Origin of the sequence: Ruminiclostridium cellobioparum DSM 1351 = ATCC 15832 (genome assembly GCF_000621505.1) — a bacterium.
Taxonomy (GTDB): domain Bacteria; phylum Bacillota; class Clostridia; order Acetivibrionales; family DSM-1351; genus Ruminiclostridium; species Ruminiclostridium cellobioparum.
In genome coordinates this window covers 1-57,671 of the sequence record NZ_JHYD01000002.1, presented here as the reverse complement: position 1 = coordinate 57,671, position 57,671 = coordinate 1, and the positions used below count along the sequence as shown (strand labels likewise).

General features: G+C 40.2%; 67 protein-coding genes (1 of these 67 running past the window's edge). 3 read left to right on the top strand and 64 right to left on the bottom strand.

Going from position 1 to position 57,671, the window contains the following annotated elements:
• The 4 genes from T344_RS0102360 to T344_RS31695 all read right to left on the bottom strand — a co-directional run.
• Positions 1–211: the beginning of a hypothetical protein gene (locus T344_RS0102360; protein WP_027627374.1), read on the bottom strand. The gene continues 287 nt to the left of window position 1, outside the view; only the first 211 of its 498 coding nucleotides appear in the window; it begins with the start codon at positions 209–211; the stop codon falls past the left edge of the window.
• A gap of 1 nt (position 212) precedes the next feature.
• Positions 213–653, bottom strand: a complete 441-nt coding sequence (locus T344_RS0102355; protein ID WP_027627373.1) for a LytTR family DNA-binding domain-containing protein — start codon at positions 651–653, stop codon at positions 213–215.
• Positions 654–787: 134 nt separating this feature from the next.
• Positions 788–1,123 carry an ABC-2 family transporter protein gene (locus T344_RS31875; protein ID WP_084331069.1) on the bottom strand — a complete coding sequence of 112 codons (336 nt, stop codon included), beginning with the start codon at positions 1,121–1,123 and terminating at the stop codon, positions 788–790.
• A 4-nt stretch (positions 1,124–1,127) separates the two neighbouring features.
• Positions 1,128–1,190 (bottom strand): hypothetical protein, encoded by a 63-nt coding sequence (locus tag T344_RS31695; protein ID WP_278246138.1) that lies wholly within the window; start codon positions 1,188–1,190, stop codon positions 1,128–1,130.
• 277 nt (positions 1,191–1,467) lie between these two features.
• On the opposite strand from T344_RS31695, the gene T344_RS0102345 reads away from it, so the two are divergent.
• Positions 1,468–2,358, top strand: coding sequence for a LysR family transcriptional regulator (locus tag T344_RS0102345; RefSeq protein ID WP_027627371.1), 891 nt, complete (start codon positions 1,468–1,470; stop codon positions 2,356–2,358).
• An 86-nt stretch (positions 2,359–2,444) separates the two neighbouring features.
• Positions 2,445–2,618, top strand: coding sequence for an aspartyl-phosphate phosphatase Spo0E family protein (locus T344_RS27405; protein WP_034860548.1), 174 nt, complete (start codon positions 2,445–2,447; stop codon positions 2,616–2,618).
• 15 nt (positions 2,619–2,633) lie between these two features.
• Here the strand turns inward: T344_RS27405 and T344_RS0102335 are convergent, their stop codons facing one another.
• The 9 genes from T344_RS0102335 to T344_RS0102295 all read right to left on the bottom strand — a co-directional run bounded on the left by T344_RS0102335 (position 2,634) and on the right by T344_RS0102295 (position 8,151).
• On the bottom strand, positions 2,634–2,837 hold the full coding sequence (locus T344_RS0102335) for an S-layer homology domain-containing protein (protein WP_027627370.1): 204 nt from the start codon (positions 2,835–2,837) through the stop codon (positions 2,634–2,636).
• 144 nt (positions 2,838–2,981) lie between these two features.
• The gene (locus T344_RS0102330; protein ID WP_027627369.1) at positions 2,982–3,191 is read right to left on the bottom strand and encodes a hypothetical protein; all 210 of its coding nucleotides are present in this window, start codon (positions 3,189–3,191) and stop codon (positions 2,982–2,984) included.
• A gap of 466 nt (positions 3,192–3,657) precedes the next feature.
• Entirely contained in the window at positions 3,658–4,050 is a 393-nt protein-coding gene (gene rpsI, locus T344_RS0102325; RefSeq protein WP_004623353.1) for a 30S ribosomal protein S9, read from the bottom strand.
• A gap of 18 nt (positions 4,051–4,068) precedes the next feature.
• The gene (gene rplM / locus T344_RS0102320) at positions 4,069–4,503 is read right to left on the bottom strand and encodes a 50S ribosomal protein L13 (protein WP_027627368.1); all 435 of its coding nucleotides are present in this window, start codon (positions 4,501–4,503) and stop codon (positions 4,069–4,071) included.
• A gap of 293 nt (positions 4,504–4,796) precedes the next feature.
• Positions 4,797–5,189 carry a hypothetical protein gene (locus T344_RS0102315; protein WP_027627367.1) on the bottom strand — a complete coding sequence of 131 codons (393 nt, stop codon included), beginning with the start codon at positions 5,187–5,189 and terminating at the stop codon, positions 4,797–4,799.
• Between the two features lie 130 nt (positions 5,190–5,319).
• On the bottom strand, positions 5,320–6,057 hold the full coding sequence (gene truA / locus T344_RS0102310) for a tRNA pseudouridine(38-40) synthase TruA (RefSeq protein ID WP_027627366.1): 738 nt from the start codon (positions 6,055–6,057) through the stop codon (positions 5,320–5,322).
• 4 nt (positions 6,058–6,061) lie between these two features.
• Positions 6,062–6,250, bottom strand: coding sequence for a hypothetical protein (locus T344_RS0102305; protein ID WP_027627365.1), 189 nt, complete (start codon positions 6,248–6,250; stop codon positions 6,062–6,064).
• A 243-nt stretch (positions 6,251–6,493) separates the two neighbouring features.
• The gene (locus T344_RS0102300) at positions 6,494–7,297 is read right to left on the bottom strand and encodes an energy-coupling factor transporter transmembrane component T family protein (protein ID WP_027627364.1); all 804 of its coding nucleotides are present in this window, start codon (positions 7,295–7,297) and stop codon (positions 6,494–6,496) included.
• Positions 7,298–7,308: 11 nt separating this feature from the next.
• Positions 7,309–8,151 (bottom strand): energy-coupling factor transporter ATPase, encoded by an 843-nt coding sequence (locus tag T344_RS0102295; protein ID WP_027627363.1) that lies wholly within the window; start codon positions 8,149–8,151, stop codon positions 7,309–7,311.
• A gap of 300 nt (positions 8,152–8,451) precedes the next feature.
• Between T344_RS0102295 and T344_RS0102290 the strand changes: the two genes are divergently transcribed.
• Entirely contained in the window at positions 8,452–9,048 is a 597-nt protein-coding gene (locus tag T344_RS0102290) for a class I SAM-dependent methyltransferase (protein ID WP_027627362.1), read from the top strand.
• 74 nt (positions 9,049–9,122) lie between these two features.
• Here the strand turns inward: T344_RS0102290 and T344_RS0102285 are convergent, their stop codons facing one another.
• The 51 genes from T344_RS0102285 to T344_RS0102035 all read right to left on the bottom strand — a co-directional run.
• Positions 9,123–9,971 (bottom strand): energy-coupling factor transporter ATPase, encoded by an 849-nt coding sequence (locus tag T344_RS0102285; RefSeq protein WP_027627361.1) that lies wholly within the window; start codon positions 9,969–9,971, stop codon positions 9,123–9,125.
• 395 nt (positions 9,972–10,366) lie between these two features.
• Positions 10,367–10,891 (bottom strand): bL17 family ribosomal protein, encoded by a 525-nt coding sequence (locus T344_RS0102280; RefSeq protein ID WP_004626596.1) that lies wholly within the window; start codon positions 10,889–10,891, stop codon positions 10,367–10,369.
• 66 nt (positions 10,892–10,957) lie between these two features.
• Positions 10,958–11,905 carry a DNA-directed RNA polymerase subunit alpha gene (locus T344_RS0102275; RefSeq protein WP_004626654.1) on the bottom strand — a complete coding sequence of 316 codons (948 nt, stop codon included), beginning with the start codon at positions 11,903–11,905 and terminating at the stop codon, positions 10,958–10,960.
• Positions 11,906–12,031: 126 nt separating this feature from the next.
• Positions 12,032–12,658 (bottom strand): 30S ribosomal protein S4, encoded by a 627-nt coding sequence (gene rpsD / locus T344_RS0102270; protein WP_027627360.1) that lies wholly within the window; start codon positions 12,656–12,658, stop codon positions 12,032–12,034.
• A 27-nt stretch (positions 12,659–12,685) separates the two neighbouring features.
• On the bottom strand, positions 12,686–13,090 hold the full coding sequence (rpsK, locus tag T344_RS0102265) for a 30S ribosomal protein S11 (protein ID WP_004620814.1): 405 nt from the start codon (positions 13,088–13,090) through the stop codon (positions 12,686–12,688).
• 21 nt (positions 13,091–13,111) lie between these two features.
• The gene (rpsM, locus tag T344_RS0102260; protein WP_004626636.1) at positions 13,112–13,480 is read right to left on the bottom strand and encodes a 30S ribosomal protein S13; all 369 of its coding nucleotides are present in this window, start codon (positions 13,478–13,480) and stop codon (positions 13,112–13,114) included.
• Between the two features lie 319 nt (positions 13,481–13,799).
• Entirely contained in the window at positions 13,800–13,913 is a 114-nt protein-coding gene (gene rpmJ, locus T344_RS0102255; protein WP_004626648.1) for a 50S ribosomal protein L36, read from the bottom strand.
• Between the two features lie 102 nt (positions 13,914–14,015).
• Positions 14,016–14,234 carry a translation initiation factor IF-1 gene (gene infA, locus T344_RS0102250; RefSeq protein ID WP_004626670.1) on the bottom strand — a complete coding sequence of 73 codons (219 nt, stop codon included), beginning with the start codon at positions 14,232–14,234 and terminating at the stop codon, positions 14,016–14,018.
• A gap of 92 nt (positions 14,235–14,326) precedes the next feature.
• Complete coding sequence (locus tag T344_RS0102245) at positions 14,327–14,608, bottom strand: KOW domain-containing RNA-binding protein (RefSeq protein ID WP_027627359.1); 282 nt, start codon at positions 14,606–14,608, stop codon at positions 14,327–14,329.
• Between the two features lie 306 nt (positions 14,609–14,914).
• A complete protein-coding gene (gene map / locus T344_RS0102240; RefSeq protein WP_027627358.1) occupies positions 14,915–15,685 on the bottom strand; it encodes a type I methionyl aminopeptidase in 771 nt (256 codons plus the stop codon).
• Positions 15,686–15,689: 4 nt separating this feature from the next.
• Positions 15,690–16,334 (bottom strand): adenylate kinase, encoded by a 645-nt coding sequence (locus tag T344_RS0102235; protein ID WP_027627357.1) that lies wholly within the window; start codon positions 16,332–16,334, stop codon positions 15,690–15,692.
• Between the two features lie 174 nt (positions 16,335–16,508).
• The gene (secY, locus tag T344_RS0102230; RefSeq protein ID WP_034860545.1) at positions 16,509–17,801 is read right to left on the bottom strand and encodes a preprotein translocase subunit SecY; all 1,293 of its coding nucleotides are present in this window, start codon (positions 17,799–17,801) and stop codon (positions 16,509–16,511) included.
• 1 nt (position 17,802) lies between these two features.
• Entirely contained in the window at positions 17,803–18,246 is a 444-nt protein-coding gene (gene rplO, locus T344_RS0102225) for a 50S ribosomal protein L15 (RefSeq protein WP_027627355.1), read from the bottom strand.
• A 14-nt stretch (positions 18,247–18,260) separates the two neighbouring features.
• Positions 18,261–18,440, bottom strand: coding sequence for a 50S ribosomal protein L30 (rpmD, locus tag T344_RS0102220; RefSeq protein ID WP_004626575.1), 180 nt, complete (start codon positions 18,438–18,440; stop codon positions 18,261–18,263).
• An 11-nt stretch (positions 18,441–18,451) separates the two neighbouring features.
• Entirely contained in the window at positions 18,452–18,955 is a 504-nt protein-coding gene (gene rpsE / locus T344_RS0102215) for a 30S ribosomal protein S5 (protein WP_027627354.1), read from the bottom strand.
• Positions 18,956–18,973: 18 nt separating this feature from the next.
• Positions 18,974–19,342: a 50S ribosomal protein L18 gene (gene rplR / locus T344_RS0102210; RefSeq protein ID WP_027627353.1), complete on the bottom strand. Its 369-nt coding sequence runs from the start codon at positions 19,340–19,342 to the stop codon at positions 18,974–18,976.
• A 17-nt stretch (positions 19,343–19,359) separates the two neighbouring features.
• A complete protein-coding gene (gene rplF, locus T344_RS0102205) occupies positions 19,360–19,911 on the bottom strand; it encodes a 50S ribosomal protein L6 (protein WP_004626662.1) in 552 nt (183 codons plus the stop codon).
• Positions 19,912–20,067: 156 nt separating this feature from the next.
• The gene (gene rpsH / locus T344_RS0102200; protein ID WP_004626640.1) at positions 20,068–20,466 is read right to left on the bottom strand and encodes a 30S ribosomal protein S8; all 399 of its coding nucleotides are present in this window, start codon (positions 20,464–20,466) and stop codon (positions 20,068–20,070) included.
• Between the two features lie 25 nt (positions 20,467–20,491).
• On the bottom strand, positions 20,492–20,677 hold the full coding sequence (locus T344_RS0102195; RefSeq protein ID WP_004626589.1) for a type Z 30S ribosomal protein S14: 186 nt from the start codon (positions 20,675–20,677) through the stop codon (positions 20,492–20,494).
• 15 nt (positions 20,678–20,692) lie between these two features.
• The gene (gene rplE, locus T344_RS0102190; protein ID WP_027627352.1) at positions 20,693–21,235 is read right to left on the bottom strand and encodes a 50S ribosomal protein L5; all 543 of its coding nucleotides are present in this window, start codon (positions 21,233–21,235) and stop codon (positions 20,693–20,695) included.
• 27 nt (positions 21,236–21,262) lie between these two features.
• Entirely contained in the window at positions 21,263–21,610 is a 348-nt protein-coding gene (rplX, locus tag T344_RS0102185) for a 50S ribosomal protein L24 (protein WP_004626679.1), read from the bottom strand.
• An 18-nt stretch (positions 21,611–21,628) separates the two neighbouring features.
• Entirely contained in the window at positions 21,629–21,997 is a 369-nt protein-coding gene (gene rplN, locus T344_RS0102180) for a 50S ribosomal protein L14 (protein WP_027627351.1), read from the bottom strand.
• Positions 21,998–22,072: 75 nt separating this feature from the next.
• Positions 22,073–22,330: a 30S ribosomal protein S17 gene (gene rpsQ, locus T344_RS0102175; RefSeq protein ID WP_004626638.1), complete on the bottom strand. Its 258-nt coding sequence runs from the start codon at positions 22,328–22,330 to the stop codon at positions 22,073–22,075.
• Between the two features lie 276 nt (positions 22,331–22,606).
• Positions 22,607–22,810 (bottom strand): 50S ribosomal protein L29, encoded by a 204-nt coding sequence (rpmC, locus tag T344_RS0102170; protein WP_004626693.1) that lies wholly within the window; start codon positions 22,808–22,810, stop codon positions 22,607–22,609.
• Positions 22,800–23,237, bottom strand: coding sequence for a 50S ribosomal protein L16 (gene rplP / locus T344_RS0102165; protein WP_004626642.1), 438 nt, complete (start codon positions 23,235–23,237; stop codon positions 22,800–22,802). Before rplP ends, rpmC begins: the two co-directional genes overlap by 11 nt.
• Positions 23,237–23,905: a 30S ribosomal protein S3 gene (rpsC, locus tag T344_RS0102160; RefSeq protein WP_004626694.1), complete on the bottom strand. Its 669-nt coding sequence runs from the start codon at positions 23,903–23,905 to the stop codon at positions 23,237–23,239. Before rpsC ends, rplP begins: the two co-directional genes overlap by 1 nt.
• Positions 23,906–23,924: 19 nt before the next feature.
• Entirely contained in the window at positions 23,925–24,401 is a 477-nt protein-coding gene (rplV, locus tag T344_RS27400) for a 50S ribosomal protein L22 (RefSeq protein WP_034860543.1), read from the bottom strand.
• Positions 24,402–24,521: 120 nt separating this feature from the next.
• Complete coding sequence (gene rpsS / locus T344_RS0102150; RefSeq protein WP_004626594.1) at positions 24,522–24,803, bottom strand: 30S ribosomal protein S19; 282 nt, start codon at positions 24,801–24,803, stop codon at positions 24,522–24,524.
• Positions 24,804–24,902: 99 nt separating this feature from the next.
• The gene (gene rplB / locus T344_RS0102145) at positions 24,903–25,736 is read right to left on the bottom strand and encodes a 50S ribosomal protein L2 (protein ID WP_027627349.1); all 834 of its coding nucleotides are present in this window, start codon (positions 25,734–25,736) and stop codon (positions 24,903–24,905) included.
• 180 nt (positions 25,737–25,916) lie between these two features.
• A complete protein-coding gene (rplW, locus tag T344_RS0102140; RefSeq protein WP_004626585.1) occupies positions 25,917–26,270 on the bottom strand; it encodes a 50S ribosomal protein L23 in 354 nt (117 codons plus the stop codon).
• A complete protein-coding gene (gene rplD / locus T344_RS0102135; RefSeq protein WP_004626672.1) occupies positions 26,270–26,893 on the bottom strand; it encodes a 50S ribosomal protein L4 in 624 nt (207 codons plus the stop codon). The genes rplW and rplD overlap by 1 nt, the downstream gene beginning before the upstream one ends.
• Before the next feature lie 25 nt (positions 26,894–26,918).
• Positions 26,919–27,557 carry a 50S ribosomal protein L3 gene (gene rplC, locus T344_RS0102130; protein ID WP_004626699.1) on the bottom strand — a complete coding sequence of 213 codons (639 nt, stop codon included), beginning with the start codon at positions 27,555–27,557 and terminating at the stop codon, positions 26,919–26,921.
• Positions 27,558–27,738: 181 nt separating this feature from the next.
• Positions 27,739–28,050: a 30S ribosomal protein S10 gene (rpsJ, locus tag T344_RS0102125; protein ID WP_004626630.1), complete on the bottom strand. Its 312-nt coding sequence runs from the start codon at positions 28,048–28,050 to the stop codon at positions 27,739–27,741.
• A gap of 936 nt (positions 28,051–28,986) precedes the next feature.
• A complete protein-coding gene (locus tag T344_RS0102120; RefSeq protein WP_027627348.1) occupies positions 28,987–32,157 on the bottom strand; it encodes a DUF5057 domain-containing protein in 3,171 nt (1,056 codons plus the stop codon).
• Positions 32,158–32,204: 47 nt separating this feature from the next.
• Positions 32,205–32,996, bottom strand: coding sequence for a prepilin peptidase (locus T344_RS0102115; RefSeq protein ID WP_051571539.1), 792 nt, complete (start codon positions 32,994–32,996; stop codon positions 32,205–32,207).
• Positions 32,997–33,072: 76 nt separating this feature from the next.
• Positions 33,073–34,443: a hypothetical protein gene (locus T344_RS0102110; protein ID WP_027627346.1), complete on the bottom strand. Its 1,371-nt coding sequence runs from the start codon at positions 34,441–34,443 to the stop codon at positions 33,073–33,075.
• 10 nt (positions 34,444–34,453) lie between these two features.
• Positions 34,454–36,838 (bottom strand): hypothetical protein, encoded by a 2,385-nt coding sequence (locus tag T344_RS0102105; protein ID WP_154669410.1) that lies wholly within the window; start codon positions 36,836–36,838, stop codon positions 34,454–34,456.
• 67 nt (positions 36,839–36,905) lie between these two features.
• Positions 36,906–37,403: a PulJ/GspJ family protein gene (locus tag T344_RS29555; RefSeq protein WP_162178017.1), complete on the bottom strand. Its 498-nt coding sequence runs from the start codon at positions 37,401–37,403 to the stop codon at positions 36,906–36,908.
• Positions 37,404–37,448: 45 nt separating this feature from the next.
• Positions 37,449–38,666 carry a hypothetical protein gene (locus tag T344_RS0102095; RefSeq protein ID WP_027627343.1) on the bottom strand — a complete coding sequence of 406 codons (1,218 nt, stop codon included), beginning with the start codon at positions 38,664–38,666 and terminating at the stop codon, positions 37,449–37,451.
• Between the two features lie 12 nt (positions 38,667–38,678).
• The gene (locus T344_RS0102090) at positions 38,679–39,248 is read right to left on the bottom strand and encodes a PilN domain-containing protein (RefSeq protein WP_027627342.1); all 570 of its coding nucleotides are present in this window, start codon (positions 39,246–39,248) and stop codon (positions 38,679–38,681) included.
• A gap of 30 nt (positions 39,249–39,278) precedes the next feature.
• Complete coding sequence (locus tag T344_RS0102085; RefSeq protein ID WP_027627341.1) at positions 39,279–39,890, bottom strand: PilW family protein; 612 nt, start codon at positions 39,888–39,890, stop codon at positions 39,279–39,281.
• Between the two features lie 146 nt (positions 39,891–40,036).
• On the bottom strand, positions 40,037–40,600 hold the full coding sequence (locus tag T344_RS29550; protein ID WP_051571538.1) for a type II secretion system protein: 564 nt from the start codon (positions 40,598–40,600) through the stop codon (positions 40,037–40,039).
• Positions 40,601–40,718: 118 nt separating this feature from the next.
• Positions 40,719–41,933 (bottom strand): type II secretion system F family protein, encoded by a 1,215-nt coding sequence (locus T344_RS0102075; protein ID WP_027627340.1) that lies wholly within the window; start codon positions 41,931–41,933, stop codon positions 40,719–40,721.
• A gap of 56 nt (positions 41,934–41,989) precedes the next feature.
• Positions 41,990–43,099, bottom strand: a complete 1,110-nt coding sequence (pilM, locus tag T344_RS0102070; RefSeq protein ID WP_004626644.1) for a pilus assembly protein PilM — start codon at positions 43,097–43,099, stop codon at positions 41,990–41,992.
• Between the two features lie 43 nt (positions 43,100–43,142).
• Entirely contained in the window at positions 43,143–44,198 is a 1,056-nt protein-coding gene (locus T344_RS0102065; RefSeq protein ID WP_027627339.1) for a type IV pilus twitching motility protein PilT, read from the bottom strand.
• A 36-nt stretch (positions 44,199–44,234) separates the two neighbouring features.
• The gene (locus tag T344_RS0102060; protein ID WP_027627338.1) at positions 44,235–46,565 is read right to left on the bottom strand and encodes a type II/IV secretion system protein; all 2,331 of its coding nucleotides are present in this window, start codon (positions 46,563–46,565) and stop codon (positions 44,235–44,237) included.
• A gap of 590 nt (positions 46,566–47,155) precedes the next feature.
• Positions 47,156–49,240, bottom strand: a complete 2,085-nt coding sequence (locus T344_RS0102055; protein WP_027627337.1) for a copper amine oxidase N-terminal domain-containing protein — start codon at positions 49,238–49,240, stop codon at positions 47,156–47,158.
• 310 nt (positions 49,241–49,550) lie between these two features.
• The gene (locus T344_RS31450; protein WP_162178016.1) at positions 49,551–53,939 is read right to left on the bottom strand and encodes a glycosyl hydrolase family 18 protein; all 4,389 of its coding nucleotides are present in this window, start codon (positions 53,937–53,939) and stop codon (positions 49,551–49,553) included.
• Between the two features lie 315 nt (positions 53,940–54,254).
• Positions 54,255–55,919, bottom strand: coding sequence for a carbohydrate-binding protein (locus T344_RS0102045; protein ID WP_027627336.1), 1,665 nt, complete (start codon positions 55,917–55,919; stop codon positions 54,255–54,257).
• Positions 55,912–56,664 carry an RNA polymerase sigma-I factor gene (gene sigI / locus T344_RS0102040; protein ID WP_027627335.1) on the bottom strand — a complete coding sequence of 251 codons (753 nt, stop codon included), beginning with the start codon at positions 56,662–56,664 and terminating at the stop codon, positions 55,912–55,914. Before sigI ends, T344_RS0102045 begins: the two co-directional genes overlap by 8 nt.
• Before the next feature lie 766 nt (positions 56,665–57,430).
• Positions 57,431–57,671, bottom strand: a 241-nt coding sequence (locus T344_RS0102035) for an IS3 family transposase (protein ID WP_154669409.1), incomplete at its 5' end; no start/stop codon positions are given.

Here is a 57,671-nt window from a genome sequence, read left to right as displayed (position 1 = left end):
ATACTTTTGAACCTTCCATAACCAGAGATACCAGCAGGAATTGAACTATTGTATAAACCGCTATACCGTCACTTCCAAAACTGTAAAGCGATGAAATGGCACCGGCGTCCTTTCCCACAAAACGGGCCGTAAATGCAATACAGATCACCATAATGGAAAATGTGTTAAATGCCTCTGAAAAAAAATCAAATATAGTAAACCTTTTCTCCATATTACTTCACCCCCAGTTTCTTTTTTACAAAAGGTGAATACTGCCTTGAAACATACAGTTTCTCATTATTGCTCATAGTAAGCAGAATCCTCCCGTCCAGATCTGATTTTAGGGATTGGATCTGCTCAAAATTGACAATGCAGGATTTGTTCGCCCTGAAAAATTCTGTTCCTCCAAGCTGTTCCTCCAGCTCATAAAGCCGCAACGGAGTTTCATAAACGTCAGTTTTGGTGTAAAAGAAAGTTTTCTTATCCACCGTATCTATATATAGAATCTTGCTGATATCCAATATATGTATCTGCCCGTTTTTCTCTCCGGTAAACTTCATATCCATAATGCGGATAAGCGAGACAAGCCTTTCAATTTCCGGTGTCAGCTGATTGCAGATAATATTTATCTCGGTCTCCTGTACATCGCTGAAAGTCTGAATGTTAATCTTCATTTACTGACCTCCATATCGCTTTTATAATATCTCCGGTATTTCTTTATTTCAAGTCTGCACAACCTAAGTTGCGGATTTCTGTTACCAAGTTACAAAAAAAGAGACTGTTTAAAAGTCCCTTTGATATCTGTAATTTAAATATATATTGTATGTATAAAACAAAACTGTCCTACAGCTGCTTTTTCACGGTTTCCTACTGGACATTTTACCTCCCCATTATATAACAGATTCTCATTAATTTCCATGGTGTATCTGCATACTATGTATATTTCTTTAAATTTTCCTATGTACCACTGGCAAAAGGTATATTGAAACTGCCGTACTACCAGATAAACCAGCGGATTGAGTGGACGAATCAGATACGAATCCATTCCCCCGCTCCTCACCAGCTCCCCCATATCCTTCATTGGCTGCCATAACAGGAAGCTGCTTATTGAGTACGTAAGCCAGTTGGTGGTGAATAGAAACAAGAATTCATATTAGGATTCCAACCATCATCTTAATTGTTGTTGACTTGCCTGCCCCATTTTCACCAATAAACCCAACAATCTTACCGGTTTCAATGTTGAAGGAAATATCTTTTACCGCATTGATTATTGTATAGTGCGGTTGGAAAAATTGCTTTACCGAACAAAGCAGTCCCTTTTCTCTCTCACAACATGATAACTTTTTGAAATATGCTCCACATTAATTCCCATACTGTATTAATCCCCTTCCGCTTTTACATTATAATGGCATTGTAAATACTATTAGTAAAATTGAATTAATAAATTGTAACTATCGATTTTATTGATACACCGGAGACAGGTACCCAATGAACATTAAACAACTGCAAACTGTTCTTGTTCTTACAGAAAAAATGAATTTTACAGAAACAGCTTTACAGATCGGTTACGCACAATCCACTATAACCACTCAGATTAAATTACTTGAGGAGGAGCTGGGCACCCCTCTCTTTGAACGCCTTGGCAAAACCATTGTCCTGACTGCCGCCGGTCAGAGATTACTTCCCTATGCAAAAGATATGGTTCAATTAGAGCATAAAATTATATCCCACGTTCCGGAATCAGAATCGCCCTCCGGTACATTGAAAATCGGAGTTGCAGAATCTCTATGCTATACAAAATTTCCAAAACTCCTGCAGGATTACAAAAGTCTGTATCCAAATGTTGATATTCAGCTTAAATTTATAAATCACACTACATTTCCCCAACTTCTGCAGCAGGGACTGCTGGATTTTGTTTATACAATAAATACAGCATATAAAGACGATAATTTCCTGATTCCATATAGTCAGCCGGAATCCCTTGACTTTCTGGTTTCTCCCAAACACCCGCTGACCCAATGTAAAATGGTCGTCGAAGAAGATATTGCAAAGTATCCTTTACTGCTTACCGATGCAAATTGCAATTTTCGTATTATGCTTTTATCCGACCTGGCAAGAAAAGGACTCACCTGCAAAATAGCTCTTGAGACATCAAGTAAAGAGATTCTTAAGCAATTTGCCGCTAATGGTCATGGTATTGCTTTCATCCCTTCCATCACAGCACAAAATGAATTGGCGGATCATAGTCTTGTAAAACTTAAATGGGGTGGTATGCAATTTCCCATTATGTCACAGATTATTATCCATAAAAACAAATTAATAATGCCTGAAATAGAAGCTTTCTGGCATATTTATGAGACTTTTTCACAAAACCCTTGAGTACACCGGCATACTCAGTAATATTCATCATAATGTGAATATTAATTGCCGGCTTGCAAATACTGTCTTTGGAGGAGGAAATAAATATGAGCGAACTTCAAAGACTCCTGGATGATATAGATAAATTGCGTGAAAATTTACATGCGGTTATAAGTAAAAAAGGCATCAATCTGACTGATCCGGAAATAATCTCAGCCAGCCAAATGCTGAATGCCGCCATAACCAAGTATAACGAAATAATAAACCAAAAGCGCTTATAGAGTATCTGTGCCGCTTCAGGCACATCGCTGAAGTTGGACTTTAGCCTCAGAGGTAAGACCCAGAGTTCTTATGAGCCAGCCTAAATATTCACCTCTGGTTACAGCCTTGTCCGGACTGAAAACAGTATCCGAAGTTCCCTGGGCAAAGCCGTATGAGGCCACGGTTACAACCGCAGGAGCGTACCATTTTTCACTCTTTACATCCTCAAAGCTCTTCATAATAAATGCTACGGCATATTTGCTGAAATGAGTGACGGTAAAGATACAACCTTCTTATCAGCTGAATATCTGGAATCTGGAACAACTATCCTGTTTCCGTTATCATCTATATACCAGGCAATAATAAACTGAGGATTTTTAGCCTCAAAAGCCGTAGCCGTATAAGGGATACTTACAGTTACCGGTTTGTCGGGAATTACTCCACTTGATTATATTTCCGTCAACTCTAAGGCTTATATCCACTACCGGCTTATCCCCGATCATGTTTCTGTTCTCTTTGCTCAGCTGTGACTTATCAACATTTTCTATCACCAATTCAACCGTCTTTGCTGCTTTATAATCGGTCTGCAGCATGTTGGACGGCAGTGAGACTGTTCCGAATTCCGTTTTGACCTCTATTTTGCGGTCTTCACCGGAAGCTGTAAATATTGCAGCCGGAATGCTGAGAGCATAGGTTCTACACTCTGGACCAGAGGAATATCAACCGCCGTACTATGGGCCTTTCGGCCTCCACATCCCCTTCAGACAGTACCTCTCGATACTGCCCTGGATTAAACTTCCCGGTTTGTACCAGCACTATCGGGGGAAGGACTTTCATCTTCGAGAATTTCCATGCTTCCAGACTCTGGAGTCGTTCTTGTCTCGACATCGTTCTCGGTGTCTTTAACACATGGAATGGGGAAGCCTACGACTTCCCCTATGCGACTGCCTGTCGCACAAAAACCCCAAAACATTACTATTTGAGGGTTGCAGCATTGCAAAAAACCCATGGAACAAATGTTCCATGGGTTTTTGAAGTGACTTTCGCAGAAAGACACTATTATCTCTTTGAAAATTGAGGCGCTCTTCTTGCTTTCTTGAGACCGTATTTCTTTCTTTCCTTCATTCTTGGGTCTCTGGTCAGGAAACCGGCTTTCTTAAGTGCAGGTCTGAGTTCTTCATCAGCCTTTAAGAGAGCTCTTGAAATACCGTGTCTGATTGCACCAGCCTGGCCGGTGAAACCTCCGCCGATAACCTTGCATATAACGTCAAACTTTGCCAATGTATCAGTGAGGGTTAATGGTTGCTTAACTATAACCTTCAAAGTATCCAATCCAAAGTAGTCATCCAATGTTCTATCATTAATAAGAATTTTACCTTCTCCAGGAACAAGCCTTACCCTTGCTATTGATTTTTTTCTACGTCCTGTACCATAGTAGTATACCTTAGCCATTATTTTGTCCTCCCTCCATTAAATGTTCAAATCAAGTACTTCTGGTTTTTGTGCCTGATGGTTATGTTCAGTTCCAGCATAAACTTTGAGCTTTCTGAACATTTGTCTTCCAAGACTGTTCTTTGGAAGCATTCCCTTTACAGCTATCTCAATAGCTCTTTCAGGGTGTTTTTCCATCAAGTGCTTGTACTTGACTTCCTTCAATCCGCCTGGATGAAGAGAGTGAGTTCTGTAAAGCTTCTGATCAAGTTTCTTACCTGTCAAAACTACTTTTTCCGCATTCAGTACTATTACATGATCACCGGTATCAACATGTGGTGTAAATATCGGCTTATTCTTTCCTCTCAGAATAGCAGCAACTTCACTTGCCAATCTTCCAAGCGGCTTGCCTTCAGCATCAATAATGTACCATTTTCTTTCAATCTGTTCCGCTTTTGCCATGAAAGTTTTCATTTCTTAACACTACCTCCTTAAAAATCTATACTGTCTATGTCAAACAGTGTTTACCGTATATGTGCCTTGGACACTAGAACATTTTAATATACACATTTAACTATGTCAAGTATAAATTACCGAAAATTTAATTTACCTCTCATTATCTCTCGTTCTTTCTCGATATATCTCGATCACTCGTATATAATCGTTTTTGATTTCACTTTTTTGTTATTAGTATAAATCAATGGAAAAATGGACCTTTATTAAGCATAAGCCAGTTCAATTGATATCACAGGTGTTCTTCGTCATATTTACGGCCATTCCGGCATAAAACCCATTTTGTTAATATCTTTTTCAACACAGCTTATAAATTTTTCAAGTTCCAATACATAGTCATCTTTCTCACATTCAAAATCTATAAAACTATTCTTTACCCTGATTTTTGAACCATGTTGTTTAATGACAAGAAAGGGATTACAGCCCCATCCGTCCAAATTTATTTCTAAATCTCCCAATTTATCATCTTTAAACGCTTTTACAATTGAATATATGGGAACCGAATCCTCTGAAAACTTCTGGTTATCATCACTTTCTATTGTAAACCTTGCTTCCAACTCATAGTATAAAATCCTCTCCAATGACATTTCCAAAAAATCAGTAGACTTTGAGTTATACTTTTTTTGCCATTCATATTTGATGTACATAATTCTCCTACACTATACAATCTTTTTAACCGTGCATCTTATTTTATGAAGTTGTCCTCACGTACCAGTTGATTCCAAATAGAGTTATCTGTAAAGCAATACAAAATTTCAATTAGCACAACAGGTTAAATTAATAGTATATCTCCATCAGGTACAACCCCCGCGCCGGAGCTGTTTTCCCGGCCTTCGTCCGGTCGAGCCCGCCAATGATTCCTGGAATATCACTTTCCCTTAGCTTTCCCATTCCTACATATATCAATGTACCTGCAATTATCCTGATCATATTGTATAAAAAACCGTTTCCGCTCACCTCAAGCTCAATCAGTTTATTTTCTTTCCTGCTGACGTTCATACTGTAGATTTCACGGACAGTGCTGCGGACTTGCCCGCCTGTGGCCTGAAAAGCTGCAAAATCATGCTCTCCCACAAAATGTGCCGCAGCTTTTCTCATTTGTTCAAAATCCAGCTCCGGCCTCACATGGCATGCTCTGTTGCGCATCAGGGCCGACTGGTGCGCCGAATTGCAGATGAGGTATCTGTACTTTTTGCCCTTTGAGGAATATCTGGAATGAAAGTCCTCAGGAACCTCCTCTGATTTTTGAATAACTATGTCCTCAGGCAACAGATTGTTTAATGCATAGGAGAACTTTTCACCGGGGATGGTTGAGTCTGTAAAAAAATGCGCAACCTGTCCATAGGCATGAACCCCCACATCGGTCCTGCTGCAGCCGGTAACCCCGGTTTGCACTCCCAGGAGCCTGCATAGGGCTTTTTCAACATGTTCCTGAATTGTAACGGCATTTTTCTGGATCTGCCAGCCGTGATAATTGGTTCCGTCGTATTCTATGGTTAATTTAATATTCCTCATATCTTTATCCTTTTACCTGATCAAATATCCAACTACGAAATAAAATACCGCTCTGTTGGATGTTTGTCAAATCAAATTTAACAAAGACTGCAAACAAACCCTGCTGATATGGAAAACCCATGGGAACGCCCTTATATTTTGCGCTTACGGTTTTCTTGTAGAGTTCCTGAAATCTCTTCAGTGAGTCACTCATAACAGGATTGTTCCACTTTTCTTTTCCTTTTTATGGAAATTATGTAAAATAATAAAAGCAACCAACATTTAGGAAGGCTGCTCTATTTATATGTGCAAATTAGTTATGTGCAATTAGTGTAAATTAACCACTCAAAAACGTATTGTACATTGTCAATAGAGGGTAAATAGTAATGATTAAAAGGCTTTCTATTTGATTATAATAGTCAATTTTCAAAATTAAATATTTAGTTTGAAAATTGTACTAGAACACCATATACTGCATTGCCAGCACCCAGGCCATAAAGACAGCAGTTATGGCCGACGTAATAAAATCATACCTGGTAAGTCTCAGCTGCTTCATTCTCGTCCTGCCTTCACTGCCTCTGTAGCACCTTGCCTCCATTGCGGTGGCAAGCTCATCGGCCCTGCGGAATGCGCTGATAAACAAAGGTATGAGTACCGGAATGAAGCTTTTTGCGCGTTCTACCATGTTCCCGCTGTCAAAATCAGCGCCTCTGGAGGATTGTGCCTTGATAATCTTATCCGTTTCTTCAAGAAGCGTGGGTATAAATCTCAGAGCTATGGTCATCATCATGGCTATTTCATGTACAGGTACCCTGATTCTCTTTAAGGGTCCCAGGAGCTTTTCAATCCCGTCTGTCAATGCAATGGGCGTTGTGGTGTATGTCAACATACTGGCTGTTATAATCAGCAGGAAAAGCCTTATAGCCATTTTTACGGCCATATCCACGCCTTCATAGGTCATCTTTATAAAACCAAATTCAAAAATTATTCTCCCTCCGATGGTAAACATGTTTATCACACCGGCAAAAACAACTATAAATATTACAGGCTTCAAACCCTTTAATATAAATTTGACGGGAACATTTGACGTCACAATCATCAATGCCGTAAAAAGTGTGAGCAGCAGATAACCCCAATAGGTATTTATTAAAAATATGAATATCATCATTACAAATGTCAGTATGATCTTTGTCCTCGGGTCCGATTTATGAAGCAGCGAATCGCCCGGTACATACTGACCTATTGTTATATCTCTTATCATTTAAACCTCCATTATTGTTTCAAATGCTTTTGCAGCTCTTTGACCGCCGCTTCAACGGTGAATATGTTTTCATCAATATCGGGCAATATGGTTTTCAGCCTCTTCATCAGATATGTGATCTGCGGTGCCGAAAGGCCTATTTTCTCCAGCTGGTCAGGTTGTGTATATACCTCTCCCGAAGGCTTATCCATATAAACCGTACCCTCATTCATCACTATAACTCTATCTGCCAGCTTTGCTATGTCCTCCATACTGTGGGACACCAGTATTACAGTCATATTAAAATCCCTGTGGAGCTCTTTAATGTAGCCGAATATTTCGTCACGTCCGCTGGGGTCCAGGCCTGCCGTCGGTTCATCCAGAACCAGGATTTTGGGCATCATAGCAACAACACCTGCTATTGCGACTCTGCGCTTCTGACCTCCTGAGAGCTCAAAAGGTGACTTTTCAAGGATCGACTCATCAAGGCCTACTGAATGAAGCGCAGAAATAACTCTTTGCTGTATTTCCTCATCCGAAAGCCCCTGCTTCAGCAGTCCGAAGGAGATATCCTTTTTCACCGTATCCTCGAACAATTGGTGCTCGGGATATTGGAACACTATTCCCACCTGTCGTCTTAATTCCTTTAAATCTTTTTGCTTGGTATCGATACCGTTTATTATTACCCTTCCGGCCGTTGGCTTCAGTATCCCGTTTAAATGCTGTATGAGCGTAGATTTGCCCGAGCCGGTATGTCCGATGATCCCAATAAACTCTCCATCCTGTATATCAATATTAATATCATGCAGTGCATTTTTTTCAAAGGGTCCTCCATTTGAATAAGTAAATTTCAGACCTTCTATATTAATAGGCATAGTTTACTCCCGGTTATAAATTCAATCAAATAATTGTACATCAATTAATATTACCACAACTATACATAAATAGTGAATAGAAAAAGTATATGCAAGTCCTCAAATATAGCCGTTATTTGCTGCCTGTGAAGCACTGTCCGCCATAACAGCATAATTATAGGATTATTTCCAAATATATATTATAATAATAGTTATTATAAAAATCTTATATATAATAAAAAATATAAAAAATGCCGGTTATTAAATACTTTAACATATGAAATAAAGCCGGATTAATTTGTTCCCGGAGGTACAATACCCATGAGCCAGCATTACTTTACTGAAAATCCCGATTCTGAAATTAAAGAGAAAAGCTTTATTGAAAATATAAACGGAAAGGAATTGAGCTTTACATCGGTAAGCGGTGTCTTTTCCTTTGAAAACAGGATTGACAAGGTATCTCAAAACCTTATAAAGAACTTCATTCCCGGCGGTTCCTCAATACTTGATGTGGGCTGCGGTTACGGAGCTATCGGTTTGTTTCTGAAGGCTCTTTTTGCCTCCCAGACAGTTACAATGATTGATATCAATAACAGAGCCCTGGATTATACAAGAAAAAATGCCTCGGCCAACAAGCTGGAGGTTGAAGTTCTGCACAGCAACCTTTATGAAGCCCTGCAAGACAGGTATTTTGATGACATAGTTTCAAATCCTCCCTTTGCAGCAGGAAAGGAGTTGAATACCAGGCTGATAAATGAAGCCTATGGGCATTTAACGGCAAATGGCTCCTTGTGGCTGGTTGCCTTTCATAATAAGGGCGGTTCAACACTGAAGGATATAATGAAAAACGTTTTCGGGAATGTTGATGATGTTGATAAAAGCGGTGGCATCAGGGTATATAAAGCCATAAAAAAATAGGACATTTTTATAATAATTTTTCAGGTTATAGCCGTATAGTACTTCCGTACAAACTTGCCTGAATGGATTGCTTCTTACCTTACCAAAGCCTTTACTATTTCGAATGCTTCGTCCACTGTCAATGGGAGTCTATCAATACTAACACCCTGCTTCTTCAGGTCATACATCAGCTCTGTAACCTGGGGCACGTCCAGTCCAAGGCTTTTGACTTTATCCACATTGCTGAAAACCTCCTGGGGGGTACCGTCCAGAACAATTTCACCATGATCGATGACAATCAGTCTGTCTGCCATTGCAGCTTCGTCCATATGGTGTGTTATATGAATAATCGTTATATTCTCTTCCCTGTTCAGCTTCCTGAGGACCTTGATTACTTCTCTGCGACCCACAGGATCAAGCATTGAAGTAGCTTCATCCAGTATAATGCACTCAGGCTTCATAGCCAGAATACCTGCAATAGCCACCCTCTGTTTCTGTCCTCCCGACAGCAGGTGAGGAGCATTCCGCTTGAATTGACTGATTCCCACTGTCTCCAGTGCTTCATCAACCCTTTTTCTTATCTCAGAGGGCTCAACACCCAGATTTTCAGGACCGAAAGCTACATCTTCCTCCACCGTTGTTGCAATTATCTGGTTGTCCGGGTTTTGAAATACCATACCTGCCGTACTCCTGATATCCCAGACGTTATCTTCATTGGAGGTATCTTTACCCGCTACGAGTACAATTCCTTTTTTGGGGACTAAAAGAGCATTCAGAAGTCTGGAAAATGTAGATTTGCCTGAACCGTTCCTACCCAGAATGACAACAAAATCCCCTTTATCTATTTTTGCTGAAACATTTTCCAGCGCTGGGACCTCTACAGGCACTTCGCCGTAAGAACTATATGCAAAACTCACTTCCTGAACATCAAAAAATATACTCATGCAACCCTCCATTATTCTTATGCATATTACAATTAATTGCTTAACATAAACTCGTTGTGCCAATTGATTTAATTTTTGCTTTACCTGTGTAATTTTTATATCAACTGGTAACTTCCGTACTAACTTCATAAAATAAGAATGCACCCAAAACAATTACACAAATTGTATCGCCTCACTTAAAGAGGTTTTACCGTCGCTCAAACTGCAATATTCCAAATGATTAATACGCGTAAAATTCGTATCTGATGCAAAACCTCACCTAGCAATTTCATGGCGAGAGAGTTCATACACAAAACCTTATACAAATATAGGGATCAAACATGCCGGCACCATTTGCTGCCAGCGTGTCCAATCCCCAATATCATAATATTTTGGTTTAATTATTTATACCGGAATTATACTAACTCAAGGATAACCATTTCAGCGGCATCGCCTCTTCTTGGTCCAAGCTTGTATATTCTTGTATAACCACCGTTCTTGCCCTTGTACTTCGGAGCAATCTCATCAAAAAGCTTATCTGTGACATTTACGTTCTCTCCGTCAGCAGTTGACGGTCTGTAAACCCAATTCATTATAAGTCTTCTTGCATGAAGTCTTGATGGACTGTCCACAGAAACCATGTCGGTCTTCTCTTCCCTGTCGATAACCAAATACTTGTTACCATTCTTGGAAGTCTTGGAATCAGTGAGCTTCTTACCCTTGGCATCAACCTTGGCCGAACTGATCTTTACCTGCTTTGAAGTAAAGTTGTCTGCTTCCTTGATCGCTATAGTGATAAGTTTTTCTGCAATATTTTTAACTTCTTTAGCTCTCGCTTCAGTAGTTTCAATTCTTCCGCTTACAAATAAAGCTGTTGTAAGATTTCTTAAAATTGCCTTTCTCTGGTCAGTCGCACGCCCTAACTTTCTTTGACCTGGCATTACCTATCCCTCCTTACCCGATGTTTTACTTAATAACTCATGTATAGTAAATACTGATATATCCGTTTATTCTTCACTTGGAGCCAATACCAGCCCAAGTGCCTGCAGTTTCTGAAGAACTTCCTCAAGAGATTTTCTACCGAGATTTCTTACCTTCATCATATCCTCTTCGGTTTTGTTGGTAAGATCTTCAACAGTATTGATACCGGCTCTCTTTAAACAATTGTAGGATCTGACTGAGAGATCCAGTTCTTCAATTGTCATTTCAAGAACCTTTTCCTTTTTGGTTTCTTCTTTTTCTACCATTATTTCAGTGTGCTTAGCCTGATCTGACAGATCAACAAACAGATTCAAATGCTCGCTTAATATCTTTGCGCCAAGGCTTATTGCCTCGTCGGGATTGATGCTGCCATCAGTCCACACTTCCAGAGTAAGCTTGTCATAGTCTGTTATTTGACCAACACGGGTGTTTTCAACAGTGTAGTTTACCTTTTTGACAGGAGTATAAATCGAGTCAACAGGCACCACACCTATGGGCTGTCCCGGCTGCTTATTCTTTTCAGCCGATACGTATCCTCTGCCCTTGCTGATTACAAGTTCCATATAGAATCTGTGGTCACCGTTTAATGTTGCAATATGGAGCTCGGGATTTAATATCTCAACATCCTGATCGGTTATGATATCACCAGCGGTGATAGGTCCTTCACCATTTGCATCAATATAAATAACTTTTGATCCTTCACCGTGCATCTTTAAAGAAAGAGACTTGATATTAAGTATTATCTCTGTTACATCCTCTACTACACCAGGAACAGTGGAGAATTCATGCAATACTCCATCTATCTTGATTGAATTAACAGCCGCACCCGGTAAAGATGAAAGCAATATTCTTCTCAATGAATTACCGAGTGTAATACCATAGCCTCTTTCCAAAGGCTCAATTATAAACTTGCCGTACGTGTTGTCATCGCTATTAGCTACACATTCAATTCTAGGCTTTTCTATTTCTATCACCAAAAACCCTCCCTTAACAACTTTTTATTTTTTGAGGGCAACTGATTCTAACATACATTATCATAGAGATTATTATATTAAATAATCCTTTCAGTTGCTTCCAAGTGAATTTTATTTTACTTATTATTACTTGGAGTACAACTCTACGATCAAGTGTTCCTTGATTGGTAAATCTATATCTTCTCTGGCAGGAAGAGCGGCAACTTTTCCTGTAAAGTTTTCAGCATCATATTCAAGCCACTTTGGAACTACCTTGCCACCTGTGATATCACCGATAGCTTTGACTTTTTCTGAACTTCTGCTCTTCGGAGCAAGTGCTATAACATCTCCAACCTTCAAGAGGTAGGAAGGAATGTTTACACGCTTGCCGTTTACTGTAAAGTGACCATGAGTTACCAACTGTCTTGATTCTGGTCTTGAAGTACCGAGACCCAGTCTGTAAACTACATTGTCAAGTCTTGTTTCAAGTATTTGCAACAAGTTTTCACCTGTAATTCCTTTACGTCTGGCAGCCATTTCAAAGTATTCACTGAACTGGCCTTCCAATACGCCATAAAATCTTCTAACCTTTTGCTTCTCACGAAGCTGTATACCATATTCAGACATTTTTTTCTTTGCCTGTCCATGTTGTCCGGGAGCATATGCCCTTCTTGCTATGGAACATTTATCAGTATAGCATCTCTCACCCTTCAAAAAGAGCTTTTCGCCCTCTCTGCGGCAAAGTCTGCAAACTGCTTCAGTATATCTTGCCATCTAAATTTACACCTCCATAATAATCAATTATACTCTTCTACGCTTAGGCGGTCTGCAGCCATTATGAGGAATTGGTGTAACATCCTTTATAAGGCTCACTTCCAAACCAGCAGCCTGCAATGCTCTGATTGCTGCTTCTCTACCTGCTCCAGGTCCCTTTACGTATACTTCAACAGTCTTCAGTCCATGTTCCATTGCAGCTTTAGCAGCTGTTTCGGCCGCCATCTGAGCAGCAAATGGAGTGCTCTTTCTTGAGCCTCTGAAACCCAACCCGCCTGCACTTGCCCATGAAAGCGCATTACCGGCAGTATCTGTCAAGGTAACAATTGTATTATTAAAAGATGAACGGATATGAGCAGCTCCACGTTCAATATTTTTACGTTCTCTTCTTTTTCTGGTAGTCCTTTTAGCACCAGCAGTCTTTGTTGCCATGTGTTCGCAAACCTCCTTTAACTATTTCTTTTTACCGCTAACGGTCTTTGAAGGGCCTTTTCTAGTCCTTGCGTTAGTCTTTGTACGTTGACCTCTAACCGGAAGACCCATTCTGTGTCTTCTTCCTCTGTAGCATCCGATTTCAATAAGACGCTTGATGTTCAACGCTACTTCTCTTCTAAGATCACCTTCAACCTTATATTCTCTGTCAATGGTTTCTCTGAGTTTGCTGATTTCGTCGTCAGTAAGATCTCTTACTCTTGTGTCGGGGTTGATGCCAGTCTTAACGAGAATTTCGTTTGACTTGGATCTTCCGATTCCAAAAATGTAAGTGAGACCAATTTCTACCCTTTTTTCTCTGGGCAAATCTACTCCGGCAATACGTGCCATACTTTTCCTACACCTCCAAATAATTTCTCATAAACTTATTCTTGTAAAAGGCCATCAGACCTTTTTGGCGCAACTTACGTCAATAACACATTGAACGCAGTCTCGCGCAACTCGTGCTAATTCTCCACCGCAGGATGCAGATGTAATAAATATTGCCATTCCCCTAGGCATCTTAATCCACGCGATATCGTCAAATATTTAAAATATCATCAAGAATAACAAAGAATTGGGATGATTCAAATGAATTTGAAAAATTCTATGTTCAGCCGCTTCTTGTTGAGATTTTACGAAAGTAATAATAATTTTGGGTTATTAATTATTAACCCTGTTTCTGTTTGTGCTTTGGATTTTCGCAGATGATCATAACTCTGCCTTTTCTTCTAATGATCTTGCATTTTTCACATATAGTCTTAACTGATGGTTTAACTTTCATTGCTATAGCCTCCTTATAGTAACAAACAAATTAGCTTAATTATTTTAATTGATTTATATTTAATAATACCACTCCCATACAGCAAGCCGGCAGAGGTATGTATTATTTTGCTCTCCAAGTAATCCTTCCTCTGGTAAGGTCGTATGGGGATAATTCAATTGTCACCTTATCACCGGGAAGTATCCTGATAAAGTTCATCCTAAGTTTTCCTGAAATATGAGCCAAAACCTTATGTCCATTTTCAAGTTCTACCTGGAACATAGCATTTGGTAATGCTTCAACAACTGTTCCTTCCACTTCAATAACGTCGTCTTTTGCCAAACTAGCACCTCCTCCAGAGCTTTTCAATCAAATATCACTTGATATTCAATCAATTGGATTTATATATTAATTAGCTGCTTTTCAACTGATAATCATTCTTTGACCGCCTCGGCTGCTTTTGTCTCGGCAAGCGCCTTTCTGATCTCAGCATTTGTAATTTTTATGCCCGAATTGAGCTTTTGTGATATTGACTCAATAATTGCTGCAGTAATATTTAGATGTTTAATCTTCTTTTTTTTCGGATTTTCATACCGTCTGAGATCACCATCACTGACAAATACATATTTGTCATCAATAATCCCGCTCACAATAAAAATCCTGCCTTCGTCCCGCCCTGCTTTTGAATAAACAACCTGTCCCAGTATTATATTCATGCTAACCTCCATGTCATAAAAAGGAACCGGCGACACAAAATGAAATTAAAATCATAAAAATCACTTACATGTTCGTAAAACCGCCAAAAAGCTGCCGGCGGCCTTTTGCCACGCGAGGGGCAAACATGTCGCTCCCAAAACGTCTTACTCGCGTTATACAAGCCCTGTCACCTCTACGCATAAAATTTACACTATCAACTGCACTGATCAAAGCAAAACTTCAACATGCATTTGACATTGGTGAAACCAAATATAAATTATACAGGAAAACTATAATAATAACAATACATTTATTTAAAAAACTTTTTAAAACTTTGTTAAAATTAGTGGTCCATTTTCTGTAATTGCTACCGTATTTTCATAATGAGCTGAAAGTGACCCGTCGGAGGTCACCACCGTCCAGCTGTTATCCAAAACTCTGACACTGTAGGTGCCTTCATTTATCATAGGCTCTACGGCAATGGTCATTCCGCTTTCCAGCTTTGCTCCTCTGCGTTTTGTAACGTAGTTTGGAATTTCGGGCAACTCATGCAGCTCTCTTCCAATACCGTGCCCCACAAAATCTCTTACAACAGAAAAACCTTTACTCTCGGCATGACTCTGTATTGCTTCGGAAATATCCCGGATGTGTTTGCCCACTTCCATTTGCTTCAGACCTTCAAAGAAGCTCTGTCTCGTTTCGGTTATCAGCCGCTGCGCTTCACCGGATATTTTTCCCACCCCGTAGGTTCTGGCGGCATCGGCATGATAGCCGTTCAGGTAAACACCAACATCTATGCTAATAATATCGCCATCTTTTAAACGATTTAAACTGCTTGGGATTCCGTGAACAACTTCCTCATTGACAGAAGTGCAAATACTGGCCGGAAACGGCACTACACCGGGTATGCCCGGCTCGTATCCCTTAAAGGACGGAATTGCATTGTACTTCCTGATATTTTCATATGCTATCCTGTCCAGTTCCTTTGTTGTGACACCGGGAGCAATATTCTTTTTTAGCAGCTGAAGGGTCTCATAAAGAACCTCTCCAGCTTTTCTCATCTTATCTATTTCTGCCTGCGATTTTATTGTAAACATAATTTTAAATTCCTAAAGCCCTGAATACTCTTGCAGTTGTCTGTTCTACCTCATCGGCACCGTCGGCAACCTTGAGCTTTCCGGCCTTTTCATAGTAGCTTATAAGCGGCTGGGTCTGCTTGTGATAGGTCTCAAGCCTGCTCAGCACTGTTTCTGCAGCATCATCAGCCCTTTGAATAACAGGTGTGCTGCATACGTCACAAATCCCTTCAACCTTTGTAGGATTAAAAATAACATGATAGGATGCACCGCAGTTTGGACAGGTACGTCTTCCGGACATTCTTTCTATAATATCCGCATCCTTTACATTGATTAATAATGTAGCATCAAGTTCAATGTTCATAGAATCAAGAACTTTGTCAAGATACTCTGCCTGTGGAATCGTCCTGGGGAAACCATCAAGAATGAATCCTTTTTCACAGTCGGGACTGGCAAGCCTGTCTTTAACTATTTCTACAGTGAGTTCATCGGGAACAAGCTGCCCTTTATCCATATATTCCTTTGCCTTGATTCCAAGAGGTGTATTTCCCTTGATATTCGCTCTGAAAATATCTCCGGTCGATATATGTGGTATGGATAATTTTTCAGATATTGTTTTAGCTTGAGTTCCCTTACCTGCACCAGGAGCTCCTAATAGTACGATTTTCATATTATCTACCTCCCAAGCCATTCTTCTACATGGCTCTCTTCCATTCTACCTGCTTATAGGACGCGCCTTAAGCATACCCTTTAATAAAATCATATGAATTTAAAGTAAGGGTTTATGACGTATCATAAACCCCAAACTTTTTATATTATCTATTTAAGCTTATATGAATGATGCTTATTCAAGAAAGCCCTTGTAATGTCTCATAAGCATCTGTGACTCAATCTGTCTTACAGTATCAAGTGCAACACCTACAAGGATCAAAACGCTTGTTCCTGCAAACCATACCCCCTGTACTCCGGTGATCCATACGATTACATATGGGAATATGGAGATAAGGGCAAGGAATAATGCACCAAACCATGTAATTCTGTTTAATACCTTTTGGATGTAATCCGATGTGGGCTTACCAGGTCTGATACCAGGTATAAATCCACCGTTCTTCTTCATGTTGTTGGCAAGTTCAATAGGATTGAACTGTACATAAGTGTAGAAGAAGGTAAATCCGATAATCAGTAAAGCATAAAGTATGGAATAAGTCCAATGTGACTGCCAGTTCTTCATGAATCCGATAAAACCTGTATTAGTACTTGGAGCTGCAAATGCAAATAAAGTTGATGGAAGTGACATTATTGACATTGCAAAGATTATAGGAATAACACCTGCCCAGTTTACCTTGATCGGCAAGTGAGTGCTCTGTCCTCCATAAACCTTTCTGCCAACAACCCTTTTAGCATACTGTACCGGAATTCTGCGCTCTGCCTGATTAACAAAAACAACACATGCTATTATTGCAACAAACACAAGTAAAATTCCAATTATACTAAGTATTCCAACAAAGTCATTTCCAAGCTTTCCAGCCTGATAGTTCATGATAAGGTAATTCAAGCCTTTTGGACCGGCAGATACGATACCTGCAAAAATCAGCATTGAAATACCATTACCAATACCATACTCGGTGATCTGTTCACCAAGCCACATCAAAAATGCAGTTCCGGCAGTAAGTGTGAATGTAACTGTGATGAAGGTCATAACGTTAAGTCCCGAAATAATTGCGCCTCTTAAACTAACAGCTATTGCTGTCGCCTGTACAAACGCCAGTATAACCGTAGCATATCTGATCCATTGGCCGATTTTCTTTCTGCCTTCCTCACCCTCTTTTGAGAGCTGTTCCAGCTTCGGAATGGCTATGGTCAAAAGCTGCATTATGATGGATGCATTGATGTACGGTGTAATACTCATAGCAAATATTGTCGCAGATTTGAATGAGCCTCCGCCAACCACATCCAGGAAATTAAACAGCTGTCCGCCTTTTTCTATAAGGCTGGCAAAGTAAGTAGGATCAAGTCCGGGAACCGGAATTCTGGATCCTAATCTAAATATCAGGAGCAGACCTATTGTTATCAAGAGTTTTCTTTTTAAATCAGGAATTTTCCAGGAATTCTTAAGTGTATCCAACATACCACTCACGTTATACCACCTCGACCTTTCCTCCCGCAGCTTCTATCTTAGCAGTAGCTGTCTTCGTAAATTTAGCCGCCTGAACTGTTAACTTTTTAGTTAACTCACCATTACCTAAAATAGCTACTCCATCAATAATCTTTTTGGCAAGGCCGGATGATTTAAGCAACTCCTGGGTTACAACAGTACCATCTTCGAAAATGTTCAATGCAGATACATTAACTTCTGTGTACTTGTCAGCAAACTCATAGTTGTTAAATCCTCTTTTAGGTAATCTCATATATAATGGCATCTGACCACCTTCGAAACCAGGTCTAACACCACCACCTGCACGGGCATTTTGGCCTTTGTGACCTTTGCCGGCAGTTTTACCGTTACCAGTACCTATACCTCTACCTTTTCTGTTAGGCAGTTTCTTTGATCCAGGAGCAGGCTGTAATTCAAATAATTTCATTGACTACACCTCCCTTATATTTCTTCTACACAAACAAGATGTGAAACTTTTCTGATCATACCTCTGATTTGTGGGTTATCATTGTGCTCAACTGAAGTACCGATTTTGCCCAGGCCAAGAGCTTTAACTGTAGCTGCCTGGCTTTCAACGGCCTTATTTATGCTCTTCTTCAGAGTTATTTTTAACTTAGCCATTAATGTCCCCCCTAACCCAGAATCTCTTCTGCAGTTTTTCCGCGAAGTCTAGCAACCTCTTCAGCGGTCTTTAACTGAGCAAGACCCTCTATAGTTGCATTAACCATGTTGATAGGGTTGTTTGAACCCAATGACTTCGTTCTGATATCACGTATTCCTGCCAGCTCCAGCACGGCTCTAACAGGACCGCCGGCGATAACACCAGTACCTTGTCCTGCCGGTTTGAGCAATACTTTACCTGCTCCGAATACTCCTGTTGCCTCGTGTGGTATTGTTGTTTCCACCAATGGAACCTTTATCAGGTTTTTCTTGGCATCTTCAATACCTTTGCGGATAGCTTCAGGTATTTCAGCAGCTTTTCCCATTCCGCTTCCAACATAACCGTTTTCGTCCCCAACTACTACCAAAGCGCTGAAACGAAAGTTTCTACCACCTTTAACAACCTTTGTAACACGACCTATATTAACGACTTTCTCTTTTAGTTCTCCCAAAGTGTTGGCATCAATTCGTTGCAATGTATTCCCCTCCTTCTCTTAGAAATCCAAGCCTGCTTCTCTAGCAGCATCTGCAAGCTCTTTAACTCTACCGTGATAGATATAACCGCCTCTATCAAATACAACCTGCTTTATACCCTTTTCAATAGCCTTTGCAGCTATTAATTTTCCAACTTCTTTAGCTGCTTCCTTGTTTCCACTGTTAGCAACCTTACCTTTTAATGCAGCATCAAGGGTTGAAGCGGATACAAGAGTATTGCCGGTTGAATCATCAATAATCTGAACATAAATGTTTTTTAAACTTCTAAAAACGTTCAGTCTGGGACGTTCTTGAGTTCCAGCGACTTTTTTACGTACTCTTACGTGCTTTCTAAGTCTTATATCGTTCCTATTTGGTTTCTTAATCATTTACTCTCATCTCCTTTCTACTTTTTACCCTTGCCACCGGTCTTACCTTCTTTACGTCTGATTACTTCATTTTCGTATTTGATACCTTTACCCTTATAAGGCTCAGGTGGTCTCTTTTCACGAATCTTTGCAGCAACCTCTCCGACAACCTGCTTGTCTATTCCCTTAACAATGATCTTGTTAGGTGCAGGTACTTCAGTAGTTATTCCTTCGGGATCATCCATTTCAACAGGATGTGAATATCCCAATGTCAATACCAACTTCTTACCCTGCTTCTGTGCTCTGTATCCAACACCGTTGATATCGAGAGCCTTCTGGTATCCGTTTGTTACACCTTCAACCATATTGTTTACAAGTGTTCTGGTTAAACCATGAAGTGACTTGTGCATTTTTAAATCAGAAGGTCTTTCAACTGTTATTTGTTCACCTTCCACTTTGATGATCATATCTTTGTGGAACTGTTTTGTTAAAGTTCCTTTTGATCCTTTTACTGTCAACACATTGTCGCCGCCCAGCTTGACATCTACTCCCTTGGGAACAGCTATCGGCAACTTACCTATTCTTGACATGTCGTAACCTCCAGTTCTTAAAATTATGAGCGAACCAAGCGCCCTTTTCAGACCTTTTACCGCCACCTAAAGGTGGCACTTTGAAAAAACCTGTCAGCCTTAGCGAAAAAACCGATAGGTTTTTTCCAAGTGTTTTATCGAAGATAAAACACTTTTTTACCAAACGAATGCCAGTACTTCTCCGCCTACGCCTTCAGTTCTAGCTTTCTTATCAGTCATGATTCCCTTTGATGTTGAGATTATAGCTACCCCGAGACCGCCCAATACCTTAGGAAGCTCTTCCTTACCGGCATATACTCTCAAACCGGGCTTGCTTATTCTCTTGATTCCGGTTATAACGTTCTGCTTGTTTCCAGTGTACTTCAAGCTGACTCTTATAACACCTTGCTTACCATCGTTTATTTCTTCAAAACTCTTAATATAACCTTCTTCCAGCAATATAGTTGCTATGGACCTCTTAAGGTTGGAAGCGGGTATATCAACTGATTCATGTTTAGCAGAACCTGCATTTCTAATTCTGGTTAACATATCAGCGATTGCATCAGTGATTTGCATATGTTTAACCTCCTTCCAAAGTCTATTACCAGCTTGCTTTCTTAACGCCAGGTATTTGTCCCTTGTACGCTAACTGTCTAAAGCACAAACGGCAAATTCCGAATTTTCTAATGTATGCATGTGGTCTTCCACATATTTTACATCTGTTGTAGCCCCTAGTACTAAACTTAGGAGTACGCTGCTGCTTTATTATCATAGCTTTCTTTGCCATGCCTTCAATCCCTCCTTAGTTCTGGCTGAATGGCATACCAAGTAATTTCAGGAGCTCTTTAGCCTCTTCATCACTTTTAGCCGTAGTTACAAAAACTATATCCATACCTCTCAGCTTGTCAATCTTGTCATATTCGATTTCAGGGAATATCAACTGATCCTTGACACCCAGGGAGTAGTTTCCTCTGCCGTCAAATGAGTTGTTGGATACGCCTCTGAAGTCTCTTACTCTTGGAAGGGCTACATTAAAGAGTTTATCAACGAATTCATACATTCTTTCGCCTCTTAATGTTACCTTACAACCGATATTCATTCCCTGTCTCAATTTAAATGCCGCTACTGATTTCTTAGCTTTTGTAACAATAGGCCTTTGTCCAGTAATCAGCGTCATATCGCTAACTGCAGAATCCATAGCTTTTGGATTGTCTTTGACTTCTCCAACTCCCATGTTAAGAACGACTTTTTCAATCTTAGGAATCTGCATGTTGCTGCTATATTTAAACTTTGCATGCAAAGCAGGAGCTGCTTCTTTTAAATATTTTTCTTTCAACCTTGCCATCCACAATACCTCCTTTCAGTCAAGCTTTTATACTTCTTTCTTTTCTAGGATAACATCAATTATTTCGTCACACTTTTTGCAAGTTCTAGCCTTCTGTCCATTATCAAGAATCTTCCTGGCCACCTTTGTAGGCTTGCCACATTTGTCACAAACCAGCATAACGTTTGAACCGTTAACAGGTGATTCCTGATGTATGATTCCACCCTGCTGATATCTGCCTCTTGGTTTTTTGTGCTTTGTTGACATATTTACGCCTTCAACAAGTACTTGATTAGTAGAAGGATTTACGCTTAATACCTTGCCCTTCTTGCCTTTATCTTTACCTGAAAGCACAAGAACCGTATCTTCCTTTTTTACATGAACTTTGTTTGCCAAATTAAGCCGCCTCCTTCCTTACAATACTTCTGGTGCAAGAGAAAGAATCTTCATGAAATCTTTATCTCTCAATTCTCTCGCAACAGGTCCAAATATACGAGTACCTCTTGGGTTCTTATCTTCTTTTATAATTACTGCAGCGTTTTCATCGAATTTGATGTAAGAACCGTCTGGTCTTCTTACGCCTTTCCTGGAGCGTACGATAACGCACTTTACTACGTCACCTTTCTTTACAACACCGCCGGGTGTTGCATTTTTAACAGAAGCTACTACTATATCTCCAATATTAGCATACTTTCTCCAAGAACCGCCAAGAACCTTTATACACATAAGTTCTTTAGCTCCAGTGTTATCAGCTACTTTCATTCTAGACTGGACTTGAATCATACTGGTACCTCCTTCCAATAATTCTGCACAGGTCTATGCCCGCCAATTGAATTTTTCTTTGATACGGCAGCCAAATTATTGTGCCTTTTCAACGATTTCAACAAGTCTCCATCTCTTTTCTTTGCTCAATGGTCTTGTTTCCATAACCTTTACTTTGTCGCCTATCTGACACACATTTTCTTCATCATGTGCCTTAAGCTTGTAAGTTCTCTTTACTATTTTTCCGTATAACGGATGCTTTACACTAGTTTCTATAGCAACAACAATAGTTTTGTCCATCTTATTGCTGACAACCTTGCCAACTCTAGTCTTTCTTAACGCTCTTTCAACCAAGTGGAATTACCTCCTTTTCGAATACTCTACACCAACCTTCATCACATACTTGTACGGTGTGACTACTATGAAGTCCACAATGTTTACACTTGTGATTAACTCTTGAAAAGGCACGTCAGTGACTTTTCACTGTGTGAAGCCCTCAGTGCCAGCACTTTCAACTCACTCTTTAAAAAGCACTTTAATGGCTTTTCACATGTTAAGTTATTGATGTACTCACTGGTGTTTCTTCACATTTTTATGGTTAAGGTCTTTCATAGCTTAGAGTAAATGCTATCACTTTTCAGCTCCGCTAAGCTCTTTTTCCCTTATTACGGTCTTTACCTTAGCTATGGATTTTTTAACATCCTTCAGCTTCATTGGGTTTTCAAGCTGATTTGTAGCAAGCTGAAATCTAAGCTTAAAGAGTTCAGACTTTAAATCGCCCAATTCCTTGTTTAACTCAACTATATCCTTTTCTCTGATTTCACTAGCTTTCATTTGCTTCACCACCCATTTCTGTCTCGCGGGTTACGAATTTACATTTTACAGGAAGCTTGTGCATAGCGAGTCTTAATGCCTCTCTAGCAGTCTCCTCCGGTACTCCCGCAATTTCAAATAATACTCTTCCCGGCTTAACTACAGCTACCCAGTACTCAGGTGAACCTTTACCGCTACCCATACGAGTTTCAGCAGGCTTCTTTGTTACCGGCTTATCTGGGAATATCTTTATCCAAACTTTACCGCCACGCTTGATAAAACGAGTCATCGCTATTCTGGCAGCTTCAATCTGGTTGCTTGTGATCCAAGCGGGCTCGGTGGCTTGAATACCGAATTCACCGTTGCTGACTACGTTACCTCTTGTAGCCTTACCGGTCATTCTGCCTCTGTGAACCCTTCTACGTTTTACTCTTTTGGGCATTAACATTACTTAACTCCTCCTTCCGCTTTTTTTTCTCTTTTAACAGCTGGAAGAACTTCTCCTTTATATATCCATACCTTTACACCGATCTTGCCATAGGTTGTATCTGCTTCAGCAAATCCATAATCTATGTCAGCACGAAGTGTCTGAAGTGGAATAGTTCCTTCATGATAGTGCTCTGTTCTTGCGATTTCAGCACCGCCAAGTCTGCCTGCGCATGAAGTCTTTATACCCTTTGCTCCAAGCTTCATGGTTCTTGACATTGCCTGCTTCATAGCTCTTCTGAACGAAATACGCTTTTCAAGCTGGGAAGCTATGTTTTCTGCAACAAGCTGAGCATCCATTTCAGGAGTTTTGATCTCAGTAATGTTGATCAGAACACTTTTACCTGTCATTTTTTCAACTTCTTTTCTAAGCTCTTCAATACCCTGGCCGCCCTTGCCGATAACAAGACCTGGCTTGGCAGTATTTACATTGATTTTAACCTTGTTTGCCGCACGGTCTATTTCAATTCTTGATATGCCGGAGATATAGAGTTTCTTTTTGATAAACTTTCTTATCTGGACATCTTCAACAAGATAACTGCTGAAAGTCTTGTCATTAGCGTACCACTTTGTATCCCAATCTTTTATTATTCCAATTCTCAATCCATGTGGATTAACTTTCTGGCCCATCATCCAACCTCCTTCTCGCTTATTGTCTTTCCTTAACAACCAATGTTATATGACTGGTTCTTTTTTGAATTTTGAATGCTCTACCCTGTGCACGTGGCATTATTCTCTTCAATGTAGGTCCCTGGGTTGCAAATGCTTCTGCAACAAACAGTTCATCATGATTCAAACCGTTATTGTTTACAGCGTTTGCTTCTGCTGATTTAAGAAGCTTGTACAAAACTTCTGATGCAGCCTTAGGAGTGAACTTGAGAACACCATAAGCCTCATCGATACCTTTGTTCTTAATTAAATCCAGCACTATTTTAACTTTTCTTGAGGAAATACGTGCATATTTTAATACCGCTCTACCTTCGTCCTTACCAACTCCGAGAACTTTTCTTTCCTTCTTGGTAAGAAGTGCAGGCTTATTTGACTTTCTATGCTTTGCATTTTGTTCAGCTAAAATCTGATCTTTATTTTTTAATAGCTCCTCTTTGGACAATACCTTTTTCTCCAACTGAATAGCCTCCTTTCAGTTTTTAATTCTAAACTTAACCTTCAGTCATGAGGAATTTCGAAGAAATTCTTCGTAAGTTATAAGCAACTTGCGTGCAATTCTGCTTTTAAATTGCATTTTTTATCTTAAAGAAGTTGACTTCTCATTTCCACTGTGTCCCTTATATGTTCTTGTTGGTGCGAATTCACCAAGCTTGTGGCCAACCATTTCTTCTGTTATATAAACCGGAACATGCTTCTTTCCGTCATGAACAGCAATTGTATGTCCGACCATCTGAGGGAATATGGTTGAAGCTCTTGACCAAGTTTTGATAACCTTTTTGTCATTGACCTTATTCATTTCTTCAATCTTCTTGAGCAATGAATCAAGCACGTAAGGCCCTTTTTTTACTGATCTACTCATTATTCTTAAATCCTCCCTTCGCCGCCATATCAAAGGATTTGGCGGAGCGGTTATCCCGCTCTCACTTCCATGTCTTTTTTAAAGACCCGGTCCTTTTTATTACTTTTGATTTCTTCTCTTAACAATAAACTGGTCTGATTTATTTTTCTTCTTTCTTGTCTTATAGCCAAGAGTTGGTTTACCCCAAGGAGTAACCGGGCTTGGTCTGCCGATAGGTGATTTACCTTCACCACCACCGTGCGGATGGTCAACAGGGTTCATAACAACACCGCGTACTGTAGGTCTGACACCCATCCATCTCTTTCTGCCGGCTTTACCTATCTTAACGTTTTCGTGTTCAATATTGCCGATCTGTCCGAGAGTAGCTTTACAGTTGATTCTGACCATACGAACTTCACCGGAAGGCAATCTTACCTGCGCATATTCGCCTTCTTTAGCCATCAGCTGAGCGGCATTTCCGGCAGCTCTTACCATCTGACCACCCTTGCCGGGTTTGAGTTCGATATTATGAATCATTGAACCTACAGGAATATTTGCAAGCGGAAGTGCATTTCCTGATCTGATATCCGCTGACTCACCTGATTCTACGATATCACCGACTTTTAAACCTACCGGTGCAAGAATGTATCTCTTTTCACCATCTACATAGTTAAGAAGTGCAATATTTGCAGTCCTGTTTGGATCGTATTCGATCGTAGCAACTTTTGCTTTTATTCCGTCTTTATCTCTTTTGAAATCTATAACTCTATATTTTTGTCTGTTACCGCCGCCCTGGTGACGAACAGTAATTCTACCATATGAGTTTCTTCCCCCGTTTTTGCTGTTAGGCTGTAGTAATGACTTTTCAGGTTCTACTTTTGATAATTCGGAAAAGTCCTGTGACGTCATAAACCTTCTAGCCGGGGTAATAGGACTATACTTTTTTACTGCCATTTCTTCTCACTCCTTTATAACGAGTCAATTATTTTCCCACCTCTACAGGTGGCGAGTACCTCTTTATTTTGAGACAGTGATCAACTATCTCCTACCTCGTTGAAACACTTAAATGTAATAAAATTTTTCTATAGTCGAAAGAATTTTATCTGAATTTATGTGTTATAACGAGTCAATTAATTACTGAGCAACTCCGAATTCTTCGATACTGCTCTTGTATTTCTTGTTGTTGGATACTGCTTTACCGCCCTTGGTCAGATATGATTCCGGCTTTGGATCGGTGTCTATCTTAACAACTGCCTTTTTCCAGTCGGCGCGTGGTCCTTCGTGAACACCGTTGCGCTTTACTTTACCTTCATACTTCATAGTGTTAACCTGAAGTACTTTTACACTAAACAATGCTTCAACTGCTTTTTTGATCTCGGTTTTTGTTGAATTTATATCAACAACAAAAGTGTACTTACCAGCAGCGATCTCCATATTACTTTTTTCAGTGATATGCGGCTTTAGTATTATATCTTGTGGTAATCTCATTACGCGTACACCTCCTCAACCTTTTCAACAGCTTCCTTGGTAATTATGAATTTGTCATACTTTAATATGTCAAATACATTTATTGTATTAACAAATGCAGTCTTAACACCAGGAATATTTCTTGCTGACTTAACAATGTTATCATTCTTTGAATCAATTACTATCAAAGCACTTGAATCAACCTTCAGGCTGTTGAGAACTCCTACCATTGCCTTTGTCTTTATAGCTTCCAATGCCAGATTATCAAGTACCAGAATCTCATTGGCCGATACCTTTGAAGTCAATGCCGACTTCAGCGCTATACGCTTAACCTTCTTTGGAAGAGTGTATCTATAGCTGCGCGGCTTGGGTCCCAATACTATACCACCCTTGATCCACTGAGCCGAACGAATACTACCTTGTCTTGCACGACCGGTTCCCTTTTGTCTCCATGGCTTTCTTCCGCCACCTCTAACCTCACTCTTGGTCTTTGTTGACTGGGTGCCCTGTCTTTTATTTGCTAACTGATTAACTACTACAGCGTGAAGTGCTTCATTGTTTATGTCTGTACCAAAAACATTATCGCTGAGCTGGATATCTCCAACTACTTCACCTTTCATGTTATATAAATCAACCTTTGGCATGTGTTACTTCCTCCCTTCAACGTTATTATTTACCGGATTTAACCGTATTTTTAATAACAAGCAATCCGCCCTTAGGTCCTGGAACAGCACCTCTTATAAGGATAAGGCCTCTTTCAGCATCAACTCTGACAACTTCAAGGTTTTGAATTGTAGTGTTGTCCAAACCCATATGGCCCGGCAGCTTCTTGCCCTTAAATACTCTTGCAGGATTGGTGTTGGCACTCATGGAACCGACTCTTCTATGGTACATGGAACCGTGAGTTTCCATACCGCCCTTTTGTCCGTATCTCTTGATGGTACCCTGGAATCCTTTACCTTTTGAGATACCGCTTACGTCTATTTTATCTCCAGCCTGGAACATATCCTCAGCTTTGATTTCCTGTCCAACTTCGAAACCTGAAACATCTTCAAGTCTGAATTCCTTCAAATGTTTCATTGGAGCCAGCTTAGTCTTTGTAAACTGTCCTAAGGCCGGTTTGCTGAGCTTCTTTTCCTGGACCTTTTCATATCCAACCTTTATGGCATCGTATCCGTCGGTATCAACTGTCTTCTTTTGAACAACAGTTAATGGGCCTGCTTCAACAACTGTTACTGGTATTACCAGACCATTTTCGTCAAATATCTGGGTCATTCCGATCTTCTTGCCTATCATTGCCTTTTTCATTTTTAAATTACCTCCTATGGTTATTGGTTCATACTTCCGTGTGTCTGAAATACACACCGTGAATTTTTTATTCACCCTGCGTGCGGTTACACGCTATGAACATGACCTTTTTTACCCTGGCTTCTCGGATTATAACCGATCTCCGATGAAATCAACAGCACTTCCTTAATATCCGAAAATATTAAAGTTTGATTTCTATGTCTACGCCAGCTGGAAGATCCAGTCTCATCAATGCGTCAACAGTCTTAGGTGTTGGCAAAAGAATGTCGATCAATCTCTTGTGAGTTCTCATTTCAAACTGCTCTCTTGAGTCCTTGTATTTGTGCGGAGCTCTTAAGATTGTAATAATCTCTTTTTCAGTAGGCAGCGGCACAGGTCCTGAAACCTTTGCTCCTGTCCTCTTAGCAGTTTCAACGATCTTCTCAGCTGACTGATCTAACACCTGATGATCGAACGCCTTTAGTCTGATGCGTATTTTCTGTTTGTTTGACATACATAAACCTCCTCGTACGTTTTATTATTGTCACGTACAACAAGTTCTTGTCTGTACACTATGCCGGGTGTTTCATAACGTTTTATATAAAAACCCAGGATCGTTCTTATCCTAATGGACAAACTTAACCTGGGCATTTAAAGCGATTATATTACACAGCAATATATATAACGCAAAATGTACAGTGACTTGTCGCCCGGTTTCTTGAATCGGACATTCTCAGCAGAAGTTACCTACCTCTTTACGAACTTGTTATCAAGTCCGGGAACTTTAGTTCCAAAGGGATTTCCCTGGGTAGCAATCTCCGGCGTCATCGTATGCCTTCGCCACAACATTCAATATTTTACTACATGTTACACACTTTTGCAAGGATTTTTTTTAAATTCAACTATAATGCTGAGAATTAATTTAACGCTTTTAAATTATAGAAGCATAAATTAACTCATCGTGCTAGTTATCCTATATTTGCTTTTTTTATATCAACTGGTGACTTCCGTACTAACTTCATGAAATAGGACGCACCCAAAACAATTACGAAAATTGTATCGCCTCATTATAAAGCGATTTTGCCGTCGCTCAAACTCGACATCCTGTCTCGATTTGAAGCTCAAAGCAGCGTCCTGTTGCTTTGCCGTCAAAACCGCCTTACCTTCGTCGACAATTTATCACAATTGTTTTTAACCGTGCATCCTATTTCATGAAGTTGTCCTCGTGTTACCAGTTGATTTCAATAAAACAGAACACAATTTCAATTAGCACAACAGGTTAAATTATTTCTTACTAATAAATTTCCTTTTCTACTATATAAATATACTTGTATACTGCCAATATGAATTGCATCTCATTTTCACAAGGTGTTTCCTTAACAAATTACAAAGAGCGCACTGTATTGAACAGTACGCCCTCTGATCACAAAGAAGGATCATAACAATAGTATCAGTTGATATCTACATTATTCTTCTCAATTTTTACTGTATATTGAGCACTTGCCTGTCTGCCGCCCGGATCGGTATTGACAGACGTACAGGTCACCACAACATTACCAACTTTCTTTGCCGTTAAAATACCAGTATCGGGATCTATAACCGCATCTCCGGGATCGTTCGAAGCCGGGGCCACCTGCCATTTTACCTGCCAGTCACCGTATAATCCGTCCGGAGCTACCGTTGCTGTCAGCTGTTGCTTTGTCCAGATATCCATGCCAGGTTTTCCTTCGATTTTTATTACCGGAACACGGTACAGTGCCGGAAAAGCAATAACTATTGAATTATTTTCATAGTTCAGCTGGGACCCGCCTTTTTTGGTAACATTGTTTCCTATATTGCTGTTATCTACAGGCATGTAGCCTTCAGGCAATACAATTGTGGCACCGTAATATCCGGTGGGTACCGAAGTGAACCTGGCTATACCCGTTTCATCAGTTAAAGCAGTCAGAGCGGCAAAACCGGTATCAAGTGTGCCAGAATCCCCGGTATACTTTTGCAGTTTGACTTCATGACCGCCTATGGCAGCCCCAAAATTGTCCTTCAGTTCCACATTGACAGTTCCGTTCTTAACATTTATAGTAACCGGATCTTCAACTGTCCTTGCCGTATTTTGAGCATCTTTATATGAAAGTTTTGCAGTTGAAGAAAATGCTCCTTCTGTTTTGCATACAAACTGAAGCTGCCCGTTCTGTGATGCAATGTTTGCTGCCGGATTGAAAATTACCGAATTCAGTGTCCTGGAATAGTTCCCAGAGCCGTCAACGGAACCGCCTCCCACAGCAGCTATGTCTTTAAATGCTGAAGTATTCAGTTTCATTTGAAGTACGAGATTACTGTAAGTCGTACTGAATTTGGTAGCTTGAGCAGTCACCGTCAGATTCAAGTCAGCCCTGTCTCCAACAAGACGGTTTACCGTATTGTGACCGAGGTTCAATACAGGAACATCTTTATTGTTTATTGTTATTTCTTTAGAGCCCTGTGCTCCGTGCTGGTCTGTAACAACAGCTTTTATTTTAAATTGCGTAACTTTATTATTTACATTTTTCGCCATTTCTACAGCCCTTGCCAATTCATTCTCCAGGGCATTGGCACCTTCCAAAGTAAGTACGCTCTCGCTTGTTTCATATTTTCCGTCACCGTCATTGTCAATGTACACTTTGCAATTCAAATTCTTATCATCCATATCCGGGTCTCTTGCAAGCAAACTGAAATTCAGTTTTTCAAGAGTGTTTGCAATATCCTGTCCGTCATTCAAACCTAATATTTCTACCGAAGGTGCATGGTTTGCACCCACAGATGCTTTAAGCATTGTGTTTACAAACATCTTTACCTCTTCCAAGGATTTGATAAAACTATGGCCTGTACCCGAAAAGGTAAGATTTCCTTTAAAATATGTATAATAGTCGTTGAGACCGTCATACTCATGGTACATATCCTCATTTGATACAGGTGTAACCAGCGTGGCTGTTCTGGAGCCATGCCTGTAAACGTATTCATTTCTGTAAGTAAATGCAGTTACAATATCGGGGTCTTCTGGATCAAGTCTCAAGTACTGCAGATGCGTGGGCGAAACGGTTATATCTCCCAGGATATACGGGTACTTCGTGAGATTACTTTCATTGATTTTACTTGTTTTTATCGTATCCGGAAACCTTGGGGCTCCATTCTGATAGAAATTGGCCAGCCTTGTCAAGCCAGTTGATGCAGTTACACCGGAGGGTTTGCTTGCGTCTGTTGCGAAAGCATTCATTCCGAGCCTATCTCTGAAATTCTTGGTAAGATTTGTTTCACTGCTTGTAAAGCCTATTGTGTCATGTGTAAACATTATTGCCTGATCTGAATCGGCAAATGCTATCATGTCATTAAGTGCCTTACCCGACAGATCGCCGGTATATGAGTCCTCAAAACCGAATATTACCATATCATAATTTCCGTTAAGAGTTGTAGGGTTACCATTGACTTGATTTCCGTAATTTGTGTTAAAATCACCGATTTTCATCTCGGTAATAATAATATTGTACTCACCCTGCTTATACAGAAGATTCTGATTATCAAAATTACTCAGTGTAGAAAGCTTTAGGGTAGCGGAATTATCATTGTTATTCGGAAGCAATTGGAGAACCCTGATTTTCTGTTCATCGCCTTTAACGGCTGTAAACCCAGTTTCATAAGCTTTTGCTCCTGAATCATCAACCACTTCTATTTTCCAGGGAACTAAACCGGTAAACTTGCTGGGAAGATGGCAATTGACAGAGTAGTTGTCCATACTTCCTATATCTTTGTATGTGGATGTTATTTCATCACTTTTATAAACTCCGTCTCCATTTTGGTCAATATAAAGATTAATTGACATCTTTGCCGCACTGTTGTTGTTTCTTAGATTCATGGCAAAGCTGATAAGACCGGCATTCTCAGCAATGTTATTTCCGTTGTATTCCACCGGTTTTTGTGTCAGTACAAGTGTGGGCCTCTTTTTCATTTCGGTATTCTTGTATTTTATGAGCATACTCGACAGAGAACCCGTATTCCCGATCTGTACATTTGTATAGGCTTTGCTGTTATCTTTATAATTGATAAAATTTTTATAAAGCTTGGTATCCTTCATACCTGAGCTGAAAATACCACTGTCAAATATCATCAGCTGTCCCGCTTCAATAAAACTCTTGAGCTTTAAAGCAGCGATGTCCGATATATCGTTACCGGCATAAAATTCTTTATTACCCGCTACTGTTTTAGCATAAAACCAATTATTCTTTACCTGGGGTCCGAATCTGCTGTAAATGTTTCCGTTGTAATTGCTATTGTACTTGTCAGTGGTTGCGTTATTGTTTCCTATGTACACAATATCATAGCATCCGTTGACCTCCTCCGCCTTTGATATGAACAAGGGCATTGGCATTGTTGTTACTTCGACTTCCCTGCCTAACTCATTCTTCAACGATGCTTTGATTGTGCTTGTGATATCAAACGACGTTGAAGGCTGAATTTCCAGTATTTTTACCGGGGGAGGATTGGCTGCCTGGGCTACATTGCCAGTAAGCGGCAGGAATGTTGTTAATACAAACATTACCGCTATTGCCAGACAATATACCTTTCTTCTTTTTTTACTTTGCGTATTCATTACACACCTCCATAATTTTACTTAATCCTTTCTAATTTAAAGCTATCTTACCCGAAATATATTTCGAGGAGCTGCCAACCGAAGGTAATTGCAAGCACTGTACCTATTGCTATAAAAGGCCCGAAGGGAACAGTGGCTTTCCTGTCGATTATTTTAAAGCATATCAGTACAACACTCACTGCTGCCGCTGTCAGAATTGACAAAAACAGCGAAGTTATCATTAATCTCCATCCAAGGAGCAAACCTATGGGAAATAGAATTTTTATATCCCCTCCCCCCATAACTTCCTTGGATTTATAAATTCTGGAACCCACAATGGAAACCAGCAGCAAAATGCCGCTGCCTGAAATGGCACCCAATATGGGGTTCCACCATTTTTCATCCCCATAAATATCAGATGGGATGAAAAAGCTGATCACAAAAAATACAAGCCCTCCTATTGCTGCTGTTACAACAATACTATCCGGAATAATCCCATGCTCCAGATCAATAAAAAAAACTACTATTAATATGGAAGATAAAAATACGGCTGAGAAAAACTCAGGACTGATACCGTATTTATACAACATACCTGTAAATAATCCGGCCGTTAAAATTTCCACCAGCATGTACCTGGGGGATATTTTTCCCCCGCAGCCGGTGCACCTGCCCCGCTGACATAGATAACTAAACACCGGGATCAGATTCAATGCTCCCAGCTTTTTTCCGCAGCCGGTGCAATGTGAGGGTACCGTTACTACTGATTCCCCTCTGGGTATCCTGTATATACATACATTCAGGAAAGACCCTATAATCAACCCTATTAAAGCTACATATAAATAAGTAATAAATATAACCAAACAACTACCTCCCAGGTGTTAATCAATGCCAGGTAATAATATTCAGTACATATATTCCGGCCGGGTTAGAATCTTACTACTGCACATCAACGGAATTTCCTGCAGCATTGTTTGCCTGGCTGCTTCCGGAAGAATCGGAGACTGTGGTGCTGTCTGATGCTGCAGCAGTTTTTTGGGATTCAGTGCTGCCTGCTGCTTCTTTACTTTCTGTTTTTACAATGGGGGCCATCTTATTTAATTTGACATTTGACACCTTTGTGGTTTTACCCGCCGTCAACTTGATGAAGAAGTCAAACGAATACTCCTGGGCATAAGCCGAACCGATGGATTTTTTTACTGTTCCGTTAAATGACACCATGTACCACCTGTTAAGTTTTGAATAGGCAGGATGCATTGTTATGGTATAATCACCTTTTTTCTTGATGCTCATTATGTCACTTTGAAGCAGCAGTGCCTCTTTTGGAAAAAGCTCCTTATATCTGTCATTGATCAACAGGATCTCATTTTTGTCCTTGTCTTTGTCTATTCCGATGGTTTCTGCAAGCAAACAGAATTTTGAATAGCTGTCGTCCCAGCTTCCGCCCAGCAGTGTTCTTCTTTCACCGTCCATGCTCAAAATATTGTCAAGGAAGGATGTTATAACAGTGCATTCACCTTTGTAAGTTTCAGTGTCTTCCTTGTTTGCAACTCCTGTCTTGTCGTCCGATTGCTCCAGATTCAAATAAGGCAGCCGGGTAATAAAATCATTATTGTACCTGAACAGCCTGTTTTTTGCACCGTGTTTGTAAGCCGATTCCCTGGCTCTGATTATTTTATATCCGCTGTCTTCCTTTTCCTTTACAAGCTCCACATCATATTTTGCCTGTACCTTGATTGAATCCACCTGGTCGGCAGCAATATCGGATGTTTTCTGGTATGTATTGGTGTTTGGATCCAGCGTGAAATGGGCATCAAAGGTACTGTCCGGTACACAGCTTGCCAGCAGATTGACCTTTACGAAATACAACACCGTACCATCCACATTTTCAATAAATGTGGAATCAATCTGAGGCTCTTTACCCTCTGTAAGCATTTTGTAAGAAACCATTGTAATCCCGTTCATGCCCACAAATCTCGGGAAATTCAATCCCACTTCGGCATTGTTGTTCCCCTCTTCCACGGCACGTTTGGCTAAAAAGCTTTTCAAATCTTCGGGAATGCTGCCTGTCGCCAGATTTTTCTGATAGTTCAAGGCATATCCCGAATACAATTTTACAAAATAATCGGATATCAGGTTCTTAATCTCAGTATCTTCCTGCTGGCTCACCGCAGTTTGGGAAACCTTTGGAGTACTGCCGCTCTGACTGCTGTTTGCGGCCACCTGCACGTCTCCTGCTGAGCTGCAGCCCGACATCATTACTGCTGCAATTAAACATCCTGTTAATATTATTGCTAATTTTTTATTCATTCCATCACCTCTAAAAATCGAATATTGAATATAAATCCATTCCCTGCTTATTAAATTCTCCCAATAGTTCATCCTTGCCCGGAAATGTTATTCGTGCAATTTCGCTGCTTGAAGCACCCTTAAAATGCACTCCTGCATACTTTCCTTCATCCAATTTTGTCAGATTTTCTCCATTCTTTAAAACAACCGGAAGATAATTCGGAATATCCGGATCCTCACTCTTATGTGCCATAGACTTATTATCAAGCAAATAATCTGAAGCATCCTTTGAAAAGCCTTTTCCGGCTGCAAGAATTGAGCCTGTGACATCGGCATCTTTCTCAACTACAACCTGTCCCACGGAAAAAATAATGCCGTTCAACTTTGTATTGACATGTATGGTAATGCCGGGCTTTGAGTTATAAATTAAAAAGTAACTTTTATAGTATTCATCATCAGGCAAAAGTCCATAGGACTCAGCCCTTTCTTTTATTACATCATTGAGGTAAACATCTGAACCCAGTTCCTCACTCAGGTTAAACACAAATCTGTCGGTAGCTTCGGTATCTCCGCCCGGATACTTGTCATTGAGCATATCATTGATATACATAAACAAATTATCCGAGGAAGAGCCTCCAGGTGCCTGAATCAGGGTGTTATTAATAGGGGAGTTGCCCAATGCCGAATATGTATATTCCCTGGAAGAGAATATCTGGGTCTTAGGCAGAAGCAACTCCTTCAATTCTGCCAGTTTTCCGGTAAAGAACGATTTATATCCGGAATCTTCAGCACTCGGCAAATCATTCCAGAAGTCAGTCCAATCGCTTATATCGGGTTTTTCATCAATATTGTCAAGTATAAAATTGTTGTTGATGAACTGCACTTTACTGATTTCATTGATACCCTTATTCATGAAATATATTCTGTCATTCGCACCGAATTCATAGTTACAGAAACCTGATATTCTTCCGTTATCTGCAGCCGGATCATAAAATGTTGGATCATTAAAGCCCTCTTTCCTTGCACCGTCAATGCTGGCCATCCAGAATCCGATACCGGCATCGTCGGTAAAATTTGCCGGTTTCCAGCACTGTATGAGGTTTGCAAAACCTATTGCCGCTCCCCTGTTCTCATACAGCCATTGGTGATAGTAGCTGGCCTCAGCAATGCCATCAGGTATGGTAATGCTTCCCGTTTGGACTCCGTCCATAAACTCCCTGTACATAGGCGCTGAATTGCTGGCTCTGGAGATAATAGATGCATCCTCTATCTGTGGAAAATGTATATCGGTATTTCCCGAGGCCGGATCTACCCTGAAGGTTCCTCCGTTGACTATGGCATCTCCGTTTATAACTATCCGTGACTTTTCCGAAAGCAAAGAGCCTGAGTGATGTATGACGGCACTGTTTACGATTGCACTGCTCTCATCATGGTTGGAGGCTGCCAGGTTGTTGGAAAGTCCTACAAAGCTTCCGTTTACGGCAATAACCGAATCTACCCCATTCATTTCAAGGTCATCAAAGGTGTAGGCATTTCTGCCAACGAAGATTTTATCTCCCCTTCCAAAAATATGAATACCATTCGCAATTGCATCCTTATATATGTATATATAACTGTTGTCCTGAATACCGTCTTCCCTTGTGTACATCCCTGTTCTGATAAGCCCTCTGGTATACGCATTCCCGCGTACCGACAAATGGCCTCTGTTCTTAGAATAAATACCCCCGTAATAATATTGCTCAGTTTGTTTTGTATATTCGGGCGAAGTGCCGAAGGCTAAGACATCCCCCTCAACCTGCGCATTGATGTTTTCAACCATCAGATCTCCTATGGAATATATCGCGGCCTTAAGCTCAAACCCTCTCGGTATTGTCATTGCAAATTTTCTTTTTGAAAATATTTCCTTGTTCACAGTGCTGTCACCGGCTCTGTTGAAGTCCGAAATTGCCGTAACTCCTATAGTTACATTTATTTTGTCCTTTTCACCCGGGATTTCCTCCCACCCCAGATATCTGATGTCGTTTATTTCAACAGTAGCTTCGTTTGAGCCTGAGCCGCCGAGTTGTATTTTATAAGCTATCCTGTCCGGGGCGGTACCGTACTTTGGAGATGTATAACCCTTCAATGAAGCCTGGATTTTTAAGATAGCCTTATTTGCAAAATCTTCTTCGCTGTCGAAGTCAATGTCCTTGGTATTGTCCGGATTACCGCAGAAAAAATCCATATAAGCAAAGCATTTTTCTATGGCCGATTCAGCCGCATTATATGCCATATCGGCAGTTTCATCATGCTTGCTGATTCCGAACCCTTTGGTGGAACTGTCTATAAGAGCTACTCCCAGGACAACCAGTATTGCCAGAATCACAATAACTGTTATCATGATCGAGCCCTTCTGATTCTTTATTCTATTTCTCATTTATTACCGCTTCACCCCTCTTTCCTTATGGCTTGAACGGATTCTGAACCTTATCCCGCTTATTAAATTAATAATGTATATCTACCTTCAGATCCTTTAAATGTTTTTCACCGGCCGAATACAGCATTATAAGCAATTCCACCGTATCGGGCTCGGGCTGTAAGGTATCCAGCGTAGCCCCCGCTTTATCCATATATCTGACCTTATACTTATACCTGCCGGTAAGATTGCTGTTATCTATATGCAAAAACTTTGTTTCATTCCCCGGCTCCAGGTACAAAGATTCGGCCCCTACACTCCTGGGACTGATATCAATTGCCTTGGAAATATCACCAGGCTCCTCTGCATCCTTAATAAGACTGCCGTTTTTTACGGCTTGGGTGACCTCAACCTTTACTATCTGCACCACCGCATTAACTTCCAGCTGATTTCTGGTCAGTTGAGTAATCAATACCGAGTTTGAAAAAACTGCAATCAGAGGGACTGAGATAATGCCTAATACCGCCAACGCTATTATAACCTCGGTCAAGGTCATTCCCTTGATATTTTTCAATATTTTACCCATATCAAATCCCTTCCCCATTTTGCACATAATGTCCATGCGCCCGGTTTATTTAATAAGGACTTTTTCCTGATTGTTGCCGTCCTTGATTTCCCTTGCGTTACGGTCGGTCAGTATTATTTTTTTTGTCACATCTTTTTTCACTATATTGAGTTTGTTGCCGGAATTATTAAAAATTTTAATTTTCAAACCAAGTCCTTTATTTTCCGGTATCAGAGAAAGATTAGTGCTGATGGTCATATTCAGATCCCTGTCGGGTGCCGCACCGCTGAAGCTTGAAGACACGCCCGCGGCGTCGGTGATTCCTACCGTATAGGAGGATTTGTTTATATTAACCGACATGGTTATATACTTGTTTGTCTTGCTGCTGTACTTATCCCTTTGCTTGTCTGTGCCGAATACCGTAAAATTGTCTCCGGCTGAAAGGAAGCTGTTCAGATTTATTTCGAAATCCTTTGTATCCGAATCGGACGCTGCCGTATTTGTCCCCAGCGTTATATTGTTTGCTTTTCCCGAGAGCACATCGAGAGCTGTAAGCTCCAGGGGCGAAATACTGCCGTACTGATACCTGTTGAATTTATGCCTACCATATTCGTAGAACCTATCCGCAGATTCAAGATTCATTGCATACATGCTTATGCTCATATTTGCTACATAATTTTCTTTGGGCGTTTCACCGGCTCCGGCATTTGTATTTGCCGGATTTGCGGGCGTTCCGGCGGAAGCCGGAGTTTTAACAGCCGTCACAGGAGTGCCGGTCTTTGCCTTTTCCTTTTCGGGCTTTATTTCAAATCTGCTTATATTTATGAGCTTTGAGCTGTTTTCAATAAAATCCACAATATCCCTGATACCTTTTATATCCTGCGTGGTAGTAAAGTCGATTTTGATTTCATAATAGACGGCTTTACCGGCCTCTTTTTTTAACGGAGCCGCTATATTTATATTGGTAATATCGGTTCCCGCAATCTTCGCCAGCTTATCCATATATTCTATGCAATCCATAACATTGGCTTCGCTGCTCAGATAGCCATCCAGCCTTTCACTCCCGCTTTTTATGGAAAGAACCTTTGCCTTATTGGACTCCAATTCCTGCAAATTTAAATCCAATGCGGCCTTTTCACTCTGAAGCCTGCCCATCTCGTCATTTTGAGAAGCAATTTCAGGTATCACAGGCGTCCATACAAATTTATAAAACACAAATGCGTATACTAATAAGGCAAGAACACTTATAAGCATTATTTCTTTTCTTTTAAGCGCAAATTTCATAGTCTGCTCCTCCTACTTGGCTTTTGTTGATTTATTGGTAAATTCAAGCGTATACTCCAGGTTTGCATTGGCCTTTTGGTAGTTAAATCTGGCACTTGAGGTGTAGCCGGTAAGAAGATCCACCATTGTCAGGTTTGCCATATATTCGGCTACGGCAGTGCTGTCCCTGGAAAATCCCTTAATGGTCAATTTTCCGTTTGCATGCTGCATTGAGTTAACCGATAAACCCACCGGAGCCGATTTCTCCACGTAATCAATCATTTCGGATATCCGCGCCGTGCTTTGGGATATATTTTCTATAGCTGTCTTTTTTGCCGAAATTTCATTCTGAGCGGCAGTAATCTGATCATTTACTTTTTTTACTTCGGCATATTTTTCGCCTGCCAGCTCATCCCGGACAGACTCAGCCCGGATTTCAAGTGTTTTAACATACAGCTTGGGACTTATGAGACCGGCGGCGGCAACCGCAAGTATGATTACGGCAAGTAATACCGACTTAACCGATAAACTTTTCTTCTCATCATCGGCTTTTATTACGGTATTGGTTTTTGCTTCTTCCGGTATAAGGTTTATATCCTTCATTGTTCTCCTCCTATACGGCAAATTAAAAATTTATAATTCATCTTTATATAAAACAGAAATTTCCGTTTTTATTGGCTCTCTCACATTTCTGGCATTTGCTTTGCCTGTATTTGTTTCCAGCGGCTTTATCTGAACTGTCAGATAATCGCATTCCGGGCTGGATTCCGTTAATCTCTCAAATTTGCAGTTCATTATATCAAGGCCTGTCACAACGGTGTTATAGTCACCGTCAGTTACAGCATCGCCGAGGGCTTTTTCTCCGCTGTACTGGAGCACTCCCTCGTCTCCTTCTTTCTCACAGTAAAACCTCCAGTATTTTATTTTATATATATCCGGTTGCGCCGGCGAACCCGGATCGGTATCTATATATCCCAGCTTCAGTGTAATTATTTTGGGATAACCCGAGCTGTGTTCATCATCCGTGTTCTCTACCGAAACAACTGCCGCCTTTCTTATGTCACCACGGATGTGTGACATGACATTGGTCACGGTGTACTGCTGGGCAATCAGTCTGCTGTTATAGGTAAAGGTCTCCTGCCCGAAACTATACAGCTGGTATATGAGGGGCAGCATTATGCATATTATGGCCAGTACAAGCAGCATTTCTATAAGGGTAAAACCCCTGTTGTTGGATTTTTTCATTTTCGATCAACTCCCGTATTAAAATGGCTGATCCATATTACTTTGTTCTTTTATTCACCTATAGATTATTTATGCATTTGACAGCCATCATAATCTATAGGTGAATAAGTGTGTTGCATTGTTATCGATTGCTGCCGGCTTTATTCTCAGGTTCCTTCGGCAGCTCCACCAGTAGTCTCGTCTACTTTAACTGTTAGCGATTCAGCATCTTCTGTTGAAGGTACGCATTTTACATTCTGTAATTTCGTGTAAACCGTGATCTCCCAGCCGGTATGGTCTCCTCCGGCGTTTTTATTCCATTGAGGAGCTAAAGCAGTTTTATTAGCATCATCAGTTGGTTCATCGGGATTTTTCAAAGTTATGTAAGGGCCATATAATTTACCGTCAATATCTGTTTGTCCTCCAAGTTTTATAAGAAAATCCATCGGATTTGCACCATTACCTTCAATTTCCGCCAGTGTCCAGTCATTGGAATCAATACAGTATGTAAGTATGCTTTTTGATATGTTCTGCGCCATCTGGTCGTCGGCCTTCTTCTTGCTGCTGGTCAGAACTCCTCCGAACATATTGAAAGCTATAACTGCCAGAACGCCCATTATGGCTATAACTATGAGAAGTTCCACCAGTGAGAAACCTTTATTGTTTTTCAGCTTTTTCAATTTTTCACCCCCTTTAATTTCCTGTGATGTTGATAATACAACGCTGTTCATAATGTTAAACTCCTTTCTATTGCTTGTTTTTTGGTATTATAAAAAGCGGTTAGCACTAACTAAACGCATTCTATACAATTTTGAGTTGAACATTAGCAGAAAAATATAAGAGATGGCATTAAGCCGACATTGTCTGATAGATACTCATCATAGGATAGAGGATACTTAAAATAACGAATGCAACGATTACTGCGAGAAATATTACAATGATTGGTTCAATTAGAGATGTGAGCTGCTGGACCGAGGTTTCAACCTCTTCGTCGTAAAAATCGGCGGCCTTGTCAAGGGAATAGTCCAGATTTCCTGATTCTTCGCCTATACGGATCATGGAAACCATCATTGGCGGAAAATATTTCATTGCGGTCAGGGGCTGGGATAAACCCTTTCCCTGCTTGATATCATTTATGACCAAATCTATTTTCTCTTCTATAATGATATTGCCAAGCAGCTTCTGGACCACTTCCAGCGACTGGATTATAAGTACTCCTGATGCCATCAGTGTTCCCATCGTTCTGGAAAAACGGGCAGTTATGACATTCTTTGTAACCTGTTTCATAACCGGCAGTTTTATGGCAAGGCTGCCGAAAAAGTGTCGCCCGGGAGTGGTTTTTTTGAACCGTGCAAAACCGATAACCATTGCTATTATTACTGCCAGAATCACCCACCAAAAGGTTTGAAAAAATTCACTTATACTGATTAGTACTTTTGTAAATATAGGGAGCTCCACTCCAAACCCTCCTAAGATACCGGAAAATGACGGAACCACCTTTACCATCAATACAAATATTACTCCTACGGCAACCATAAGTACTATAACAGGATAGGTCATGGCGCTTTTTATCTTCTGGTGCAGTCTGTTTTCCTTCTCAAAATGCTCGGCCATCCTGGAAAAGGTTTTATCCAGCATACCGCTGAGTTCACCGGCCTCAACCATGTAAATCAGTACTTCCGGGAAAAGGTCATCATGTTTTTTCATGGATACCGACAGTGCTGTTCCTTTTTGTATATCCTCATATATATCAGAGATACATTCCCTTAAGGTAGGGTTTGCGGTTTGTTCCCTTAACACATCCAGTGCCGTCGCTATGGGAACACCTGCTTCGAGTATTATGGCAAACTGCCTGCAAAATACGGCCAGATCCTTTACCTTTACCTTGGCCTTAAAAATCGATATCTGCGATATGTCTGTAAATGCGTTCAGTTCCTTGGCTTCTACCAGGGTGTACCCTTTAAGCTCCAACTGCTCGGTCAGGCTTTCCTTGTTTTTGAATTTGCTTCTTCCTTCAATGATCTTGCTTTCCGAATTTTTTGCCTTAAATTCATATGTAGGCATATCTTCCTCCTTTGACAGAATTAGTTCTATTATGCAGGACCGGATTCGGACTTCGGTTATAACGCTATGCCAAGTGCATTTGTCAGGTAATTTATCCTGTTTACATCCAGGTTCACAGCAAACTCAACACCTGGAATATCAACAGAGTTTATCAGGTAGCAGGGCACCTTGAAAATACTCTCCAGATACTCATTGAGATGTATAAGCTGCGATCCTCCTCCGGTAATAAGTATTTTGGTTACCTTGTCACCTCCGCATCTGGTTGTGTAAAAGTCAAAACAGGTATTGATATTTTTGATTATTTCATTTACAACACCTTTTGTGATCTCACTGCAATTCCACTCCAAATCGTTATTATAATCGCGGTTCAGTATAATGCCGTATTTCTTTTTATACATTTCGGCAAAATCGGCCTTCAATTTATCAATTATAATGTTATCAAAAATTGCCTTGTCAATATTGCTGCTGCCTATGAGAATTACTCTGTTGAATTCAATGACCTTGTTTCTCAAAATATTAACTATTGTGGTTTCGGAACCGAAATCCAATACCGCTACTGTACCTGTGTCAAACCTTTGATTGCGCTGGACGCTTATTCTGTCGTCTGTTTTCTTCAGCCATATTTCGTTATTAAACAGCTTTGCAATGCTGTTGGCGGGAGTATCTACGGCGACAGGCTTAAGATTGAGACTGTTCAATATTTCAACATAGCTGTTGATAATACTTTGCTTAACAGCCGTAACAAATATTCTGTGTTTTTTTATACCGCCCTCATAAAAATAATCAAGTATTTTGAAATCCACTCTGTGCTCTTTCATGTTTATGGGCATAAAACTTTCGATTTCAGTCATTACTTTATTTTCGACTTGATTTTCGGGTACATCGTCAATCATTATTATTCTTGTAATGATATTTGTTCCCGACATTACTATTTTTGCCTCCTTGGCAGTAATGTTGTTTTCCCGCATCAACCTTTTTATTTCTTCTATAACACGGGCCTTGTTCCTTATTGCACCATTTTTGATGCAATCCTTGGGAGTGTTTCCGATGCCGAAGTTGACAACTTCAATAGCATCATCTTCCTTCTTACGTACCTGTAAAACTTTAATTAATTTAAATCCTATGTCGATTGTTAAAAAGTAATTATTAAAAAACGAAAATGCCACTGCAATCCCCCCTAACGAATTTATCAAATAAAATAAGCTATTTTTAAACTATTAATATCTTTTTTAAGTTGTCTGCATCAATGGCACATTGACACGCAGATTCATAACTTATCTTCCCGCTTCTATATAGATTTGCCAGACTGGTGTCCATTGAATGCATCCCATGTTGTGCACCGTTATATATACAGCTGTTTATCTGAGGTGTCTTGGCTTCCCTGATCAAATTTGATGTTGCCGAAGTTAATGTCATAACCTCTGTTGCAACGCAGCGCCCGTGACCGTCACTGTTAATGATCAGCTGCTGTGATATTATTCCCTGCAAAACCGTTGACAGCTGATTCCTTACCTGCGGCTGCTGATGGGGCGGGAATACGTCAACAATTCTGTCGATGGTTTTTGCCGCACCTATGGTATGCAGCGTGGAAAATACCAGATGGCCTGTTTCAGCTGCAGTCAGTGCTATGGAAATCGTCTCAAGGTCACGCATTTCTCCGATAAGTATTACATCAGGGTCCTCTCTTAACGCTGCTCTTAATGCTTTTGCATACGAAACCGTATCGTTGCCTATTTCTCTCTGGTTGACAACACTTTTTTTGTGCCTGTGCATATATTCGATAGGATCTTCAATTGTGAGGATATGGCACTTTCTGTTTGTATTTATGTAATCTATCATGGCTGCCAGGGAAGTGGATTTACCGCTTCCTGTTGGACCGGTTACCAATACCAGCCCTCTATATTTTGCAGCAAACTGGTATACTATCGGGGGAAGTCCGAGCATCTCTATCCTGGGAATTTCAAATGCGATACTACGCAGGGCAATAGCCACCGAACCACGCTGTTTAAACAGGTTTACCCTGAATCTTCCCGTACTGGACAGCGCATAGGAGGTATCCATTTCACCGTGACTGACAAAAACACTGTAGGCCTTATCTCCTACACACTGCCTTGCAAGATCTTCACAATCGTCTGCAGTAAGATTACGATTGTCTCTGTAGAGCAGTTCTCCGTTAATCCTGTATACAACCGGTATTCCGGTTGTTATATGTACATCGGATGCTTTCCTTATAAAACATTCATTTAATATCTCATTCAAATCCATAAACATCACCTTAACAAAAATTTATCAATTAATATATTAATCCTTGCTGTAAGTAACTCGTAACATTTCATCCAGGGAGGTTGTGCCTTCCTTAACCAGCCTTATACAGCTGTCTCTCAAAGTATGCATCCCCAGGCTTATGGAAAGCTCTTTCAATTCGTCGGAGGTTACATTTTTAGCTATCATCTCCCTGTGCTTTCTGGTAATTTTCATGATCTCATAAATCGCTATTCGTCCTCTATAACCTGAATCATTGCAAGCAGTGCAGCCCTTAGGCTCATAGATTTTTACATCCTCCTCCGGATCCAGTTTCAGCAAGAGCTTTTCATTTTCATCAAGAGTGTGTTCGGATTTGCATTCGGGGCATAAACGCCTCACAAGTCTTTGAGCAATAACTCCGACAACGGAAGACGAAATGATAAACGGCTCTATACCCATATCTATTATTCTTGTAATTGAACTTGCCGCATCATTTGTATGCAGGGTACTTAAAACAAGATGTCCTGTAATAGCAGCTCTGGTTGCAATTTCAGCAGTTTCACCATCGCGAATCTCTCCTACCATGATTATGTCCGGATCCTGTCTCAAGAATGCTCTCAATGCCGAACTAAAGGAAAGTCCGGCCTTTGAATTTACCTGCACCTGGTTTATGCCTCTGATGGTAGACTCAACAGGATCTTCGACTGTGAGAATGTTTACATTCGGCTTGCTTAACTCCCTGAGTGCAGTGTACAGGGTTGTGGATTTACCGCTTCCTGTAGGACCAGTAACCAGTACGATCCCGTGAGGGTTGTCCATGATATCGTTAAATTTCTCCAAATCGTCCTCAAAGAGTCCCAGGTCTTTTTTTGAAACATTGAATGCTTCCTTGTCTGCAATTCTGATAACAACCTTTTCGCCATGCACGGTCGGAAGAATCGATACACGCATGTCATAATTCTTTTTATTGATGGTTACGGTTATTCTTCCATCCTGCGGTATCCTCTTTTCGGCTATATTCAACGCACTTATTATTTTTATTCTCGCAACCATCGACGATAATATTTTTTTATCATGGCGCATTATTTCCAATAACTGTCCGTCAACCCTATAACGGACAATTATGCAGTCTTCATAAGGCTCAATATGTATATCACTGGCTCTCTGAGTAACAGCCTTTTGAAAGATTATATTAACCATTTTAACTATGGGGGCATTTGAAACATCGCTTATATCATTCAGATCCTCATCCTGCTGAACAGATTGAATCTCAACTGCGATTTCTTCATTTATTTTCTTCATTTCCTCATCCAGATCACCATTGAAAGTGAAGCTGTTACTATCGGGCGCAGTATTTTGAATGGGCTCGGAAGTTATTACTGCCGGCTTGGGCTGAACTGCTTTTCCATAATGTTTTTCTATCTTTTCTGCTATTAGCTCTTCCTTTGCCAACAGTGATACAATTTCCAGACCTGTCGACAGTCTCAAGTCATCCAGAGCAAATACATCCAAGGGGTCTGCCATTGCAACTTTTAGAATATCCCCATCCGCTTCAACGGGAATCAAATTGTATCTCCTTGCCAGACTATCCTTGACTAAATTTATTACCCCGTCCGGAATATCAATTTCTCTTAAATCTACATAAGTGGTATTCATCTGAACTTCCAGAAACTTATATAGTACGTCCTCTTTTATAAAATTCTCACTAACCAGTATTTCACCTATTTTACCGCCTCTTTCAGACTGAATTTTCAAAGCTTCCTCCAGCTTTTCTTCGGCGAGGATTCCGCTGTTTACCAAAAGGACTCCCAACTGGCTTTTGAAAATAGGCGAATTGTTTTGATTCTGGGCTTCCAATACCTTGCGTATTTTGTCCTTATCCAGATTGGCAATGTCCTCTTCGCTCAGACATATTTTCGCATTTCTGTCATGTTTTGCTTTTGTATTCTCCTTTTTAAATGCTTTTTCAATAAGCATTTCAATTTCTTTTTCACTGCCGAATACCGGATTGATCTGATACTTTGTGGAAAGGGTCAAGTCATCAAGAGCAAACAGGTCCGACGGATCTTTCATTGCTATATAAACATTGTTCTGATCTAATTTGTAAGGTATGGCGCAATGTTTTCTGGCCACAGCTTCCGGAATTATTTTAGGTATATTCATATCTTCGAACTCAAAATTTTCCAAATCCACAAGTTCGATATTCATACTTTTGGCCTTGACGGACATAGCTTGTTTCTCATTTATTGCACCATGTTCAATTAAAATATCGAGAATAGGCTTGTTTAATGTAATATTAAGACTCCAAGCCTCCTTCAATTGAGCCATATTTATCAGGCCTTCTTCAAGAAGTATATCTTCAATACCTTTTTCTGCTATTCCTGCCATAATTTCACCTCATATATATTATTCTATATAATACCATATTTTGTATATGGTTCCATGGTCACAATTTAATAGTAATTTATGTCGTATTTTTATATTTTTTAATTGATTTTCTTTATATGTAATTTTATGTATCGTATGGTAATTATATATTAACATAATATTTTTAACTAATCAACATAATTTAGTAACTTTTGACAGAATATGCTAATTACCCTCCTAAGATTTATGTAAAATGTATACTTTTAGATATTATTTTGGAATTATTTTAACTTATGACAATAAGTGGTCCTAAAAATAATTAGCTAATAGTCATAGGACTAAATACCCCTTCATAAGATTACAAGTACTATTAATAGTACATGCCTGAAATTGCAGGATATACACAAGTGTTTTTGCTGTTACATTGACCGGTTTGAAACCTCGCCCTGAAACAGGGTGCTGAGTGTTCTGCATCAGCAAAAATACTTGTGATGAGCCTTACAAACTTCAGGCATACACTTTGTCGTCAACCCATTTATTAAAATCGGTAAAGGTACACAATAAAATTTTTACATGTATAATAAATTCTGTTAGTTTTGCAGCACGCCTTTTTAATAAGAAATTATCTTCTCGATATCTTTTCCGGCAGTTAACAATACAAAAGTATTTGTCTGCATATTATATGAGTAAAGAACTTTACTGCCGCTGTAGATTGATGTCTTGTCACCTTCGATGCCGTAAATCAGATAGATATGCGGAACCTTGGTAGCCAGAACTGATTTTACCTCGAAGTCCTTTTTAACAAGTTTGGATGCTTTTGGAGTCAAACTATATAAAGTTTGTATTTTATCCTGCAGTCCTCCTGCAAATACCTGATCTGAAACAAGATTCCAATACTTTACCGTAATACCTGTGACAAGTTCCCTGTACTTTGAATCATGGCTGCTTATGTCATACCGGTTTGTAATATTGTTGGCTCCTGCAAATATCAGCGAATCACCCACAACTGACTGGTTTGTAATATTAAAATCTATTGCCGCATTGCTGATGCTTCCTGAATTATTTATAAATAATACAGAATTTCTCGTTGTAGACTTCACCGACGCCCTGTCAAAATCTTTAACTTTCAGGTAGACTCCCTTTTCGGTTACTATATAGGAATCTATGCTTTTAACGTCAAGTGCGTAATTCCACGTTCCTGTTTTAAAGGTATACAGAACTTCCTCCTTCGGAGCTTCCACGCCCACAGCCTGTTTACCCAGCAATATCATCGTGTTGTTTATCACCATTGTTTTTGCAATTTTCACGTTTTTGCCGGATAATTTACCGTAATTAACTGTTGAATAGTTCCCTCCGGGAGTATACTCAACTATGCGGTTTAACTTTTGTTTGCTGGAGTCTGTTCCAAAAATATAGATCTTTCCATTATATGATTCCATGACTTCCACATTCAAGCCGTACGGATCCGCCGGCATCTTCTTAGCCTTGTCAACATCGAGCTGATAAAGCTTCCTAACCTTTTTGTCGTCCTGAAGAATGGCATAGACTTTTCCGCCGCACACCCTGACATCATCAAAATCAATACTGTATAGGTCTTTTGCATTACTGTCGGTGCATGTCACCATCATAACCGAAGCCCCGTTTGAAACCAGCAGATATTGTTTTGTACCCTCCTGCGGCCGGGTTTTCATATACAGCCAGTCATCAGTGATGCAATACTCTGTCATGGTCATATTTGTATATAGCTGGCGTACATTCCATTTGGGGTCAATTTTCACAATAGTATAGTTTCTATTGCTGTCATATTTATTTAGTATTATACTATCCTTAAAGTTCACCTGAACCGAACTGTAACAGTCCCCCACTACCAAAGACAAATTGTTCCCGGTAAATCTGTAAAGCTTATATTTCTTATCACTGTTATCATAACCGTAAAAAACTCTGCATTCGCCGAATATATATGTATCAACAATGTCAAAATTCTGCTTTAGATCAACAAATTTACCGTTTTCACGTTTAACAAGCTTGTTTTGTCTAAGGGCCTGGTCATAGACATATAAAATGATTGCGCCCTCCTGACTGTATATATCCTTTATTTCAGTATTGCTGAGCATATCACTGTATATGCCTTTCTTGTCAACCGTGAAAAAGTTGGGTAAATTTATTTGCTTGTTAAAAAAAGTAAAACCTCCTATTCCAATATCGGTACTTTTTAGTATTTTTGTTGTTTTAGTCTTGGAGTTATATGTTACTTCATACCCCAGAGACTTAAACACATCACTTACCGGAACAGTAAGTTTGTTTGATACTATTTTCGGTGCTTTTGTAAACTTAAATTCTTTTCCGTTTATCTTATATTGCAGACTTTTATCCTTTAATGATAAGTTACTTGCACCATTTGATGCAGTCATTAATCCGGTCTTATTATCAAAATTAACCTTATACCCAATCCATGGCAATATTTGATCAATTTGGACAAAAAGCTGACCCTGATTAATATAAGGAGCTACGCTGAAACTTTTTGTAAGTGAATGAACAACGAATTTTTTATCATCAGTCGTTAATGTAATGTCCACAAATCCGTCATGCGAAACCTTCGCCGTCTTAGTGTCTGTTGTTGTTTCGGCAGTAGCTGCCATTGGTAATTGTACCAACAAAATAGTAAAAACTAATAAAAATAATACTGTTTTTTTCAATTCTTCTACCCCCAGTTCCTAAATATTTTCCTTCTAAATGAAGTAATATTTTTATTATTCTACTAATAATGTTAATATCCTCCATATTTCTACTTTTATTTTATGTCAAACACTTTGAAATATTAAAAAAATCCTTTGAACCTCTGATTTTGCTAATGTGCTTATCGGCACCATCATACTCCTGTCATACCCATGCCGGACCGCAGGACAAAATAAATGTAGGTCCTACTCTACATTTATCTCGTCCTGCGGGGTATTTGGGGAGATATTATTTAATTTTCTTTTTTAAATAACAGCTTTATTTGTCCTGTCAAACCTGGGACCACAATGCTGGAACATTTGAAGGTTCCCATCCGGGCAAGGACGTATGTGCCTGTATGCATTCATATAAATTACCGTTATATGTGACCAGGTCCCCTGTCCTATATACCGCATTTGCAGCCCATACAGGCTTTGCGGGCTGGGGATCAGGCTCAGGCTGCGGCCTGGGATCCACTCCCGGGGCAGAATCTGTTTTGGACCACAATGCGGGAACATTTGACGGCTCCCACCCGGGCAGTGACGTATGACTTTGAATACACTTATAGGCAGTTCCATTGTATGTCACTACATCCCCTGCATTATATGCCTTATACGCTTCCCATGCAGAACCGTCAACTATTTGCGGCCTTGTGGCTGCAGTTACTGTCGAACTCCATGCGCTGGTCCCAGATGAATTCTTTGCTCTGACTGCATATGTGTGAGTCGAATTTGCAGCCAAACCGGTATGGGCATATGGGCTGGTTACATTGCTTATTTCAACTCCGTCTAGCTTTAAGTCATAGCCTGTCGCACCCGCTGAATTGCTCCAGGCTATATTTATGACCGAAGTTCCTGCGGCAGCTGCATTCAGACCGGTTGGCACCGCCGGAATTGCAGGCGGATTGGTGTCATCGTCGCCAGGTTCACTTCCTGTATTAAATACTTTAAATATATTGGTAAATTCAAGGTCAGTTTGTGTTATGTTTGAGGATTGGTATAATGCTCCGCCTCTTCCATTATCCCTATTCACAGACCACATTGCCAGTAACCTTACCCAGCTGTTGGACTGTGCAAATGACAACAGTTTTCTGGCATCAGACTGATAGAATACCTCTGTCTGAACGTCATTCTTGCCAATCATGGGCGTAACACCTATTTTAACCGAAATGCCCAGACTATTGCATTGGTCATAAGTAGCCCTGGCAGCCTGGATAGCATAATCCCCCATTTTTCCGTCAGGGTTTGGCGCCTGCCCATCTCCGTAATCCATCGCCATAACATTCACAACGTCTATTCTTACTCCATTTTCTTTTGCATTCTTTAGCACGTATAGCCCGTCATCGGTTAATCCTGATGGAAGCACGGGCAGGCAGAACGCAACTTTAAGGTTCGGATTCCGGGCCTGCAAGCCTTTTATTGCTTTATTTCTCCTGTCTACAGCGGCTTTGTCCGCAACTGCGCTTCCCTCAATATCAAAATCTATCCAGGTAAGTTTATATTTATCAATAACAGATTGGTATTTTGATTGAAGTGCAGCAGCATCAGTATTGGATTGTGCAAGCTCGATTCCGTTTGCTCCTCCGAAGGACACTATTACATCGCCGCCCTTGCTTCGTATATTGTTAATTTCATCTGCATAGAAATCAGTATCTATTCCTGTTATTCCGCCCCATGCAGGATTTCCTGCTCCGTTGCTCGTGATAAATGCAAGAGTATAGAACTTTTGATTTGTTTTTTCATAACAATCATTAATACTGAAGGTAGGCCAGAGCATAACATCAACGTATGGAGCGAATATTCTGCTCCCCCAGCTTCCGGACGTATCATTATCTGCCTGTTTTGTAGTTGCACTTACAATGGAACTCCACGTACTGGCGCCTTTTGCATTCTTCGCCCTGATTGCATATGTGTGGGTCGAATTTGCAGCCAGACCGGTATGGGCATATGGGCTGGTTACATTGCTTGTTTCAACTCCGTCTATCTTTAAGTCATAGCCTGTTGCACCGGCTGAAGCATTCCATGATATATTGATGACAGATGTTCCGTCAACTGTCACTTTCAGGTTCTGAGGGACATTGGGAACCGTACCGGGTTCTTCCTGTGCCGTACCAAGGTCCGACCACAATTTACCGAGAAGTGTCCCTTTGTAATCCTGATTATATTGCCAGAACATGGCACCGCCCAGACCTTTTTCCTTTATGTAGGCTGTCTTGTAACCAAAAGATTCTACATCGTCATAGGTCAGGAACTGACCCTGATTAAGCAGATAGCATGCCTTTGCCTGTTCATCCCAGTAACGTGTCCAACCATTTTTGTTTATATAGTTTTCTACTAATTCAGAATATGTAGGCCAGTCATTTCCCTTTCGGCCGTAGAAAGGCATACCCATATTGATTTTCCCGGCAGGAACTCCATTAGCCAGGTGGATTTTAACTGCCGAATCACAGCTTATACTGTAACCATAATTTGAGGATTCATAAAGATTTGCATTATGTCTTGAAGCTCCAAAATCATAAGTCATGATATTTATGAAATCACATATTCCTGCTATTTTAGCAAGTTCGGTATTGTTGGCATATTCCTGGCTTGCACCTGAGGCAATCGAAAGAATCTTTCCGTTTCCTATTTTATTGCGTACCGCCTGAAGCATCAGTGTAAAGTTTGTTTTATCTTCAGGACGGCATTTTATCATACCCCATCCGCCATTAACGGGATATTCCCAGTCCAGGTCTATTCCATCCAGTTTATTGTCACTTATTACCTTTAAGCAGCTTTCAGCAAAAGTATTGCGTGAAGCTTCGGTAAGTGCTGCGTCAGAGAAGCCGTCTCCTCCCCATCCGCCTACCGACAGTATTACTTTCAAATTTGGATTCTTTACTTTAAGGGCAACTAAAGCTGCAAGATCACCCGGATTGCTGACTGCTACTTTTCCATTTACTATTTGTGCAAAAGCATAGTTGATATGAGTGAGCTTTGTTGCATCTACATTATTTGGCGTACCATAAACATAGCCTATGACATTGTAACCGCCTGAAGGGTTTGTATTGCCGTCCTGATTGGATTTTACCGTAATTACAAGACTTGCACCGGGTGTGATCCCATGCTGATTGGACAAATCCGCCCTGTATGAATATGTACCCGCACTTTTACCGCTTACGTCATATTTAATTATCTGTGCCGCAGATGAATTTGCAGTAAGGTTTTGGGTTTTAACAACATTATTTCCTTCGTATAAGGTCAATTCCGTTGCAGTATTGTTTGCAGGTACGGTAACAGTAACCGTGAAGCTTCCCGAGTTGGTAGTGCTGTCCGCGCTTAAAGCTGCCGCCGCAGGTAATTTATTATTACCGTCATCCTGGTTGATTCCCTTGAACTTTTCAGATATCAGTGTGGTCATTGGAAAACCCGAAGGATTGTCACCTGAGATTTCCCATATAATCATTCCGCCATATCCGTTGTTTATGACATAATTACACCGTTCACCCAGAGATTCTTCATCTTCATATGTATACATGACACCTTGGGATGCATTGTACAAATACGGCACTTTCCCATAGGGATCCCTGTATTTTATGTATCCTGCAGTTTTTTCAAGCTCCTTCATCTTGAAATATGGATTCTGGCCTCCCGGAGACTGGGGGTTATCCCATGTTCCCACGGGTGCACCGGAAGCTGGGGCAAATAATCCCGGAAGAGCTCCTCCGTTATTCTTTACACCTTTCCAGCCCCTTGAATAAAAGGGAGTGCCTACATTAAGCTTATTTGCAGGAATCCTGTATACATCTCTATACAACTTCATAGCCGAATCGGTATTATATCTGTTTTTAATATCCACCGGTGAAGTGTCTGACGGATCATTAGGATTCGCGTATATTCCCGAATGGTGATTGGTGGTTGTCTCCCATGCACCATGCATGTCATATGTCATAACATTTATGAAGTCAAGATACTGAGCATATACGTCAGGCTCCTGGTAAACAGCCTTGTCATAACCGGCTGGAGCCGCTATAGTCAGCATCTTTCCCGATAACCCGTTATTATTATATGCCTGCCTGATTTCCCTCAGCAGTGCGGTAAAGTTCTGCTTATCCTCCGGTCCCCCGGGACAGCCCTTATCATACTCATCGTTAGGGTCGGCTTTCCTGTCTATTCCGGGAAATTCCCAGTCAATATCTATACCGTCGATAAATGGATATTTCTTCAGGAATTCTACAACACTTTTTATAAATACAGCTCTGGTGGAAGATGTTGCCGTCATGGCATGAAAATTCTGACCTCTTGTCCATCCGCCCACAGATACAAGCACTTTAACATCAGGGTACCTGGACTTAAAGTATTTATATTCTCCGAAGTGCCCTCTGATTTGATTTGCCTCCCAGCCTTCGGAATGGGTGAACATTTTGTCAAAATCGGCAAAGGTGTCGGTACTTGCCAGCTTGAAACCGGAATCAACTTCAAAGAAGGCATGATTGATAACTGTAACTTTATCCCATGGTATTTTTTCAACAGAAAAATTACTGTGGTTTACATTGTAAGTCCCCCAATTCGGGAAATACGCCACAATGTTCTTTCCTCTTCCGGTTTCAGCCTTTACATTTAAAGTCGCAAACTGTGTAAACAGCAGTGCAAAAGCCAGGGTTACTGCAAAAAATCTTTTAAGTTTAAATTTCCTCCGCATAATACACTCCTTTCAAAATTTATCCATAAGCAGCAGCACAAATAATTTTGTAGTGATAAATCCCCAAGAAACCATACTCTTAAAAAAGCTTATCTGCCGGTTTTTTTATTTTCTTAACATATTTTTTATGCCGTCGAATGGATATTAAGTAAACTTTTAGGAAATCAATATATTATTACGTGAAAATTATTCCTTTTTGTGTGGGTCAACAAAATTTTTTACAAAAAAGTTTTTATTCTGTCAAAATAAATCATACTTTTTCGGACAATAAAAAAGATGTACACCGTCAGGGTACATCTCAAATTTAAAGAAAATTTACTGTTGTTTTTCCCAAAGTGCGGGCACAACAGGCGGTTCCCAGCCTTCAATGGACGTATGTGCCTGCAGACATCTGTACTGGGTCTCCTTATACACTACGATGTCTCCTGTCCGGTATGCATTGCCGGGCTGCCATGAATTCTTTTCGGCAGAACCGAGCTGCTTTTGCCATAGTGCCGGTACCCTCTCCGGAGTCCAATCGGCCTGGGATTTATGAGCCTGTATACACTTGTATTTTTCTCCCCCGTACTCTGCAACATCTCCTACTGAATACATTACTCCTGCATCCCATACCGCCGCCTCCTTATTGACTGTTTTTTGTACCAGCACATTTACCTCATTGCTCATTGACTTTCCTGCTGAATTTGACAGTTCGCATATATACGTATAGCTGCCGTTTTCCTTTTCGCTAAAGGATTTAACGACCGTTTCCCTGGAACCTGTTTCAGAAGACATTATTACACGGTTATTCTCATACAGCTTAAATTCAGCTGCGTTGTTATCATTTCCTATAACTATTGTCAGCTGATATTCTCCCGTATTGGAGGCTTTATCAACAGAAATTACCGCAGCCCCGGGAGCTTTTAGATTATTTGTATTTTCAGCCGGCTGTTGAGCTTCAGGTCCGGCGCCGCCATCCGGTTTCGTTTCGTGTGCCGGCTGCCGCTCCTCCTTTGTCTGAGTGGCAATCTCAGGCTGCGCATCTGGCTCGCTTTCTTCCATTTGCCTGCCTTGAACCGTCTGGCTGCCTCTCTGTGCGCCAGTATCCTCTTCAGAAAATGTTACATCCTCTTCCTGCTTTTGTATTGGCGCAGCCGGCGGATCATCGGATGCTTCGGAGTCATTTTCATTAATATCATTAAAGGAACTATTTTTACTCTCATTTACGTCTTGAGGAACATAGTCAAGTACTTTCATAATGTCATTTATGCTGCTTTCCCTGACTTTATCAATTGATAAATCCATTCCCTTCTCTGCCGCCAATTCATACAAATAGTACTTTCCGGGTGACATCTGATTTTTTAAGGCCAGCTCTCTGATTTCGGGGGAAGTTTTAATTGCTTCGGTAATAATACGTTTGTGTCCTTTCTCTCCCGATACTCCTTTCAGGGTGCTGAGGAATTTCTGAAACTCTGTTTCCTCGTAAGTTTTATTTTTTTTGTATAACCTGCTGTCCGGGTTTATGACACCTGAGATAAGTACATAGTTGTCGGTATCATCCTTAAAAAATCCAAGTTTGTCCGATTTCTCAAATATAATCTTCAAGGCATCTTTCAGATCCATTCCTCTTGTGTCCAATCCCTCTGAAAGTTCATCTGCATCACTATTAACCGCACTTGTATCCAACACGGTATTATTCTTGTCAATGGTGATTTGCACACTTGGATTAATATCCAGATAAACATATGCAAATGTTCTGTCGTTGTCAAAAAGTGTAATCCGGGACAAAAATACTGCAAGGACAATCAGCACAAAGCACGCTGCCACAGCAGAATACTTCAGGATGGCAGACGTGGGCTTGATAATATCCTCATCCAGAAACATTATCTTCTGTCCCAAATACATTCCGGGACGCTTTTTTACGTAAAAGTACCTGAACCCTTCAGACATAATTATCGCACTATTTTTCTTCAATTCCAGTACGGTACCATATTTATGCATTGAGCGTCCCTCCTTCCTCTACACTCACCACATAGGCTTTCAAAACATCGAGGTCACTCCTTATGATAAGACACGTCGTTATGATGAATTTTCTGTTTCTCTCTATAGTTCTGCGATGTACATCAGCTATTTTCATTAATTCATTTAATGGTATGGCTTTCTTTTTTGTCATCATGTCGTATAGTCTATCGTTATCCGTTATCATTCTTGCGATTTTTACACACTGTCTGATGGAATCCTTGTGTTTGGGAGAAAATAAAACCAGATCATCAAAATTTATACCATATTCACTCAGGCACAATTTAAATGAAGATATCTCGTCAGCGGTCTCAATTTTCTCCAGCTCGCCGGCATTATCCATCATATATCTCTTCTCTAACGCATTAAACTTTTCCTCATCAAAATATGTAAATGGATAAACTTTAATATCCCTGGTTTTTTTACTGTTTCGATAGTAATCAATAAGCCTGCTGTTAATAACCTTTTTGCTGTATGCCAAAAATTTATTTCCCTTTTTGATATCGAAGCTGTTTATGGCCTCATTAAAAGCAGAAAGCCCTACACTGAACTCTTCGTTATTCTCTATACTAACATACCTTCCCAGCTTATGTGAAACAGTTTTAACAATAAACGGTATATACTCCTGAATTAATATTTCTCTTAATATTTCATCACCTTTTTGTATCTTATCGATTTTATTTTCAATGGTATTTTCACTTCTGAACAACGAATTAAAAAATGACAACCCAGCAGCACCTCCTCTGTTTATTTTATTTGTGCACCATCTATATTTTATCAATATTTTAAATAAATTCCATAAAATATTAAAAATATGACAAATTACAAATATTTGTAACAAAATTGTACTCTGCAAATTAGTACGGAAGTACCGGTATAATCCGCATAAGCTGTTTAACTAAAAAGTTGAGAGGCAGCTTTGACCGCACAACGTGTTAATTTAACGCGTTGTGCTAGTTTAAAAGCGCAGGTATTATACGTAATAAACAGCTGCTGCCTCACTGGGAACAATTTTAAAGAACCGTGCTTCAATAGTGCGCGAGAACGTATCCACCAATGAGAAGCCTGATTAGAAGAGCTTGCTTGAAATTTGTAGGCTTAATCCAAGTGCATCATGCCGGGAAATTGACAGGAGGTCAATTTTAGCAGCACACGAGACCCGGATGGTCGAGTCGCTGCGACGGCAAAGAGGTGCTTGGAGTAAGCCATACTATTTCAGGCAAGAACTTCGGAGGCGATCCATTGGTGGATAGCGGTCGGGAGCACTATTGATTGTGCAGGATTGCACAAAAAGAGCTTGCTTGAAGGTTAGTACGGAAGTTACCAGTTGATATAAAAAATTACACAGGTAAAGCAAATATAGAATAACCAGCACAACGTGTTAATTAATGAAACAAAAGAGGATGTTCCAGATTTTGAACCGCTCCCCGTCAAGTAGACAATTAAAAAAATAAAAATCTTTTCTGCCAGTAGGTATAACCTGCTGGCAGTTTTTATGCTGCATGTAAATACATATCATGTTTCTCCATTGGCGTTAATACACCAAGATTTCTTTGTAATCGTTTATTGTTGTAGTACTCAATATACTCTTCTATCATTTTTACTACCGATTCCCTACTGGTAAATCGCTTCCCATAATATCGTTCTCTTTTAAGGATACCCCAGAAACCTTCCATAGGACCATTATCAATGCATTTTGCTACTCTTGACATACTTTGGGTCATTCCTGCAACT

What these genes read in the sequence shown, in the direction of transcription:
- rplP (WP_004626642.1), bottom strand. Translation starts at nt 23,237, where the DNA reads ATGTTAATGCCCAAAAGAGTAAAACGTAGAAGGGTTCACAGAGGCAGA.
- truA (WP_027627366.1), bottom strand. Translation starts at nt 6,057, where the DNA reads ATGAGGAATATTAAATTAACCATAGAATACGACGGAACCAATTATCAC.
- T344_RS0102285 (WP_027627361.1), bottom strand. Translation starts at nt 9,971, where the DNA reads ATGAGTATATTTTTTGATGTTCAGGAAGTGAGTTTTGCATATAGTTCT.
- T344_RS0102075 (WP_027627340.1), bottom strand. Translation starts at nt 41,933, where the DNA reads ATGCCTACATATGAATTTAAGGCAAAAAATTCGGAAAGCAAGATCATT.
- rpsI (WP_004623353.1), bottom strand. Translation starts at nt 4,050, where the DNA reads ATGGCTAAGGTATACTACTATGGTACAGGACGTAGAAAAAAATCAATA.
- rpsS (WP_004626594.1), bottom strand. Translation starts at nt 24,803, where the DNA reads ATGAGTAGATCAGTAAAAAAAGGGCCTTACGTGCTTGATTCATTGCTC.
- T344_RS0102195 (WP_004626589.1), bottom strand. Translation starts at nt 20,677, where the DNA reads ATGGCAAAGAAAGCTATGATAATAAAGCAGCAGCGTACTCCTAAGTTT.
- T344_RS0102315 (WP_027627367.1), bottom strand. Translation starts at nt 5,189, where the DNA reads ATGTACATCAAATATGAATGGCAAAAAAAGTATAACTCAAAGTCTACT.
- T344_RS0102280 (WP_004626596.1), bottom strand. Translation starts at nt 10,891, where the DNA reads ATGCCAGGTCAAAGAAAGTTAGGGCGTGCGACTGACCAGAGAAAGGCA.
- T344_RS31450 (WP_162178016.1), bottom strand. Translation starts at nt 53,939, where the DNA reads ATGCGGAGGAAATTTAAACTTAAAAGATTTTTTGCAGTAACCCTGGCT.
- rplM (WP_027627368.1), bottom strand. Translation starts at nt 4,503, where the DNA reads ATGAAAACTTTCATGGCAAAAGCGGAACAGATTGAAAGAAAATGGTAC.
- T344_RS0102235 (WP_027627357.1), bottom strand. Translation starts at nt 16,334, where the DNA reads ATGAAAATCGTACTATTAGGAGCTCCTGGTGCAGGTAAGGGAACTCAA.
- T344_RS0102345 (WP_027627371.1), top strand. Translation starts at nt 1,468, where the DNA reads ATGAACATTAAACAACTGCAAACTGTTCTTGTTCTTACAGAAAAAATG.
- T344_RS29555 (WP_162178017.1), bottom strand. Translation starts at nt 37,403, where the DNA reads ATGGGTAAAATATTGAAAAATATCAAGGGAATGACCTTGACCGAGGTT.
- rpsM (WP_004626636.1), bottom strand. Translation starts at nt 13,480, where the DNA reads ATGGCACGTATTGCCGGAGTAGATTTGCCCAGAGAAAAAAGGGTAGAA.
- T344_RS0102090 (WP_027627342.1), bottom strand. Translation starts at nt 39,248, where the DNA reads ATGAAGGATATAAACCTTATACCGGAAGAAGCAAAAACCAATACCGTA.
- T344_RS0102300 (WP_027627364.1), bottom strand. Translation starts at nt 7,297, where the DNA reads ATGATAAGAGATATAACAATAGGTCAGTATGTACCGGGCGATTCGCTG.
- T344_RS0102110 (WP_027627346.1), bottom strand. Translation starts at nt 34,443, where the DNA reads ATGAATAAAAAATTAGCAATAATATTAACAGGATGTTTAATTGCAGCA.
- T344_RS29550 (WP_051571538.1), bottom strand. Translation starts at nt 40,600, where the DNA reads ATGAACAGCGTTGTATTATCAACATCACAGGAAATTAAAGGGGGTGAA.
- rplD (WP_004626672.1), bottom strand. Translation starts at nt 26,893, where the DNA reads ATGCCAAAGGTTGATTTATATAACATGAAAGGTGAAGTAGTTGGAGAT.
- rplR (WP_027627353.1), bottom strand. Translation starts at nt 19,342, where the DNA reads ATGATTAAGAAACCAAATAGGAACGATATAAGACTTAGAAAGCACGTA.
- rpsJ (WP_004626630.1), bottom strand. Translation starts at nt 28,050, where the DNA reads ATGTCAAACAAACAGAAAATACGCATCAGACTAAAGGCGTTCGATCAT.
- T344_RS0102305 (WP_027627365.1), bottom strand. Translation starts at nt 6,250, where the DNA reads ATGAGTGACTCACTGAAGAGATTTCAGGAACTCTACAAGAAAACCGTA.
- rpmD (WP_004626575.1), bottom strand. Translation starts at nt 18,440, where the DNA reads ATGGCTAAGTTAAAAATAACTCTGAAGAAGAGCATAAATAAGGCCGTT.
- rplN (WP_027627351.1), bottom strand. Translation starts at nt 21,997, where the DNA reads ATGATTCAAGTCCAGTCTAGAATGAAAGTAGCTGATAACACTGGAGCT.
- T344_RS0102355 (WP_027627373.1), bottom strand. Translation starts at nt 653, where the DNA reads ATGAAGATTAACATTCAGACTTTCAGCGATGTACAGGAGACCGAGATA.
- T344_RS0102085 (WP_027627341.1), bottom strand. Translation starts at nt 39,890, where the DNA reads ATGAAAAAATCCAACAACAGGGGTTTTACCCTTATAGAAATGCTGCTT.
- rplO (WP_027627355.1), bottom strand. Translation starts at nt 18,246, where the DNA reads ATGAAATTATTTGAATTACAGCCTGCTCCTGGATCAAAGAAACTGCCT.
- T344_RS0102245 (WP_027627359.1), bottom strand. Translation starts at nt 14,608, where the DNA reads ATGAATATAATACTGGGACAGGTTGTTTATTCAAAAGCAGGGCGGGAC.
- T344_RS27405 (WP_034860548.1), top strand. Translation starts at nt 2,445, where the DNA reads ATGAGCGAACTTCAAAGACTCCTGGATGATATAGATAAATTGCGTGAA.
- rpsD (WP_027627360.1), bottom strand. Translation starts at nt 12,658, where the DNA reads ATGGCAAGATATACTGAAGCAGTTTGCAGACTTTGCCGCAGAGAGGGC.
- rplC (WP_004626699.1), bottom strand. Translation starts at nt 27,557, where the DNA reads ATGAAAAAGGCAATGATAGGCAAGAAGATCGGAATGACCCAGATATTT.
- rpsC (WP_004626694.1), bottom strand. Translation starts at nt 23,905, where the DNA reads ATGGGCCAGAAAGTTAATCCACATGGATTGAGAATTGGAATAATAAAA.
- T344_RS0102065 (WP_027627339.1), bottom strand. Translation starts at nt 44,198, where the DNA reads ATGGATTTGAATGAGATATTAAATGAATGTTTTATAAGGAAAGCATCC.
- T344_RS0102105 (WP_154669410.1), bottom strand. Translation starts at nt 36,838, where the DNA reads ATGAGAAATAGAATAAAGAATCAGAAGGGCTCGATCATGATAACAGTT.
- map (WP_027627358.1), bottom strand. Translation starts at nt 15,685, where the DNA reads ATGTTTACAATAAAATCGCAGGCAGAAATAGATAAGATGAGAAAAGCT.
- T344_RS0102290 (WP_027627362.1), top strand. Translation starts at nt 8,452, where the DNA reads ATGAGCCAGCATTACTTTACTGAAAATCCCGATTCTGAAATTAAAGAG.
- rpmJ (WP_004626648.1), bottom strand. Translation starts at nt 13,913, where the DNA reads ATGAAAGTTAAACCATCAGTTAAGACTATATGTGAAAAATGCAAGATC.
- T344_RS0102295 (WP_027627363.1), bottom strand. Translation starts at nt 8,151, where the DNA reads ATGCCTATTAATATAGAAGGTCTGAAATTTACTTATTCAAATGGAGGA.
- T344_RS0102060 (WP_027627338.1), bottom strand. Translation starts at nt 46,565, where the DNA reads ATGGCAGGAATAGCAGAAAAAGGTATTGAAGATATACTTCTTGAAGAA.
- T344_RS0102095 (WP_027627343.1), bottom strand. Translation starts at nt 38,666, where the DNA reads ATGAAATTTGCGCTTAAAAGAAAAGAAATAATGCTTATAAGTGTTCTT.
- rpsH (WP_004626640.1), bottom strand. Translation starts at nt 20,466, where the DNA reads ATGCAAATCACTGATGCAATCGCTGATATGTTAACCAGAATTAGAAAT.
- rplE (WP_027627352.1), bottom strand. Translation starts at nt 21,235, where the DNA reads ATGGCAAGGTTGAAAGAAAAATATTTAAAAGAAGCAGCTCCTGCTTTG.
- rplF (WP_004626662.1), bottom strand. Translation starts at nt 19,911, where the DNA reads ATGTCAAGAATAGGTAAGTTGCCGATAGCTGTTCCCAAGGGAGTAGAT.
- rplB (WP_027627349.1), bottom strand. Translation starts at nt 25,736, where the DNA reads ATGGCAGTAAAAAAGTATAGTCCTATTACCCCGGCTAGAAGGTTTATG.
- rpmC (WP_004626693.1), bottom strand. Translation starts at nt 22,810, where the DNA reads ATGAAAGCTAGTGAAATCAGAGAAAAGGATATAGTTGAGTTAAACAAG.
- rplW (WP_004626585.1), bottom strand. Translation starts at nt 26,270, where the DNA reads ATGAGATTACCACAAGATATAATACTAAAGCCGCATATCACTGAAAAA.
- T344_RS0102045 (WP_027627336.1), bottom strand. Translation starts at nt 55,919, where the DNA reads ATGCATAAATATGGTACCGTACTGGAATTGAAGAAAAATAGTGCGATA.
- rpsK (WP_004620814.1), bottom strand. Translation starts at nt 13,090, where the DNA reads ATGGCAACAAAGACTGCTGGTGCTAAAAGGACTACCAGAAAAAGAAGA.
- T344_RS0102335 (WP_027627370.1), bottom strand. Translation starts at nt 2,837, where the DNA reads ATGAAGAGCTTTGAGGATGTAAAGAGTGAAAAATGGTACGCTCCTGCG.
- T344_RS0102330 (WP_027627369.1), bottom strand. Translation starts at nt 3,191, where the DNA reads ATGCTGCAGACCGATTATAAAGCAGCAAAGACGGTTGAATTGGTGATA.
- T344_RS0102120 (WP_027627348.1), bottom strand. Translation starts at nt 32,157, where the DNA reads ATGAATACGCAAAGTAAAAAAAGAAGAAAGGTATATTGTCTGGCAATA.